Below are 57,671 nucleotides of genomic sequence, written 5' to 3' on the forward strand. Positions count from 1 at the left end.
GCGCAAGGAGCCGGTCGAAAAAGGGGGGCGCGGATTATAGCGGAAATTGCTCAAGGTTTAACCAGTTATCGTATAGCCGATCATCAGTGCACCAAAATAGGACTGTATACAATCCTAAAGCACCATAAAGGTGCGCTGTTTTTCACAAATGCGACGTTTAACGCGCCAAAACCCGGCATTTTCCGATGAAAACCCAACACGGGGCACTGGCATGCAAATTGCTCCCTTGTGAGGCAGGTTGCCTTGGCCGACTATCGCGCCCGGCATCACCCATATTTAGGGGCTAACAACTACCCGGCCCTAATCCACCCCGGAGGACAACATGTCGAAGTCGGTTCAACTCATCAAAGATCATGACGTTAAATGGATTGATCTGCGCTTCACTGACACCAAAGGCAAGCAGCAGCACGTCACCATGCCAGCGCGTGACGCACTGGATGATGACTTCTTCGAAGTCGGCAAGATGTTCGACGGTTCCTCCATCGAAGGCTGGAAAGGCATCGAAGCTTCCGACATGATCCTGCTGCCAGACGACGAAACCGCCGTCCTGGACCCGTTCACCGAAGAGCCGACCCTGATCCTGGTTTGCGACATTATCGAACCTTCGACCATGCAAGGCTACGATCGCGACCCGCGCGCCATCGCTCACCGCGCTGAGGAATACCTGAAGTCCACCGGTATCGGTGACACTGTATTCGTCGGTCCAGAGCCAGAATTCTTCATCTTTGATTCGGTCAAGTTCAAGTCCGACATCTCCGGCTCCATGTTCAAAATCTTCTCCGAACAAGGTTCGTGGATGACCGACCAGGACGTAGAAGGCGGCAACAAAGGCCACCGTCCAGGCGTCAAAGGCGGCTACTTCCCAGTGCCACCGGTCGACCACGACCACGAAATCCGTACCGCAATGTGCAACGCTCTGGAAGAAATGGGCCAGATCGTTGAAGTACACCACCACGAAGTGGCCACTGCGGGTCAGAACGAAATCGGCGTGAAATTCAACACGCTGGTTAAAAAGGCTGACGAAGTCCAGACCCTGAAATACGTTGTCCACAACGTTGCTGACGCCTATGGCCGCACCGCGACCTTCATGCCGAAACCTCTGTACGGCGACAACGGTTCGGGCATGCACGTCCACATGTCCATCGCCAAAGATGGCAAGAACACCTTCGCAGGCGAAGGCTATGCCGGCCTGTCCGAAACCGCGCTGTTCTTCATCGGCGGTATCATCAAGCACGGTAAGGCCCTGAACGGCTTCACCAACCCGGCGACCAACTCGTACAAGCGTCTGGTCCCAGGCTTCGAAGCGCCAGTCATGCTGGCCTACTCGGCCCGTAACCGCTCCGCTTCGATCCGTATTCCTTACGTCTCCAGCCCACGTGGCCGTCGTATCGAAGCACGTTTCCCGGACCCGGCAGCCAACCCGTACCTGGCCTTCGCAGCTTTGCTGATGGCCGGTCTGGACGGTATCCAGAACAAGATTCACCCTGGCGACGCAGCTGACAAAAACCTGTATGACCTGCCACCTGAAGAGGCTGCAGAGATCCCACAAGTGTGCGGCAGCCTGAAAGAAGCCCTGGAAGAGCTGGACAAAGGTCGTGCGTTCCTGACCAAAGGCGGCGTATTCAGCGATGACTTCATCGACGCGTACATCCACCTGAAGTCGGAAGAAGAAATCAAAGTACGCACTTTCGTACACCCACTGGAATACGACCTGTACTACAGCGTCTGATCCCGTAGGGTCGCGACAGCGGCTTGAAAAAAGAGGCCTCCTTCGGGAGGTCTTTTTTGTGCCTGCGAAAAATGGGCCTGTGGTATTTGTTTATCGCGCTTTCAGGGGATTTTTCTGGATACTGCTCGGCTCGCCGGCAGGCTGTATGCCGCCATCACCTCCAAGGACTTTCAAATGCTGAAATCGCTCTGGCTCACGCTCCTGCTCTCTTTTTTGCTGATCGGCTGCACCAGCGGGTCTCCTACTGTCACCACCCCGGTCGAAGTACAGGCACTGCTGAACACGATCACCCAACGCCTCAACATCGCCAACGACGTAGCCCTGAGCAAGTTCTACAGCGGCAAGCCAGTGCAGGACTCTGAGCGTGAGCGCCAGGTGATCGCCAATGCCGAGTCCCAGGCTGCCACCTATCGCCTCGACACAGGCGATGTCCGCGCATTCATGACGGCGCAAATCGAAGCGAACAAGGTCGTGCAGTACGGGCGGATTGCGCAGTGGCGTGAAACCGGGCGGGCACCGGCGCAACCGGCGGCCAGTCAGATGGCGGGAATCCGGACGCAACTGGATGCGCTGCAACCGCAGATGATGAAAAACCTGGCTGCATTCGTGCCGCGTCGAAACGACAGCGCCTGCTCAAGCTGGCTGCTCGCCGAGATTCAGCGCCAGACCACCGATCCCGTCATGCTCAAGGCACTGGAACAGGCGACTGACGGGTTGTGCAAGGCACAGCCGAAAACCTGACGGATTAACGTTTCGACACACTCAGCGGGTGACACTGCCCTTCGGGTTTTGCTCTATGCTGGCGCCTGTGCCCGGCAGCCTCGTCTGCGCTGCGCCAGTTGTCGTTCTCCTGATCGTGGTAACGGAGTTTTCATGCGTCAAAGCCTTGCCCTTGTGCTGCTGTTGTTGGCACTGCCCGCAGCTGCCCAGATCTACAAATACACCGACGCCAACGGCAATACGGCTTTCACCAACCAGCCGCCCGACGGGGCGAAGGTCCAGACGGTGGACCTGCCTCCGTTGAACAGAGTCGGGACCACCGCACCACCCGCGAGCTCATCACCCGTCCAGAATCAGGCGCAGCCGGTCAGCGCGTCTTACCAGACGCTGCAACTGACCGATCTGCCAAACGACGAAGCCTTACGGGCCAATAACGGCTCGTTTCTGGTCGGTGTGATGATTCAGCCACGTCTGCAAGCCGGGCATCAGTTGCAATTGCTGGTGGACGGCAGACCTTACGGCGCACCGACCAACGTGCCGCGGATTCAGGTCACCGACCTGGACCGGGGCGAACACAGCCTGTCCGTTCAGGTGCTGCAAGGCGCCCAGGTCATTCAGCAGAGCCAGACCATTAACTTGACCGTGCAGCGAGTTCATGTCGGCAAACCCTAAACACGTCTGGCTGCATTGGGCGCTGATCTGTGTGCTGATGCTCATCGGCCACTCTGCCGTCGCCGAGGTTTATACCTACATTGATGCAGAGGGGAATCGGGTCTTCACCGATCAGCCGCACAAGAATGCGAAAAAGGTCGATATTGCCCCGAGCAACCAGATCAGGTCAGCCCCTAAAAAGCCCAGCCAGGCCTCCAGCGCCAAGCCCAAACCGGGACCGTTATTTCACTACCAGTTGCTGCGCATTCTCGCGCCGGAGCCGGACAGCACGATTCGCGACATCCAGGGCAACCTGATCGTGACGGTCACCAACGATCCTGAGCTGCAACCCGGCCACGTCTACCGGCTGCTGCTCGACGGAAAGGTTTATGGCGATGCGGGGCGCAGCCCGGTGTTTCCGTTGACCAACATTGATCGCGGAACGCACCAGCTGTCGATCGAGATCGTGGATCAGTATGGTCGCGTGGCCGAACGCACGCCCAACCAGCCGTTTCACATGATGCGGATTTCACTCGCACAGAAGCGCCTCGCCAATCCTTGCAAGAACGAGGAGTACGGCGTGCGCCCAGAATGTCCGATCAAGGACAAGCCACCTGAAGAGAGCAGCATCCTGCCTTTTTTCTAACGCCCTCCCTAAAGCGGCTAAGCTCCATAATGGTGCACAACCTGAACAGGCGCTCCGATTAAAACCCCATTTTGGTTCACGATTCGCAAGCCGCTGCTCAATCTGCGCGCCTGCCGTCCAAAAAACGACCGAAACACTCCATTCGACGCTTCTTTTCGGAGCTTGGTTTGGTTTTTGCATTTTCCACACAATCAGCAGGAATTTTAGCGCCATCCGCCGTCTTCCACCGCTGGCGAAGACCAATCAGCGCCTGCACGTCTGGGCCTATTCCCTTGTGCAATGAGCCAAAAGAGGTCAACGAGATTCATGACAATCAGCGACACGTTGCACCGACTGTTACTCGACAACCTGACCACTGCCACGATTTTGCTCAACTCGGACTTGCGTCTGGAGTACATGAACCCGGCTGCCGAAATGCTGCTGGCGATCAGTGGCCAGCGTAGTCACGGGCAGTTCATCAGTGAGTTGTTCACCGAGTCCGCCGAGGCTCTGAGTTCACTGCGCCAAGCGGTGGAACAGGCGCACCCGTTCACCAAGCGCGAAGCCATGCTGACTGCGCTGACCGGCCAAACGCTGACCGTCGATTACGCCGTGACGCCGATTTTGTCGCAAGGCGAGACCATGCTGCTGCTTGAGGTTCATCCCCGTGATCGCCTGTTGCGCATCACCAAGGAAGAGGCCCAGCTATCCAAGCAGGAAACCACCAAAATGCTGGTGCGTGGCTTGGCGCATGAAATAAAGAACCCCCTCGGTGGAATTCGTGGGGCCGCGCAGTTGTTGGCGCGTGAGCTGCCGGAAGAGAGCCTTAAGGACTACACCAACGTCATCATCGAAGAAGCCGACCGCCTGCGTAATCTGGTCGACCGGATGCTGGGCTCGAACAAGCTGCCGTCACTGGCGATGACCAACGTCCACGAAGTGCTGGAGCGTGTGTGCAGCCTGGTCGAGGCCGAAAGCCAGGGTTGCATCACGTTGGTGCGCGACTATGACCCAAGTATCCCTGACGTGTTGATCGACCGGGATCAAATGGTCCAGGCGGTGCTTAATATTGTGCGCAACGCGATGCAGGCCATCAGCGGGCAGAACGAACTGCGCTTGGGTCGGATCAGCCTGCGCACCCGTGCGATGCGTCAATTCACCATCGGCCATGTGCGCCATCGGCTGGTGAGCAAGATTGAAATCATCGATAACGGTCCCGGCATTCCCCCGGAACTTCAGGAAACGATTTTCTACCCCATGGTCAGTGGCCGTCCGGACGGTACCGGGCTGGGCCTTGCCATCACCCAGAACATCATCAGTCAGCACCAGGGGCTGATCGAGTGTGACAGCCATCCTGGCCACACCACTTTCTCGATCTTCCTGCCGCTGGAACAAGGAGCAGCTTCGACATGAGCCGTAGTGAAACTGTCTGGATCGTCGACGACGACCGTTCCATCCGCTGGGTACTGGAAAAGGCCTTGCAGCAAGAAGGCATGACCACGCAGAGCTTCGACAGCGCCGATGGCGTGATGAGTCGTCTTGCGCGCCAACAGCCGGACGTGATCATTTCCGACATCCGCATGCCCGGCGCCAGCGGGCTGGACCTGTTGGCGCGGATTCGCGAACAGCACCCGCGCCTGCCGGTCATCATCATGACCGCGCATTCGGACCTGGACAGTGCCGTGGCCTCGTATCAAGGCGGCGCCTTCGAATACCTGCCCAAGCCTTTCGACGTCGATGAAGCGGTTTCGCTGGTCAAGCGCGCCAATCAGCACGCTCAGGAACAACAGGGCATGGACGTTGCGCCAACCCTGACCCGCACCCCGGAAATCATCGGCGAAGCCCCGGCGATGCAGGAAGTGTTTCGCGCCATCGGGCGTTTGAGCCATTCCAACATCACGGTGTTGATCAACGGCGAATCGGGGACCGGTAAAGAACTGGTAGCTCACGCCTTGCATCGCCACAGCCCGCGTTCGGCCTCGCCGTTCATCGCGCTGAACATGGCGGCGATCCCGAAAGACCTGATGGAATCCGAGCTGTTCGGTCACGAGAAAGGCGCTTTCACCGGCGCTGCGAACCTGCGTCGCGGACGTTTCGAACAGGCTGACGGCGGCACGCTGTTCCTCGACGAAATCGGCGACATGCCGGCCGACACCCAGACCCGCCTGTTGCGCGTACTGGCCGATGGCGAGTTCTACCGCGTGGGCGGCCACGTGCCGGTCAAGGTGGACGTGCGCATCATCGCGGCGACTCACCAGAATCTGGAAACGCTGGTTCAGGCCGGGAAATTCCGTGAGGACCTGTTCCACCGTCTGAACGTGATTCGCATCCACATTCCGCGCATGTCCGACCGTCGCGAGGACATTCCGACCCTGGCCAGGCACTTCCTGAGCCGCGCCGCGCAGGAGTTGGCGGTCGAGCCGAAGCTGTTGAAGGCCGAGACCGAGGAATACCTCAAGCACCTGCCATGGCCGGGCAACGTGCGTCAGCTGGAAAACACCTGCCGCTGGATCACGGTCATGGCCTCGGGCCGCGAAGTGCACATCAGCGATCTGCCGCCGGAGCTGCTGAGCCTGCCGCAAGATGCCGCCCCTGTCACCAATTGGGAACAGGCGTTGCGTCAATGGGCCGATCAGGCGTTGGCGCGCGGACAGTCCAGCCTGCTGGACAGCGCCGTGCCGACGTTCGAACGCATCATGATCGAAACCGCCCTCAAGCACACCGCAGGCCGTCGTCGCGACGCTGCTGTATTGCTGGGCTGGGGCCGCAACACCTTGACCCGCAAGATCAAGGAATTGGGAATGAAGATCGATGGTGGGGATGATGATGAGGGGGATGAGGGTTAAGCCCTGCCCTCAATCATCGGGAACACCTTGCCATTGTAGGAGTGAGCTTGCTCGCGATCTGTCAGTCGCCTTCGAGGTGACTGAGCCAACGCATCGCGAGCAAGCTCACTCCTACAGGGTCCGCATTTCAAATCAAGCGGATCTGTGCGTTATTCAGCCGACGACGGCTTTTCCCACAGGTTGATCCCGCCTTCCACCGCGAACCGGTCGATTTCGGCCAGTTCTTCCTTGCTGAACACCAGGTTATCCAGCGCCCCGACGTTCTCGATGATCTGCTCCGGACGGCTTGCGCCAATCAGCGCGGAGGTCACGCGAGGGTCGCGCAAGGTCCAGGCCAGCGCCATTTGCGCCAGGCTTTGGCCGCGACGTTTGGCGATCTCATTCAACGCACGGACGTGTTCGATGTTCTTCTCGGACAGGTGCGACGCCTGCAATGAACCACCGCCTGGGCGATTGACCCGCGCATCTTTCGGAATACCGTTCAGGTATTTGTCCGACAGCAGCCCTTGGGCCAGCGCTGTAAAGGCGATGACGCCCGAGCCCAGCTCGTCTGTCGTGTCCAGCAGGTCTTTTTCCACCCAACGGTTGAGCAGGTTGTAGGCCGGTTGGTGAATCAGCAGCGGCACTTTCCACTCTTTCAGCAAACCCGCAATTTCTCGGGTCTTGGCGCCCGAGTAAGACGAAATCCCGATGTACAGCGCCTTGCCTTGCTGAACCGCCGTGGCCAGCGCACCGGCAGTCTCTTCCAGTGGGGTGTCAGGGTCGAAGCGGTGCGAATAAAAGATATCCACATAATCGAGACCCATGCGCTGCAGGCTCTGGTCGAGGCTGGCCAGCACGTATTTTCGCGAACCGCCGCCCTGGCCATAAGGGCCTGGCCACATGTCCCAACCGGCTTTGGTGGAGATAATCAGCTCGTCGCGGTATGGCTTGAAGTCTTCGCGCAGCAAACGACCGAAGTTGACCTCGGCGCTGCCGTAGGGCGGGCCGTAGTTGTTCGCCAGGTCAAAGTGGTTGATGCCCAGATCGAACGCAGTGCGCAGCATGGCGCGCTGGGTTTCTATCGGCGTGCTGTCGCCAAAGTTGTGCCAGAGGCCCATGGACAGCGCTGGGAGCACCAGGCCGCTGCGGCCCACGCGGCGATACGGAACGCGCTCGTAGCGATTTTCGGCAGCAATGTAAGTCATGCAGTCCTCTCTTCTTTTTGAATGGCATGGAGCGATAAGAAGTGTCGATGGATACGTCGTAGCAGAAGCGATAAAGCGAGTATATTCAGCCCTCGTGACGCTCGAAAAATGCTTTATTCCTCTCGCTGACATCGGTTTCTGATATGGATATGCGTCAACTCAATGCGTTCATCGCCGTGTTCGAAGAGCGCAACATTACCTCGGCGGCGCAGCGCCTGTTCACCAGCCAGCCTACGCTGTCGGTCACCATTCGCCAGCTCGAAGACGCGCTGGGGACGACGCTGTTTCAACGTCTGCCACGGGGCGTCGAGGTCACCGACGATGCGCGCACGCTTTACCCGCAGGCCCGTCGGTTGCTGGCGGAAGCCCTGGCGCTGAGCAATCAGTTTCGCCAGCGCAATGATCGGCTGACGCTGGAAATGGGCGTCGAAAGCGAGATCGCTGCCAGCCATCTTGAGGCGTTTTTGGCGATGGCCTATCGCGTCGTGCCCAACCTGCTCCTTACCTTGCACGATGGGTGCAGCGGCGATGCGCGGTTGTCGGTGGAAGAGGATTGTTGCGAGGACGAACTGTTCTTGCCGCTGTGGGAAGAGCCTTTCGTGCTAGCCCTTTCAGCGAGCCACCCATTGGCAGATCAGCCTCATCTGGATGAAGCCGACCTCGCCAACGTGCAATGGATCACCTGCCCTTCTCACCCTTCCCACCAGCGATTGATGGAGTTGTACAACCGCAGTTCGGGTTCAGTGGTGGCGACCGCAGGTTCGATGACGCTGGCATTGCGTTTGGTGGCGGCTGGGGCGGGGTTGGCGATGTTGCCGGACTCGATGGTGAGTCACCACGCGGGAGTCATTTCCCGTCCAGCGCGCATGCCCAGCCTGATTCGTCGGGTGGGCTTGTGCTACGCGGCGCAGGCACTGGATGTGCCAGCGCTGCGGTTGTTGCACGGGCATTTGCAGGGTGCGCCTGATCTCGAATCGGTACACACCCTGTAGGCGTTAACTGAAATCTGTGGGAGCGAATTCATTCGCGAAAGATGCGTCAGGCGACACATGTGTATCGGCTATACGATTGCATCGCGAATGAATTCGCTCCTACAGAACTCATCAGGCGGACTTCGGGCTACCGCACCAAATGCAAAAACTGCATGTGCCGTTCGTACTGGTCGAGGATGTCGTTGATCACCTGCTCCTTGGTGTAGCCCACCAGGTCGTAGTCCTGACTGCCCTCGCTCAAATGCACTTCGGCGCGGTAGTAGCGGCGGTTGTTGAGCTGTTTCGATCCCATCCCCGCCCGGGCGAACGATGGCGTGAAATAGCCACGCATCGTCACCTGATAAATAAAAGGCCGTTCCTCACCATGGCCGATTTCCAGGCCGACAGTGTGATTTGCTGGATCGGGCTGAGTGATCACGCTCAGCCCCTTCTCGGCGAATACCTCCGTCACGTCCTGAATCGCCGGGCGCACGGTCTGGTCGAGGAACCGGTACACCTCGTCACGAGACGGAAAGTGCACGGCCTGACTCAAACGCTGGCGCCAGCCTCCACGCCTCGCACCCGACACAGGCGCCAGCGAATACAGCTGAGCGATCTGCCGTTGCGACTCCAGATGAAATGCCTTGTGCAGCCCCCACATCATGGTCAGCAAAATCAACGAGAACGGCAGCGAGGTCAGCACCACCGCCGATTTCAACGCATCGATGCTGCCCGAGAACAAGAGCCCGCTGGTGATCAGCGCTGTCATCACGCCCCAGAACACCCGCAGCCATTTCGGGCCGTCTTCGTCGGGACTGCCGCCTTTTGCAGACAGCGTCGACAACACGACCGTGCCCGAATCGGCCGAGGTGACGAAGAACACGAAGCTGATGAACACCGTGACGGCGATGACGGTTTTGCTCCACGGGTAGTTGTGCAGCATCAGGTAGAGGGTCATGGACGGGTCGTCGATGGCCGACTGTCCCAGCGCGGTCATGCCGTGGTTGAGCACCTGGTCGATGGCGCTGTTGCCGAAGATCGACATCCACGCGAGGGTGAACCCTAGCGGAATCAACAACACGCCAAAGACGAATTCGCGGATCGTGCGCCCCCTTGAAATGCGGGCGATGAACAGACCGACAAACGGCGACCACGCGATCCACCAGGCCCAATAGAACACGGTCCAGCCGCCGAGCCAGTTGTTGGGCGCGTCGTAGGCGTACACGTCGAAGCTTTTGGTGGGCAGCGCGCCGAGGTAGTCGCCGATGTTCTGCACCAGCGTATTGAGCAAATGCTGAGTCGGCCCCGCAAACAGCACGAACAGCAACAACGCGCAGGCGAGCAACATGTTGATGTCGGACATGACCCGCACGCCTTTGTCGACACCCGCCACCGCCACGAGAATTGCCGCGCCCATCATCAGCGTGATCAACCCGACCTGAATCCAGTGGGTATGGGCCACGCCGAACAGATAGTCCAGCCCCGAATTCAGGTGCAGCACGCCGAAGCCCATGTCGGCGCCGAGGCCGAAGACCGTGGCGATGATGCCGAAACCGTCCACCGCGTAGCCGATAGGGCCGTTAATGCGTTTGCCGATCAACGGGTACAGCGCCGAGCGCAGGGCCAGCGGCAGGTTGTGGCGATAGGCGAAATAGGCGAGCGCCATGCCGACAAAGGCGAAAACGCCCCAGCCATGCAGGCCCCAATGCAGAAACAGCAGCTGCATGGCCTGACGGGCCGATTCTGTAGTCCCGCCCTCGCCTTGTGGCGGTTGGAGCATGTGGGTCAAGGGTTCGGAGACGCAGAAAAAGAAGAGCGTGATGCTGATCCCCGCTGCGAACAACATGCCTGCCCAGGACAGGTAGCTGAACTCGGGTTCGTCGTGATCGGCGCCGAGTTTGATCTTGCCGTAGCCGGACAGCGCCGTGATCACCACGAACAGCAAATACAGGGTCATGGCCAGCATGTAATACCAGCCAACGGTATTGGCGGCCCAGTTCTGCGCGGCCAGGAGCCACTGGCCGGACGCCTCGGGGAAGCTGATGACGACCAGTCCGAAGATCAGAATGAAACTGGCGGCGAAGTAGAAAACGGGGGCATTCATGCGCGCCGGCGCGTTGCTTTGCGCGCTCGGGACACTCATGCGAATACCGCCGTGAGCGGGGTGAAAACGTTCGTCTGAAGCGGATACGGCAAGGGTAGGCCTCCTGTTGCAAGCGGGCAGCGAACCACCGGTTTAACTTGATTGAACGTTCAATTAAAACATGGATAGGGGTGAAAGGACCAATTGCAGGGACCGACAGGCACACATCAACCCCGCTTAAATGCTGACCTGCAGGAGTGAGCTTGCTCGCGATCGCGGTGGGTCAGACCCCATTAAGGTGACCATTCTGACGCCATCGCGAGCAAGCTCACTCCTACAGGGGCCGGGGATGATTACTTCTGCGTCCCGTCGTCGTGTTGCAGGCTCGCCTGATTCACGTTGCTGTCAGGCGCCACGCTGCGGGTGAGCCAGACGTTGCCGCCGATGGTCGAACCTTTGCCGATGGTGATACGGCCCAGAATGGTCGCACCCGCGTAAATCACCACGTCGTCTTCGACAATCGGGTGCCGCGCATGGCCTTTCTGCAGATGGCCATCTTCGTCCGCCGGGAAGCGCTTGGCGCCCAATGTGACGGCCTGATAGATGCGCACGCGCTCGCCGATGATGGCCGTCTCGCCAATGACCACGCCCGTGCCGTGATCGATGAAAAAACTCAGGCCGACCTGTGCGCCAGGGTGAATATCGATGCCCGTAGCCGAATGCGCCAACTCGGAACTGATCCGCGCCAGTAACGGCAAACCATTGTTATAGAGGTGATGCGCCAGACGATGATGGATCACCGCCAGAATGCCCGGATAGCACAGCAGCACTTCATCGACGCTGCGCGCCGCCGGGTCGCCCTGATAGGCCGCGAGCACATCGGTATCGAGCACGCGCCGAATGTTGGGCAAGGCACTGGCGAAATCCTGAATCAGGCGCTCGGCATGCACGTCAGCGCAGCTGGCATCTTCGCCTCGCTGGCGGGCGACGTAGCGCAATTCAAGACGTGCTTGATCCAGCAGCGAGTTGAGTGCCACGTCCAGGGTGTGGCCGACGTAAAAGTCTTCGCTCTCTTCGCGCAGGTCCACCGGCCCCAGGCGCATCGGAAACAGTGCGCCGCTCAACGCTTCAAGAATGTCGCGCATGGCCTCGCGGGAAGGCAGTTCGCGGCCGCCCTTCTCTCCGCTGACACGGCCATTGCGGGTGCGCCAGTCGTCACGCGCGGCGCGCAGCTCACCCACGATCCGCTGCAACTGCCAGTGGCCGGTCACCCCCTCCGCGCAGTCTTTCGGAGACAGTTCGGGAATAGTGCTCACGCAGATTTCTCCTCAGTTCAACGGCTCGTCAGGCTGGACATGGCCGAAAGTGGAACCACTCTACGGCGAGCGTTGCCGCAAAAAAATAACAATTTTCGTGAGGCTTTCATCCGCCGAGCGCAGGAAAGCATCAGGTTGCCCTGTGGGAAACGTCTGCCTATAGTCCAGCGACTCACTCGCGGATACCTCGACACGACCATGATCAAACAACAGCTCGACCGTTTTAATCGCCTGGACCTGCTGGGTGCTCCAACGCCGCTGGAGAAGCTGGAACGCCTGTCGGCCTGGGCCGGTCGCGACATATACGTGAAGCGCGACGACATCACACCGCTCGCCATGGGCGGTAACAAGCTGCGCAAGCTCGAATACCTCGCCGCCGACGCGTTGGCCCAAGGCGCTGACACCCTGATCACGGCGGGTGCCATCCAGTCGAACCACGTGCGCCAGACCGCCGCGCTGGCCGCCAAGCTGGGGCTGGGTTGCATCGCGCTGTTGGAAAATCCGATTGGCACCGAAGACAGCAATTACCTCGGCAACGGCAACCGTCTGCTGCTGGACCTGTTCGACGCCAAGGTCGAGTTGGTGGAAAACCTGGACAACGCGGACGAGCTTCTTCAGGCCTTGGCCGCTCGCCTCAGCAACAGCGGCAAAAAGCCGTACCTCGTGCCGATTGGCGGATCCAGCCCGGTGGGTGCGCTGGGTTATGTGCGGGCGGGCTTTGAACTGGCGGAACAGATCCATCAGACGGGACTGGAATTCGCCGCCGTTGTGCTGGCTTCTGGGAGTGCAGGCACCCACAGCGGCCTTGGTCTGGCGTTGGCAGAGGCCTTGCCGGATTTGCCGGTGATCGGCGTGACGGTTTCCCGCCCTGAGGAAACCCAGGCGCCGAAGGTACAAGGACTGGCCGAACGCACCGTCGAGCTGCTGGGCGAGGCATTGCCCTCAGCGTTCAAGGTCAACCTGTGGGATGAATACTACGGTCCGCGTTATGGCGAACCGAACGCTGGCACCCTCGCAGCGATCCGGTTGGTTGCCAGTCAGGAAGGGCTGCTGCTGGACCCGGTGTACACCGGCAAGGCAATGGCCGGCTTGCTGGACGGCATCGGTCGGCAGCGTCTGGACGACGGCCCGGTCATCTTCCTGCACACCGGCGGCGGACCTGCCTTGTTTGCGTATCCAGGTGTTTTCTCCGCCCAATAATGCGGCCTCTTGCAGCCTCCAGGTCCGCTTGATGACCTGTGGGAGAAGCCGGATTGCTACAGGGCTCGATCATATGCATTTATCGACTAAGTGAACGATTTTTAATTATTTTTAAAACTAAACAACTGCTTTTATCATCGGTGCAACCCGCTCCTACAAAATCCGGCAGACCTCTGAAAAAGCTGGATAAAGCGGCGATGTCACAGTAGTTTCGTCAGGTCTGAATCGCACCTGACATTCCAATTAAAACAGGGGACTCACATGAACATGTCTGCAATTCGCCGCACTTTCTTGCTGTCGGCCTTCAGCCTGGTGCTGGGCACTGGCCTGGTGACTCACGCCGTCGCAGGTGAACAGCTGGACGCCATCAAAAAGAACGGCACCCTCAACGTCGGCCTTGAAGGCACTTATCCACCGTTCAGCTTCGTGGGCGAAGACGGCAAGCTGACCGGTTTCGAGGTGGAGTTCTCTGAAGCGCTGGCCAAGGAACTGGGCGTCAAGGTCAAGCTGACCGCCACCCCATGGGCGGGCATCCTGGCGGCACTGGAGTCCAAGCGTCTGGACGTGGTGATCAACCAGGTGACCATCTCCGACGAGCGCAAGAAAAAATACGACTTCTCTGAGCCGTACACCGTCTCCGGTATCCAGGCCCTGGTGCAAACCAAGGACGCTGGCGTGATCAAGACCGCCGCCGACCTGAAAGGCAAAAAAGTCGGTGTTGGCCTGGGCACCAACTACGAAGAATGGCTGAAAACCAACGTGCCTGATGCCATCGTCAAAACCTACGACGATGATCCGACCAAATATCAGGACCTGCGCGTAGGCCGTATCGACGCCATTCTGGTCGACCGCCTCGCGGCACTGGAGCTGGTCGCGAAAACCAAGGACAAACTGGCCGTTTCCGGCGAAGCGTTCTCCCGTCAGGAAGCGGGTATCGCACTGCGCAAAGGCGAGCCTGAATTGCTGGCCGCGATCAACAAGGCCATCGACAAGCTGCGCGCTGACGGTACCCTCGCCAAGCTGTCGCAGAAATACTTCAAGGCTGACGTGACCAAATGATTCCAGAGAGCCTACAGCTCGCGCTGGACTCCGCGCCCTTTCTGCTCAAGGGTGCGTATTACACGGTGGGTCTGAGTCTCGGATCGATGTTTTTCGGGTTGGTGCTGGGCTTCGGCCTGGCACTGATGCGTTTGTCGAAAGTCTGGCTCATCAGCGCCATCGCCAGGGTGTACGTGTCGTTCTTTCGCGGCACGCCCCTGCTGGTTCAGCTCTTCATGATTTATTACGGCCTGCCGGATCTGGGCATCGAACTCGATGCGATCACGGCAGCGCTCATCGGTTTGTCATTGAACATGGCGGCTTACGCCTGTGAAATCCTGCGTGCCGCCATCGGTGCGGTGGATCGGGGTCAGTGGGAAGCCGCCGCCAGCATCGGCATGACCCGCGCTCAGGCCATGCGTCGGGCGATTCTGCCGCAAGCTGCGCGAACCGCATTACCACCGCTGGGCAACAGTTTTATCTCGCTGGTAAAGGACACGGCCATGGCCGCCACCATTCAGGTGCCGGAAGTGTTCCGTCAGGCGCAGCTGATTTCGTCGAGGACCCTGGAAGTCTTCACCATGTATTTCACCGTCGCGGTGATTTACTGGGTCCTGTGCACCGTGCTCGCGCACTTCCAGAACCGTCTGGAAGCCCGGGCCAACCGCCACGACGTGGAGTCCTGAGCCATGATCACCGTTGAAAAACTGACCAAGGAATTCAAGGGCAATCAGGTCCTCAAGGGCATCGATCTCAAAGTCGAGCCGGGCGAAGTGGTGGCCATCATCGGCCCCAGCGGCTCAGGCAAGACGACGTTTCTGCGTTGCCTGAACTTCCTCGAAGAACCCACCAGCGGCACGATCGTCGTGGGCGACATCAAGATCGATGGCAGCCGACCGCTGACCCAGCAGGCGGGGTTGATCCGGCAACTGCGCCAGCATGTCGGTTTCGTGTTCCAGAACTTCAACCTGTTCCCTCATCGCACGGCGCTGGAAAACGTCATCGAAGGCCCGACCGTGGTCAAGAAGATGCAACGTGCCCAAGCCATCGAATTGGGGCGCTCGCTGTTGGCCAAGGTTGGCTTGGCGGGCAAGGAAGACGCCTACCCGCGTCGTCTGTCCGGTGGCCAGCAACAGCGCGTGGCCATTGCCAGGGCCTTGGCGATGGAGCCGGAAGTCATTCTCTTCGATGAACCGACCTCTGCGCTGGACCCGGAGCTGGTGGGCGAGGTGTTGAGCGCCATCCGCGCCCTGGCCGAAGAAAAACGCACGATGGTCATCGTCACCCACGAAATGAAATTCGCCCGTGACGTGGCCAATCGCGTGGTGTTCATCGACAAAGGCGTAATTGTCGAACAGGGCGACGCAAAGGAACTGTTCGCCAACCCTAAAGAAGAACGCACTCGGCAGTTTCTGGAGCGCAGCAGGAATTAGTCCTACAACGCTTGCAGTATCGAACGGCGCCCTTGGGCGCCGTTTTCTTTGGGTCCAACATTTGGAAAAGTTTGGACCAAGCGAACATCCCCAATATTTTTCCGTACCTTCGCGCGCTTTCCATCAGCTTATCCAATGTTTCGTTCAACAATTGGCTTCACTTCTTATAACGTCGATTGACTTCCTGACATCCTACAAATAAAGCCGGCTCTCTCTGTGGTCTCACTCGTCTTTATCGCGATAAACACGCTACCCAATTCATGTAAGGCATCATGCCGGTTCCCCGCCCCTACCCTTTGATACTTTGTAGGAAGGGTCTGTTTAATTGACACAAACGCCGTTAAGCCTCCTGAGCCATTGACAGATATGCAGTAACACAATTAGCTCGAATCGAAAACTAACTATCGCCTTGAAAAATTAGCAAGCTGGTATTTGGCACTATTTGTATGGTTTGCCAACACTGCGCATCGAGCGTGTACTAACGACATCGTTTCCAGAGAGGGCTTGCATCGAGAAAAACCGGTGCATGCTTTGTTCAAGTCCATCATTCAGTGAGAACCCAAAATGATTTACACCCCCATCAGCTGTATGCCTCTCAAGCTCTTCGCCCCTTATTTACCGCAGTTGAACAAACAAGGAATAGGTGCCTTGGCCGCAAGCGATTTGCGGGTGAGTATCGATCCTTATCCAGAAATGGAGAGCGGTGACTTGATCGAACTGTTCTGGGGAGACTGTTATGTTGCGTCAACACTTTTATCTGAGTCCGACATCGGATACACAACAGTCCTACATATTCCTGAGAGTTTCCTACAAAGCGGGAAGGTTAAAACCTACTATCGCGTCACGAAGATAGGCAGCGAATCGGTGCGATCACCAAGTTGCAAGGTGTGGGTCAAACTGGAGATTCCCGGCGGTCATTTGGTCAGTACCAACGGTGAAGAAAATCAAGGCCTGGCACCCGTCATGTTTGACGAAGCGGTCATGCGTCACGGACTGAGCGCCGAACAATGGGTGAACGGCGTGCACATTTCAATCGAGTGCTACCCACACATGGAGGTCTACGACGAAATCACCCTGCGTTGGGGTGATATCCGGATGGACCTTCCGGCACTGACCGAAGAACAAGTCGGGCAGGACATCGACGTTCATGTGCCTGCCACACTGATTCAGGAAGCCGGGGATGACTCACATCAGGAAGTCACTTACTGCGTCATTGACCGTGTCGGCAACAACTCACGATGGGCGCCTGTACGATCCATCCGGGTCAGCACCGGCGAGGCTCCAATGTCGAAGGGGTAAGACACGCTTGTCACTCAACGCTCCGTCGCGGTTTCGGCCCCTGCCGCGACGGCCCTCCAGAATGGCGGCCCGACTGAAATGTGAGCCGGTCTGCAACTTCAGGCCTCTTGCGAAAAGTCCGACAGCTCGGAATAACCCTTCCTACAAACCCCGCCCGGGACGCCCCGCTGCTCGCTGCTAGCCTCGTGGAAACCCTTTACGAGACGTTCGCCATGCACTGCAAACATATCGTCAAGTACTTCACGCTGCTTCTGGTCTTCAATTCCTGCCTCGTCTGGACCGACCCGCTGACGAGCAGCCCGCAGGCCCTCTTCGCCTTCTATGCTTATTCCTAAATGCAAGTTTATTTAATTTTTATACACGCTTAGGGTATATGCACCGGACCACCGGACCATCGCTAGTTTTCCTGCCGCCCTTGCGGTCTTGAATCGAGGTTCCAATGGTCACGTACACAATTACCCCAGTGCATAACGCCAGGGCATTGCGCGGAAGGATGGGTCGCCACCATGACTGATCTGAACGCACTTTCTGTCCAGCATCCCCTGGACATCGCTCCCCCTCTGCTGCCTGCCAAGGTGCTGCGCAACGACGCCGAAGCGATCGCCGCCGCCCATGAACTCGCGGCATTCGTCCGCCCCACTGCTGCCCTTCGTGATCGCGAACGTCAGTTGCCGTGGGCTGAAATCGAGCAGTTCACCCGCCGTGGCCTCGGCAGCATTGCCGTGCCCCGTGCGTATGGCGGCCCGCAAGTGTCGTTCGCGACGGTGGCGCAGGTGTTTGCCATCCTGTCCGCCGCCGATCCCGCTGTGGGACAGATTCCGCAGAACCATTTCGGCATTCTCAATTCTCTGGTCGGCAGCGCCACGGACGCACAGAAGAAAGTGCTGTTCGACAGCATTTTGAACGGCGCGCGCATCGGCAATGGCGGCCCGGAACGCGGGACCAAAAACACCCTCGACGTGAAAACGTGCCTGACCGCCGACGGTGATCAATTTTTGCTCAATGGTCGCAAGTTCTATTCGACCGGCGCGCTGTTCGCCCATTGGGTCGCGGTCAAAGCGATAAACGACGACGGCAAGCAGGTGCTGGTGTTCGTGCCCCGTGGCACGCCAGGCCTGCACATCATCGACGACTGGTCCGGCTTCGGACAGCGCACCACTGCCAGCGGCAGCGTGTTGCTGGACAACGTGCGAGTCAGCGGCGATCTGGTCATCGAAAACTGGAAGCTGGCCCTCGCGCCGAGCATTCAGGGCGCGGTGTCTCAACTGATTCAAGCTGCCATCGACGCTGGCATCGCCCGAGAAGCCATCGACGAGAGCATCCGTTTCGTGCGTGAACGTTCGCGTCCGTGGATCGAGGCCAATGTAGAACGCGCCAGCGATGACCCGTATGTGATTGCCGACATCGGCAAACTGAAGCTGGAACTTCACGCCGCCGAAGCGCTGCTGAACAAGGCCGGTCGTGTGCTCGATGAAATTGCGGCGGCGCCCATCGACGCGCAATCCGCGGCCCGCGCCTCCATCGTGGTCGCCGAAGCCAAGGTGTTGACCACCGAAATCGCCCTTCAGGCCAGCGAGAAGCTGTTCGAACTTTCCGGCAGCCGCGCCACCCTGGCCGAATTCAACCTCGACCGGCACTGGCGTAACGCCCGCGTGCACACCTTGCACGATCCCGTGCGCTGGAAAGTCCACGCCGTCGGCGCCTGGAACCTCAACGGCACCCTGCCTGCCCGCCATTCCTGGATCTGAACCAGACAACTGGAAGCATACATATGAGTCTTCAATCCTTGCCGCATGATACGCAGGCGGTGACCGCGATCATCAAAGATGACGCCCAGGCACTGGCAGTCGCCCATTCGCTGGCTGAACGTTTTAAACAAGAGAGTGCTGTACGCGACCGCGAACGCCGCCTGCCCCACGCGGAACTCGAACAGTTCTCCCGCTCGGGCCTGTGGGGCATCAGCGTACCCAAAGCCTTCGGTGGCGCGGGCGTTTCGTACGTCACGCTGGCTGAAGTCATTCGCATCATCTCGACGGCCGACGGCTCGCTGGGCCAGATTCCGCAAAACCATTTTTACGCCCTCGAAGTGCTGCGCGTGAACGGCAGCCCTGAGCAGCAAAAGCGGCTGTATGCCGAAGTGCTCGCTGGTCAGCGCTTTGGCAATGCGCTGGCGGAACTCGGCACCCGTATCGCCCATGACCGGACCACGCGTCTGAGCCGCGACGGCAAAGGTTGGCGCATCAACGGCCGAAAGTTCTACTCCACCGGCGCGATTTACGCCCAGCGCATTCCAACGTCGGTGATCGATGACGAGGGCATTCAGCAGCTCGCATTCGTTCCCGCCGACACTGAGGGGCTGACCGTCATCGACGACTGGAGCGGCTTTGGTCAGCGCACCACGGGCAGCGGCTCGGTGGTGTTCGACAACGTTTACGTCAGCGATGAAGACGTGGTGCCGTTCCAGACCGCCTTCGAACGCCCGACCACTGTCGGCCCGCTGGCGCAGATTCTTCACGCCGCCATCGACACGGGGATCGCTCGCGCAGCCTATGAAGACGCCTTGCATTTCGTGCGGACCCGCACCCGTCCGTGGATCGATTCCGGCATTGAAAAAGCCGTGGATGACCCATTGACGCTGCACAGCTTCGGCAAGCTCGGCATTCGCCTGCACGCCGCTGAAGCCTTGCTCGAACGCTCCGGTGAATTTCTGGATCGCGCCCGGGCCGACAGCAGCGCGCAGAACGTCGCGCAAGCTTCGATTGCCGTGGCCGAAGCCCGCGCCATCAGCACCGAGATTTCGCTTGCTGCTGGCAGCACGTTGTTCGAACTGGCCGGTTCTCAATCGACGCTGGCCGAGCATGGCCTCGATCGTCACTGGCGCAACGCACGGGTTCACACGCTGCATGACCCGGTGCGCTGGAAGTACCACGCCATCGGCAACTTTTACCTGAACGACGTCAACCCGCCGCGCCGGGGGACGATCTGATGAGCAAGAAAAAGATCCTGCTCAACGCGTTCAACATGAACTGCATCGGGCACATCAACCACGGTTTCTGGACGCACCCACGGGACACGTCGACCCAATACAAGACCATCGAGTACTGGACGAATCTGGCGCAGTTGCTGGAACGCGGGCTGTTCGACGGGCTGTTTATCGCCGACATCGTCGGTGTGTACGACGTGTACCAGAAGTCCATTGATGTCCCGCTGAAAGAATCGATTCAACTGCCAGTCAACGACCCGCTGCTGCTGGTGTCGGCCATGGCAGCGGTGACGAAAAACCTCGGTTTCGGCCTGACCGCCAACCTGACGTACGAAGCGCCGTATCTCTTCGCGCGTCGCATGTCCACGCTCGACCACCTGACCCGAGGCCGCGTCGGCTGGAACATCGTCACCGGTTATCTGGACAGCGCGGCCAAGGCCATGGGCCTGAGCGAGCAGATCGAACACGACCGCCGTTATGACCAGGCCGACGAATACATGGAGGTGTTGTACAAGCTCTGGGAAGGCAGTTGGGAGGACGACGCGGTCATCGAAGACCGTGAAGCGCGGGTCTACGCGCAGCCGGAAAAAGTCCACTACGTACGGCATCACGGCGAGTTTTATCAGGTCGAGGGTTACCACCTTTGCGAGCCGTCACCACAGCGCACGCCGGTACTGTTTCAGGCAGGCAGCTCGGATCGCGGCCTGCAGTTTGCGGGCAGCAACGCCGAGTGCGTATTCATCAGCGGCCAGAACAAACCGACGACTCGCGAGCAGGTGGATAAAGTGCGCGCCAGCGCCGTGGCGGCCGGTCGCAACCCGGACGACATCAAGATTTTCATGGGCCTGAACGTCATCGTCGGTGCGACGGAAGAGGCTGCCCGCGCCAAGCATGCCGAATACCTCAAGTACGCCAGCCCGGAAGCGGGGCTCGCGCATTTCTCGGCCTCGACCGGCATTGATTTCGCCGATTACGAACTGGATGAGCCGATCCAGCACGTGAAGAGCAACGCGATTCAATCGGCGACCAAAATTCTCAAGAACAATGATTGGACCCGGCAAAAACTGCTGGATCAGCACGCGCTGGGCGGGCGTTACATCAACGTTATCGGTTCGCCCGAGCAGGTGGCGGACGAGCTGGAATCCTGGATCGCCGAGACCGGCCTCGACGGCTTCAACCTGACGCGCATCGTCACCCCGGAGAGCTATGAGGACTTCATCGATCTGGTGATTCCCGAGCTGCAACGGCGCGGTTCGTACAAGACCGCTTACGAGCACGGGACCCTGCGCGAAAAGCTGTTTGCCGACGGGGATGCGCGGTTGCCTGAGAGGCATGCGGGGGCGGGATACAGAGCAGCAAACACGCTCGATAAGGCGACACCGACTTAACGACGAACGATGCCCCAACTGTGGGAGCGAATTCATTCTGGGCGGTACAGCCGATGGAGATTCGTCGCTTGAACACCCGCATCGCGAATGAATTCGCTCCTACAGGAGGCCTGCGTCAATCCAAATAATTCACACCAGACCACTGACACCGAACCGGACACAACACCATGACAAAAACCCTGCTCACCCTGGCCCTTTCCCTCGGGCTGTTCACCGGCTTCACTCAAGCGGCCGACGAGCCGCTTAAAGTCGGCACCACCGCCGCGTTCGCCATTCCTTTGGAAACGGCTGTCGCCGAAGCCGAGAAGGAAGGCCTGAAAGTCGAGCTGGTGGAATTCACCGACTGGATCGCGCCGAACGTCAGCCTCAATGCGGGCGACATCGACGTGAATTACTTCCAGCACATCCCGTTCCTGGAAAATGCCAAAGCCGCGTCGGGCTTCGACCTGGTGCCGTACGCACCGGGGATCATCAACAACGTCGGCCTGTACTCGAAGAAATACAAAAGCTTCGATGAACTGCCGACTGGCGCCAGCGTGGCGATCGCCAACGACCCGATCAACGGCGGACGCGGCCTGCAACTGCTGGCCAAGGCCGGTCTGCTGACCCTCAAGCCAGGCGTGGGCTACAAGGCCACTGAAGACGACATCCTCACCAACCCGAAGAAGATCAAGCTGATCCAGGTCGAAGCCGTGCAACTGGTCCGCGCCTATGACGACGCCGATCTGGTGCAGGGCTACCCGGCCTACATTCGTTCGGCAAAGAGCTTCGATGCCACCTCGGCGATTCTGTTCGACGGCCTCGATCACCCGGAATACGTGATTCAGTTTGTGATCAAGCCGGACCACAAGGACGACCCGCGTCTGGCCAAGTTCATCGACATTTATCAACACTCCCCTGTCGTCCGCGCCGCGCTGGATAAAGCCAACGGCACGCTCTATCAACCTGGCTGGAAGAACTGACCATGAGCGCCACTGTGCAACGCTCCCTGCCACTGGAAGAGCTCACGCCGCATTCCGCCGCACAGGCGCGTCTGCACCCGGAAAAAGCCAACGCCCACGTGCGCTTCAGCCAGTTGGGCAAGGTGTATGAAGGGCAGCAGGGGCCGGTCGCGGCCCTGCAAGGCATCGACCTGGATATCCAGCGCGGCGAGGTGTTCGGCATCATCGGGCGCAGCGGCGCGGGCAAGTCGTCGCTGATCCGCACCATCAACCGGCTGGAACAGCCGAGCAGTGGTCGGGTGTTGATCGATCAGATCGACATTGCGGCCTTCAACGAAGACAAGCTGGTGGAACTGCGCCGACGGATCGGCATGATCTTTCAGCACTTCAACCTGATGTCGGCCAAGACCGTCTGGAAGAACGTCGAGCTGCCGCTGAAAGTGGCGGGCGTTCCCAAAGAGCAGCGTCAGCGCAAGGTCGCCGAATTGCTGGAACTGGTAGGCCTGCAAGACAAGCACAACGCCTATCCGGCGCAGTTATCCGGCGGCCAGAAACAGCGCGTCGGGATCGCCCGCGCGCTGGTTCATGACCCGGAAATTCTGCTGTGCGACGAAGCCACCTCGGCGCTCGATCCGGAAACCACGCAATCGATCCTCGGCCTGTTGCGCGAGATCAATCAGCGGCTAGGGCTGACGATCATTCTCATCACCCACGAAATGGCCGTGATCCGGGAAATCTGCGACCGCGTCGTGGTCCTGGAAAAAGGCCAGATCGTCGAGCAAGGCCCGGTGTGGCAGGTGTTCGGCGATCCACAACACGAGGTGAGCAAAACCCTGCTGGCGCCGCTGCAACATGCGCTGCCCGACGATCTACAGGCCCGTCTGCAGCCTCAGCCGGCAGACGAAAATGCCAGTGTGGTGCTGGATCTGCAATTCACCGGCAGCCACGGCAGCGAACCGGACTTGTCGTCGCTGTTCAGTGCGTTTGGCGGTCGCGTCAGCCTGTTGCACGGCGGCGTCGAGCGCATTCAGGGACGTGCGCTGGGGCATTTGCTGCTCGCCATCAGCCACTCGCCGTTGTCTGTCGAAGAACTGCTCATCCGCGCCCGCAAACAGGCGCAACACGCAAAGGTACTGGGTTATGTGGTTTGAACGCTTGTGGCAAGGCACGCTCGACACGTTTCTCATGGTCGGCGTCTCTTCACTGATTGCGCTGCTGCTGGGTGTTCCGCTGGCGGTGATTCTGGTCACCAGCGGCAAAGGCGGGATCTTCGAAGCGCCGAACGTGAATCGCGTGCTGGGCGCGTTCGTGAACATCTTTCGCTCGGTGCCGTTCCTGATTCTGATGGTCGCGCTGATCCCTTTCACGCGCCTGATCGTCGGCACGACCTATGGCGTGTGGGCCGCCGTCGTGCCGTTGACCATCGCCGCCACACCGTTCTTCGCCCGTATCGCGGAAGTCAGCCTGCGCGAAGTCGACCACGGCCTGATCGAAGCGGCCCAGGCCATGGGCTGCCGCCGCTGGCACATCGTCTGGCACGTCCTGCTACCGGAATCCCTGCCGGGGATCGTTGGCGGCTTCACCATCACCCTCGTCACCATGATCAACTCCTCGGCCATGGCCGGCGCAATTGGCGCAGGCGGCCTCGGCGACATCGCCTACCGCTACGGGTATCAGCGGTTCGATACGCAAGTGATGCTGACCGTGATCGTGCTGCTGGTGGTGTTGGTGGCGGTGATTCAACTGGGCGGGGATCGGTTGGCGTTGCGGTTGAATAAACGGTGATTTGATCCGGGGGGTGGTCCTCAACTAAAGCAGAACGGCTTGTCGGGGGCTGCGGTATCGATGAAATCATCGTCCTGGCACGCCCCCTCCTGTAGGAGTGAGCTTGCTCGCGATCGCGGAGGTTCAGATACGTCGTTTGCGATTGATACACCCTCATCGCGAGCAAGCTCACTCCTACAGATTTGCGTCGTCTACGGCGAGCAAGGGTATATTGCCCACTCCCTCCGCTCAGAATCCGCCCCCATGAAACTCGACCCGCAGGACCTCGCTCAGATCACCGCCACCACGCTGGGCAATTACAACGATGTGGCGGAGGGCTTTCGTGAGGGCACGCGGGATCATGATGTCAGCCAGAACATCGACGCGTTATTGCGCAATATCCGGGGCGTTGCGCCGTTTCAGATTCTCGATTTTGGCTGCGGGCCGGGGCGGGATTTGCGCACGTTTACCGCCTTGGGTCACGTAGCGACCGGGCTGGACGGCTCGGAGCGTTTTGCCGACATGGCCCGTGCCGACAGTGGCTGTGAAGTCTTCCACCAGAACTTTCTCGCATTGGACCTGCCTGCCGAGCGCTTCGACGGCATTTTCGCCAACGCGTCACTCTTTCATGTTCCCCGTCAGGAATTGCCGCGTGTCTTGGGCGAGCTGCGCAATGCGTTGAAGCCGGGTGGCGTGCTGTTCAGCTCCAACCCTCGGGGCAACAATCAGGAAGGCTGGAAGGGCGAGCGGTATGGCTCGTTCCATGACCTGGAATCCTGGAGCGCGCTGCTGACCGAAGCGGGGTTCGTAGAGGTCGAGCATTATTACCGGCCGGAAGGGCTGCCGAGGGAGCAGCAGCCTTGGTTGGCGAGTGTGTGGCGTAGGGTTTGAAGCACCACCGATCTCACGGCAAATGACAGACCTGTGGGAGCGAATTCATTCGCGAATAGGCAGTACAGTCGATGCATCTCTATCGCCTGAACGCTATTCGCGAATGAATTCGCTCCCACAGGGTTCACGCATTGACCGAGCATTCCGCGATTAGTCCAGAGTCGCTTGATAAGCGGTCACGTCGCTATCTCCTTTGATCGCCGTCACGCTATGAGCAGCAAACGAACGCCCGCCCACCTCTCGCACCCTTTCATCAAAATTCGCCATCAGCCGCGTGCCGTCGTTGAACGTGGTCTGTTGCACCAACCGGTCAGCCGTCAGCCACTCGAATCCGATCATGGCCTGTGTCGCCAATCGCTCATGCAGTGGGCGAAAGAAAGCGTCCTGCTTTTGAATGATCTTCAACCGGGCCTGAAGCGTGTCCTGGCTCAGGTGGTACAACGGCGGCACGTTGTAGAGCAGTTGAGTCAGCTCGTTCTCCGCCCTGACGTTGTTCAGTTTCAAGCTGTCGAACAGCCAATGATGGGTCGTGATGACCGAGCCGTGGAACACTGCCTGATAAATCGGAAGACGTGTCGTCGGGTCGAAATGCACGGCGCGATAGCGCTCTTTGATGGGCACGGATTTGAAGAACACGGCAGGTTTTTCCGGGGGATACCAATTGCCCACGAACCAAGGCGATTGAGCGAGCGTGCTCATGTCCGCATCGCCCCAACCGATCACCGGTGTCTGCATGCCGTGGGCGAAGAAGATGCCCTGCGAGGTGCTGGCATGGCCGTCTTCTGAGCCCACGACCAGCCCCTGAGACTCGCCCACCCAACGCGCTGCGTCTTCGTTTGCAGCGGCATTTTGCGACTGGGTGAGAGTCGCGCCAGAGCGGTAGCTGTCGAAGACCATGCCGGTGGCGTAGGCGTCGAGAAACCAGCTGTTGAAACCGGCAACCCCGCGCACGGCCTGAACGCGGGCGTCGAGCAATGGCCTGACGCAACGAGGATCGGTGTAATGCCCGGACTGCTGAAAGCCGCTCTTCGCTGTGCCGTTCTTCAACACGATGCCGCAGTCGCGGTGCGCATCGCTGCCCAAGTGTGCGGTGGTCCAGTCCGGGTTTTCGCTGTCGGCCAGCGCCGTTTCGTACGAGTCGTAGGGGGAAATCAGGTAGCCCGCCTTCACGGCTGCACGCACCGCTTCGGGATGCCACAGCCCGCCTTCCCAGCCGTCACCAAGACCAAGCCACAACCGCGTGAGACCCGCCGCTCGGAACAACTCGATGTTTTTCGCTGTGAGCATGCCGCCCCAGCGCGAGGGGTCATCCGTCAGTGCATCCCCGAAAAACCGGGCGATTTCAGTTCGCCACTCACCGTAACTCGACGCCAGAACGTCCATGTCTGGTTGAGCACCTCTGCGCCAACGTGCGCGAGCCGCTGTGTTGAACGCGCCGTTCAAATCGTGCAGCACCACGACTTGCTCCCAGCGCTGCAACGGCGGACGCGAAGGGTCAAGCATCGCGCGCGCCTCGGCATTCATGTGCCCCTTGAGCCGTACGGCGAGCGGTGCAGAAGAGTTCAGCGCGTCGATCAGCCGCGACCAGGATCGAACATCTTTCAACCCCAGCAAATCGTTGCCCCATAGGTACGCATGGGCCGCCCCGCTCAATTTGCGGGCTTCGGGGGTTTTGGCGAGTTTCTCGTCGAGTGTCTGATAGGCGCCGCTGTCGATCAGCCATTGCCGGTAGCGACGCGCACCCGCCAGCGGATCTGAATCCCCAAGGTAAAGGCGAAAAGTCAGGGGCGCATGGGGATCGAGGGACGTGAATTCGTGAGCCGCAGTCAACGCCAGCCCATCGTCCTGAGCCTTGAATGTCAGCTGATTATTGAATGGCTGGGTCATCAGCCAGGTGAGGCTGAACGCGCCGTGGTCCATGCCCCACAGCGGCAGGCTCAGGTCCTGCGTGGTATTGAGTGAACCTTGATCGACCAGAAACCGCTGCCACACCGCATGACCTCGGGGCACGTAATGCCCTTCGGCAAGCGGCCAGATCAAGGCGCGACCCATGGCGTTCGCCGGTTGGTTGAGGAACGCCAGCGTGCCTGCCTCACGGGCGGTGACAGTCAGCAACAATTCGCGCCGTTCGAGGCGCGCTTCAAGCGCCCAGGCACCGTCATCCCATTGCCAATTCAGGCGATCCGAAGTCCGTTCGATGTGACCGACGGCATGCGACGCAACGCCCGACGACACGTGAACCGCCGATTGGCCAATGGGATGCACTCTGATCGCCAGCGTCTTTGGCTCAAGCTCGACCCGCCAGAATTCATTTTCCAACGTTTCACTGGCAACAACAGACCCGCAAACGAACGCACACAGCACTCCCACGGCACGCAAAATGAAACTACACATGACGACAACCCACTGAGTGATCAAGGCTGTCGACCGTACTCAGGGAGCCTACAAACGTCGTTCAGACGTTTCCCACGGCAACGTAGGCCGATGAGACTTAGCGTGTAGGTGCGGGCTCACCCTCTTCGTCCTCGTCTTCATCGTCCGCGCCGTGGCCCTCGGCTCTGCGCTTTTTCTCCTGTTCGGATTTATCCCGCTGTTCCTGCGTCGGCTCTTTGATCTTGTACCAGGCCACGTACAGCGCAGGCAGGAACAACAGCGTCAGCAGGGTGGCGATGATGATCCCGCCGATCATCGCGTAGGCCATCGGCCCCCAAAACACTTCGCGGGCAATCGGAATCATGCCCAGACTCGCCGCAGCAGCCGTCAACAGAATCGGGCGTCGTCGATGCTCGGTGGCTTCGGCCACAGCATCCCAGGGCAGATAACCGGCGACTTCGTATTCGTGGATTTGCGTCACCAGAATCACCGAGTTGCGGATGATGATGCCGATCAACGCGAGAATCCCGAGGATCGCCACGAAGCCCATGGGCGTGCCGGTCGGGACCAGCGCCAGCACCACGCCGATCAACCCGAGCGGCGCGACACTCGCCACGAGGAACATCTTCTGCACGCTGTGCAGCTGAATCATCAGGAAGGTCGCCATGAGGAAGATCATCAGCGGCACGACCTTGGCAATCGGCCCTTGGGCCTTGCCGCTCTCTTCCACCGTACCGCCGGTGGCGATCTTATAGCCCGGTGGCAGCGCCGAGGCGAACTTGTCGATTTCGGGCTTCAGCTCTTTCACCAGATCGGTCGGCTGCATCTCGTCACGCACAGCGGCCTTGAGGGTGATCGTCGGCTTGCGGTCGCGGCGCCAGACCAGCGGCTGCTCCAGCTCATACCGAACATTGGCGAACGCCAGCAACGGAATCGACGTGCCTTGCGGCGTGACGATTTGCAGGTTTTGCAGGGTCTCCGGCGAACCCCGCTCGGCGTCCACAGCGCGCCCGACCACGTTGATCAGGTAAATGTCGTCGCGCACCTGGGTCACGGCCGAACCGGTGACGATGCTGTTCATCAACTGCGCGACGTCTTCCGACGACAGCCCGAGTTGCCTTGCCTTGTCCTGGTTGATGTCGATGCGCAGGACTTTGCCCGGCTCGTTCCAGTCGTAAATCATCTCGCCGATGTGCTGGTTCTTGTCGAGCAGCGTCGCGAGGTCGATAGCGTGTTGACGCACTTTGTCGATGTTATCGCCACTGACCCGGTACTGAATCGGACGCCCCACCGGCGGTCCCATTTCCAGCGGCTGCACGTAGGTGCCGATGCCGACGAATTCATCACGCAGACGTTTTTTCAGGCGGTCCATCAGCCCGGCACGCTCTTCCAGGCCTTTGCTGACGATCACCAGTTGCGCGTAATACGGGTTTTCCAGTTGCTGGTCCAACGGCAGGTAGAAACGCACCGCGCCCTGCCCGATGTAGGTGCTCCAGCGCACGATGTCCGGATCGTCCTTGAGGCTCGCCTCCAGTTTGTCCACAGCCTTGCGCGTCTCGTTGATCGAGGCGTTCTGCGGCAGGTTGAGGTCGACGAGGATTTCCGGTCGGTCAGACGACGGGAAGAACTGGTTCTGCACAAAGCGCATGCAAAACACTGAGGTAGCAAACAGCAGCACCGTGACGATGATCGTCAGCCAGCGGTGCCTCATGGCCCAGAACATCGAGCTGTTGAACGCTCGGGCGATGCGGCCCGGCTTGTGGTGTTCGTCTTTCTTTTTCACCTTCTCGCTGAGGATGTGCACGCCAATGACCGGCGCGAACAGCACTGCCACGACCCACGACACCAGCATCGCCACGGCAATCACCGCGAACAGCGTGAAGGTGTATTCCCCCGCCGAACTGGCGTTGAGGCCGATGGGCACGAAACCGGCCACCGTCACCAGCGTACCGGTGAGCATCGGGAACGCCGTCGAGGTGTAGGCGAAGGTCGCGGCCTGCTCTTTGGAATCGCCCATTTCCAGCCGCGAGACCATCATCTCGACCGTGATCATGGCGTCGTCCACCAGCAAGCCGAGGGCGATGATCAGCGCGCCCAGCGAAATCCGTTGCATGGTGATGCCGCTGTACTCCATGAACACGAAGACCATCGCCAGCACCAGCGGGATCGAGCACGCCACCACCAGCCCGGCGCGCATGCCGAGGCTGATAAAGCTCACGATCAGCACGATCACCACCGCCTCGAACAGCGCGCTGGTGAAGCCACCGACGGCTTTTTCCACCACCTGCGCCTGATCCGAGACGTTGTTCACGCCCACGCCGATGGGCAGGTCGGCGGTCGCCGCCTCCATCCGCGCATGCAGGTCTTTGCCGAACTCTTGGACGTTGCCGCCCTTTTTCATCGCAATCGCCAAGCCGATAGCCGGCTTGCCGTTGTAGCGAAACAGCGGCTTGGGCGGATCGACGTAACCCCGGCTGATGTCGGCGATATCGGTCAGGCGATAGAAACGGTCGTTGAGGCGCAGGTTGACCGTTTCCAAATCCTTCTCGGAGGCGAACTGGCCGGACGTGCGCACCGAAATGCGCTCAGGCCCGGCCTCGATCACCCCCGCAGGCGTCACGGTGTTCTGCGATTGCAGGCTTTGCACGACCTGGCGCTGATCCAGCCCCAACGCCGCCAACTTGCGGGTGGAGAAATTCAGGTACAGCACTTCGTCCTGCTGGCCGATCATCTCGACCTTGCCCAGCCCTGGCACATCGCGGATTTGCACGCGGACCTGTTCGACATAGTCCCGCAGCTGGCGCATCGTCAGCCCGTCAGCGGTAAAGGCGTAGATCGAGCCGTAGACGTCCCCGAACTCGTCGTTGAACGCCGGGCCTTGTAACCCTTGAGGAAAGGTCCCGCGAATGTCATCAATTTTCTTGCGGACCTGGTACCAGATCTCCGGAATCGCGCCCGCGCTGGTGGTGTCCCGCAGGTAAACGAACACCGTGGACTCGCCCGGTCGGGTGTAGCTTTTCACGTAGTCGAGGGAGTCGAGCTCTTCGAGTTTTTTCTCGATGCGGTCGGTGACTTGCTCCAGTGTTTCGTCCACCGTCGCGCCCGGCCAGCGGGTCTGGATGACCATGGTTTTGATGGTGAACGAGGGGTCTTCCTCGCGGCCCAGGTTCATGTACGAAAACACGCCCATCAGCAGGCCAACGAACATCAGGTACCAGACAAAAGACTGATGCTTGAGCGCCCAATCGGAGAGGTTGAACTTCCCTTTCATCGTGGGCTGTCCTTATCGACTTTGACTTTCTGCCCCGGTTTGAGGCTGTTCACACCGGCGGTCACCACGCGCTCGCCACCCTTCACACCACCGGCCAGCACCATGCTGTCGGTGTCGCGACTGACCACATGGACCGGACGCGGCGACACGGTCTGGTTCTGGGTATCGACGATCCAGATCTGCTGCTTGCCGTCGATCTCCTGCAACGCCGTGAGCGGCAATTCGATGCGCGGCTCGATGGCCGAACTGAGGGTTACGCTGATCGCCGTGCCCAGTCGGAATGACGGCGGCGTGTCGGCCAGGGTGAGGCGTGCGCGACGGGTACGCGTCGTGCTTTCAGCTTGCGGTTCGAGTTCACGCAGGGTGGCCGTGGTGTTGATGTCAGGTTCCAGCTGGCTGGCGACCTTGAACACCACGTCGTTGGGCAATTGCTCTGCCAGCGGTCCCGGCAGGTCGATCACAGCCTCCTTGATGTCCGGACGCGCCAGCGTCACCACTTGCTCGCCCGCGCTGACCACTTGCCCCGCTTCGACTTTCCATTGGGTCACGACGGCGTCGTGATCGGTGCGCAACTCGCTGTAGCTCAATTGGTCCTTGGCCTGTTGCAACGCAGCCTTGGACTGATCGAAGGAAGACTGTGAGGTTTTGAGGTCCGTCACTGCGACATCCAGCGCCGCCTGCGCGCCGACGCCTCGGTCGAACAGCTCCTGCTGACGCCGCGCATTGGCCTGGGCATTGATCAACTGCGCTTCGACGCGGGCCAGATCGCCCTGGGTCGAACGCACCTGATTCTGCTGGTCGGTCGGGTCGAGTACGGCGAGCATGTCACCCTTCTTCACTTCAGCGCCCACATCGACACTGCGCTGGGCGATGCGGCCCGAAACGCGGAAACCCAAGGTGCTTTCATAACGCGCCGCGATGTTGCCGGCGAAACGTCCCAGGCTTTCCTCGGCCTGGGGTTTCACCTCGACGAACAACACCGGGCGCACGGGCTCCGGTGGTGGCTCTTCCTTGCTGCACGCGCTGATGAGCAATGCCATCAACGTCACTCCCGTCAGGCGCTTCATTGCGGTGCTCCTGTCGGGTTCTTGTAGACGTCAGCCAGTTCGACCTTCATGTCCGGGTGCAGCAGTTGATTGCCAGCGACCACGACTTTTTCGTCGTTCTTCAAACCGTCGATGATGATGACTTTGCCCGTCAGGTAACGCCCGACCGTCACGCCACGCAGGCTGACCTTGTTCTGGTCATCGACCACCCAGACCGCAGGTTGGCCGAGTTGATCGCCCAGCCCTTTTGTAAGGGCCGACCATGGCAGTTCGACGCTCTGTTTCGCAGGCACCGACAGCGCGGCACTGACGACGGAGCCGAGCTGCATGCCTTGAGGCAGAGTCTCCAGTTCAATCTTCACCTGTAGCGTGCCGGTCTGCGCCGACACCGCTGGGGTGACTTCGCGCACCTTGCCGGTGGCCTTGATTTGCGGGTTATCCAGCAGCGTGACTTCGACCGGCTGATCCGTTGGCGGGTCGACGAACAACGACTCGTAGACGTTGAACACAGCGTCGCGTTCGCCATCCCGGGCCTGACTGAAAATCGGCATGGTCGCTTGAACCACCTGACCCACTTCGGCCTGACGCGCCGTGATGATGCCCGGCGCATCGGCGATCAGCGACGTGTAGCCCAGTTGTTCGCGCGCGTTGGCCAACTGGGCTTGGGCGGCTTTCAGCGCGCTCTGGCTGCCACGCAGTTGGGCTTGCGCGGAATCGTATTCGCTTTTGCTGGTGTAGCCTTTCGGCAGCAGCTTTTCCTGACGCACGAACGCAGCGGCGGTCTGTTTCACGCGAGCCTGCTCGGCGGCGACAGCGGCGTTGGCCGAATCGACGTTGGTCTGTAAATCCTTAGGGTCGAGCTTGGCGAGCACCTGCTTGGCCGTAATACGGTCGCCCACATCCACCATGCGCTGAATGATCTTGCCGCCGACGCGGAATGACAGCTGCGTCTGCACCCGCGCCTGAATGTCGCCCGTCAATGCGACGGCCGCTGCGAATTCGGCGGTTTTGACTTGCTGTACCTGCACGCGCGGCAGCACGGGGTCTTTGGGCTTTTCCTTGCCGCAGCCAGACAGCAGCGCCAGGCACATGCCGAGCGCGAGGGCCGTTAGGCCAGTGTGAAGAACCGAGGGTTGAGCGGGCATGCAAGCTCCTTGTGCCACTGCCGTTGCGTACACCGCGCCACCGAGCGTCGTCGTGGTGTGATCATGCGACTGTGAGCGTAGATCAGGGTTCCTTTGGCCGCTAAACTCGGCGAAACCTGACCCGTCGGTCGCACACGTTCATCGCAAGGAAGGCCCGATGCTGACCACCCTCGCCGTCGCCAATTACCGCTCGATCAACACGCTGGTGATGCCGCTGGCACGCCTGAACCTGATCACCGGACCCAACGGCAGCGGCAAGTCCAACCTCTACCGCGCCCTGCGTTTGCTGGCCGAAACGGCCCAAGGCGGGGTGATCAACGCGCTGGCCCGTGAGGGCGGGTTGAAGTCCACGTTCTGGGCGGGACCGGAGAGCATCAGTCGACGCATGCGCAACGGTGAAGTCGAAGTGCAGGGCGGGCCGCGCAAAGAGGTCGTTCGATTGCGCCTGGGGTTTGCGGCCGAGGATTTCAGCTACGCGATTTCGCTGGGGCTGCCTCCGCCGTCGAACGCGCCCACGGCGTTCGCCCTGGACCCGGAGATCAAGCGCGAATGCATCTGGGCCGGGCCGCTGTATCGCCCTGCCAGTCTGCTGGTGGACCGCGCCGGGCCAATGGTTCGGACTCGCGAAGGCCGCAGTTGGGAGGTTCTGGCGCAACACACCCCGACCTTCGACAGCCTGTTCGATCAGGTGGGCAACCTGCGCTCATCGCCGGAAGTGCTGCAACTGCGAGAGAGCATTCGTGGTTGGCGATTTTATGATCACTTCCGCAGCGATTCCGACGCGCCTGCGCGCAAACCGCAACTGGGTACGCGCACGCCGGTGCTGCATCACGACGGGCGAGACCTGGCAGCGGCCTTGCAGACCATTCGGGAGATTGGAGAACCGGAGGCGCTGGACGCCGCGATCAGCGACGCCTTTCCGGGGGCGCGAGTGGCCATCGATGCGCAGGGTGGCGGGTTATTCTCATTGGAGTTTTATCAAGAGGGGTTGTTGAGGCCGCTGTCCGGGTCCGAGCTGTCGGACGGCACCTTGCGTTATTTGCTGCTGATCGCTGCCCTGCTGACACCGCGCCCGCCGACGATGATGGTACTCAACGAGCCGGAAACCAGCCTTCATCCTGACCTGCTGCCTGCCTTGGCGAGATTGATCATCCGCGCGTCACAGCGTTGTCAGGTGTGGGTTGTGTCACACGCCAGACGGTTGATCGCCGCGCTGGAGCAGAACCCGGAATGCAACAGCATCGTGTTGGAGAAAGAATTGGGACAGACCAGGATTGTCGGTCAGGGGATGCTGGATCAACCGGCCTGGCATTGGCCGGATTGAAGAACGCTTGATCAATCCCACGCAGAGCATGGAGACGATCACCGTTTTGTAGGAGTGAGCTTGCTCGCGATGGCGGAGTATCAGAACCATTAATAGCGTTTGACACGACGCAATCGCGAGCAAGCTCACTCCTACAGGGATCGCGGGTTGGCGCAGATCATGGAAAACACCAAAAAAACGTAGGAGCGCGCAGTGACCGGTCAGGAGATGTCGGCTAAAAACCCTGCGAGCGCGGATCAGCTACCCGCCCCACCATGAGCTTCTTCAAAGAAGAAATCCTTCCAGCTGTCGGCCTTGTTCTTCAGCACGCCGATCTCATTCAGTTTCTCGGCATAGATGTAAGTGCGTTGCGGCACGATGGTGAAGTCGATTTCCGGGTCGTTGACGATCTTTTCAACCAGCGGCAACGCCAGCTTGGACTTCTCGACCTCGATGTAGGTCTTCGCTGCGGCGTTCTTGTCGGCCTTGATGATCTTCTCGGCTTCCGCCAGCGCGTCGTAGAAGGCTTTGTAGGTCTTCGGGTTTTCGTCGTGGAATTTCTGGGTGGTGTAGAGCACGTTGAACGTCGCCTGACCGCCCAGCACGTCATACGAACTCAGCACTTTGTGCACGTTCGGGTTTTCCAGCTCCTGATACTGGAACGGCGGGCTGGAGAAGTGCGCGCTGATTTCCGAACCGCCTGCGATCAGCGCCGAGGTGGCGTCCGGGTGCGGCAGGCTGACGGAGATGTCGTCGAATTTCTTGTAGTTGGCGTTACCGAACAGCTTGGCGGTCTCGATCTGCAAGGTGCGCGACTGGAAGCCCACGCCCGCTGCCGGGACGGCAATGCGGTCTTTGTCGGTGAAATCCTTCACGGTCTTCACGTCCGGCTTGTTGCTCAGCAGGTAGTTCGGCATCGAACCCAGCGAGGCGATGGCCTTGACGTTCTGCTTGCCCTTGGTGCGGTCCCAGATGGTCAACATCGGCGGAACGCCTGCCGACACAACGTCCAGCGCACCCGCCAGCAGCGCTTCGTTCATCGCGGTGGCGCCGGAAATGCTGTTCCAGTCGACCTTGATGTCGATGCCCTCTTCCTTGCCGTGCTTCTCGATCAGCTTCTGCTGCTGCACGACGTCGAGAATCAGGTAACCGATGCCGAACTGCTGGGCGATGCTGATCTTGCCTTCGGCGTGTGCGCCACTGCTCAGCAACGCGCCGGTCAGACCGAGTGTGACGGCCAGCGCAGTCAGCGTCGGGCGTTTGAAAGAAGTCCCCATAAATTCCTCACAAAAGAAGCGAAAAGTGTTGGATGAGTCTTATATCCCGGTCTCAGCGCTGCATGCCCCACCGCTTCACGGTCAGGCGCTCCACATTGCTGAACAGCAGGTTTTCCACCAGCAGCCCGATGATGATCACGGCCGCGAGGCCCGCGAACACCTTGTCGGTGTACAGCTCGTTGCGGTTCTGGAAGATGTACCAACCCAGACCGCCTTTCCCCGAGGACGCGCCGAACACCAGCTCGGCGGCGATCAGGGTGCGCCAGGCGAACGCCCAGCCGATTTTCAGGCCCGCCAGAATCGACGGCAGCGCCGCAGGAATCAGGATGTGCCAGACGAAGCGAATACCCTTCAGGCCGTAATTGCGACCGGCCATGCGCTGGGTCTCGGACACGCCAAGAAAGCCCGCGTACGTATTCAGCGCCAAGGCCCACAGCACTGAGTGAACCAGCACGAAGATCAGGCTGTTTTCGCCCAACCCAAACCAGAGCAGCGACAGCGGCAGCAACGCGATGGCGGGCAGCGGGTTGAGCATCGAGGTCAGCGTCCCGAGCAGGTCGCGCCCCAATTGCGTAGACACGGCCAGCGTGGTCATGAAGAACGCCAGCACGATGCCGATCAGGTAGCCCTTGACCAGCACGGTCAGGGAAATCCACACCTTGGCCAGCAGCTCGCCAGTGACGATGCCATCGATGAAGGCCTTGGCGGTGTCGATGAAACTCGGCAGCAACAGGTCATTGCCCTGAATGCGCGCGGCGATTTCCCAGATCACCGCCAGGGCGATCAGGATCACGGTCTTGCGCACCCAGCTTTGCTGCCAGATGCGTTGCACGAGCGGAATGTCGCGGGCCAGGTCTTCCTGAGTGAAAGGCTCCAGCGCGACTTCGTATTCCTCGCGAATGGGGGGTGAAAGGCTCATGGTGGAAATCTCTTTTGAATTCGACCCAACCCCTGTAGGAGTGAGCTTGCTCGCGATGCGTCAGATCACACAGTGGTGTGGTGAATGACACACCGCTATCGCGAGCAAGCTCACTCCTACAAGGCGCGTTCAATGCGGGCGTTTGGTGATGTTCAAGTCATGCATCAAGTGCGCGATCAGTAAGCGATCCGAATATCCTGAAACCGCAAATCCTGCTCGACCGCAGGCGCTTCGCCTTCGTCGAACAGCAGCCGGTGAATGCGCTGCGCGGAGGCCTGGAAATCCACGCCACCGAGGCTTTTCAGGTCGTACTGATGGCTGTTGATCTCGGCACGCACGCGGCCTGGATGCGGCGACAGCAACAGAATCCGGTTACCCACGACCAGCGCTTCTTCGATGGAGTGGGTCACGAACAACAGCGTGAAGCGCACCTCTTCCCACAGCTCCAGCAGTTCTTCCTGCATCTTGCGACGGGTCAAGGCATCGAGCGCGGCGAACGGCTCGTCCATCAGCAGAATTTTCGGCTGCATTGCCAGCGCACGGGCAATCGCCACACGCGCCTTCATGCCCCCCGACAGGGTGTGCGGGTAGGCGTCGGCAAATGCGCTCAGGCCGACCTTTTCCAGATAATGCCGCGCCCGCTCTTCGGCTTCGCGACGCTTGAGGGTGCGCGAGGCCAGCAGCGGGAACATGACGTTCTCAATCACGGTCTTCCACGGCGGAAGCTGATCGAACTCCTGAAACACGACGATTCGGTCCGGCCCCGGCTCTGTGACCTGCTGACCGGCCAGACGAATCTGCCCTTCGCTGGGCGTGATGAAACCGGCAACGGCCTTGAGCAACGTCGATTTGCCGCAACCCGATGGGCCGAGCAGAACGAAGCGGTCAGCCGGATCGATTTCGAAACTGACTTGATGAGTGGCCCGCACCACGCGTTCCGGCGTGCGGTATTCAAGGCTGACGCCCTGGACTTGCAATAGCGCTTCAGCGGTAGGCTGATTGGCCTCTTGCGCGTTCGAGCGATTGCTAGCCGTGTGGCTTTGCAGAACAGCGTTCATGGAGCGGGCTCCCTCAATCGGTGTGAATCAGAACGGAGCATCGCCCTGAATGGTGGTGCGGTGCAGACGACGACGCAGATGGTCAGGCGTGCCGCCCGCCAGGTGGATCAGGGAACGGTTGTCCCAGAACACCATGTCGTTCTCCTGCCATTTGTGGCGCAGGACGTTTTCCGGACGCACGCTGTGGGCGTAGATCTCTTCGAGAATCGCGCGGCTTTCGTCTTCCGGGATGTCCACGATGTGCGTGGTGAACCCCTCGCTGACGAACAGAGCCTTGCGGCCGTTTTCCGGGTGCGTGCGCACGATCGGGTGGCTGACGACTGCGACCTGGGCCAATTGCTCGGCGCTCAGCGTTGGGCGCCAGTTCTCGGCGTTTTTGCCGTGGCTGTAGCGCGAGGTGTAGCTGTGAACGGCTTTGCGGCCTTCAACGGCTTTGCGCAGGTGCTCAGGCAAAGTTTCCCATGCCTGATGCATGTCGGCGAACAACGTGTCGCCGCCTTCGCTCGGCAGCTCCTGGGCGTACAGCATCGAACCGAGGCTCGGCAGCTCTTTGTAGGACAGGTCCGAGTGCCAGTATTTACCGGCATCGCCCAGACCCACCGGCTGACCGTTTTCAACGATGTTAGAGACGATCAGGATTTCAGGGTGGTTGGCGAGCAGGAACTGCTTGAGCACGTGAATCTGCAGCACGCCGAAACGGCGGCTGAAATCGATCTGTTGCTGCGGCGTGATCTGCTGATCGCGGAACACAACAACGTGGTGATCCAGGTGCGCTCGGTGTACGCGGGCGAAGTCTGCGTCATTCAGCGGCCGGGACAGGTCCAGTCCGACGATTTCTGCGCCCACCTTTTCGGCGAATGGACGCACATCGAACTGCTGACTCGGTGCTTGAGCGGACGTGGAAGCTTGGGAGGCTGCTGGCATGAGAACTCCGACTCCAGAATAGGTGTGACTGAGAAGTCGGGACTTTATAGATATAAGAAGAGAAATTTAAATATCGTTAGAGCATATGGATAGCGCTGAAAGAACTAGCGACGGCGCAATGCCAGTATCGGTAACGGTCCGGATACCAAATTCTTATCTTTAGCCACGAACCCGAAAGGCAAAATGCGTGTCTATCTCCTGCCTCGCAGCGTTGCTCGCTGCGATCCGAGGCGCTTTTCAGAGATAAGAAAAAGAGGAACGATCATGCCGGAACGCGCAGGCTTCCACGATCACTCGTCCGACAAAGTGCAGGACGACAACGTTAAATTGCTCATTGCCTTACGGCGCGCCTTGAGCGCAGATGCAAAAACGCCGACGCATGTACGAGCCGTCGGCGTGAAAAACGTGGGGCAGTGAGCTCGACTCTTTTCCGGCATACGGCGGACTTTGTTGGAGTGAGCTTGCTCGCGAACCGTTAGGTCAGGCACTGCAATGATGACTCATCAGCCGCCATCGCGAGCAAGCTCACTCCTACAGAGATATCAGCTGCCCCTACAACATCAGAACGCTGGCAATACCGCGCCGTCGTACTTCTTGTTGATGAAGTCTTTGACTTCCTGGCTGGTCAGCGCCTTGGACAGCTTGTTGATCGCGTCGGTGTGGGCGTTGTCGGTCCGGGTGACGAGGAAGTTCACGTAAGGCGAATCGGCACCTTCGATGATCAGCGCGTCTTTCTTCGGATTCAGTTTGGCTTCCAGCGCGTAGTTGGTGTTGATCAGGTCCAGGTCAACCTGGTCCAGAGCGCGTGGCAGCAGAGCGGATTCCAGCTCGCGGAATTTCAGTTTTTTCGGGTTGGTGGCGATGTCTTTCGGAGTCGCCAGCGCGTTGGTCGGGTCTTTCAGGGTGATCAGACCGTTCTTCTGCAGCAGGAGCAGCGCACGACCGGCGTTGCTGCCTTCGTTCGGAATGGCAACGGTGGCGCCTTCAGGCAATTGGTCGATGGACTTCCACTTCTTGGAGTAGCCGCCGAACGGTTCAACGTGCACGCCCACGCCGGTCACCAGAGTGGCGCCTTTACCTTTGTTGAAGCCATCCAGGTACGGCTTGGTCTGGAAGTAGTTGGCGTCCAGACGCTTTTCGTTCAGCTGCACGTTTGGCTGCACGTAGTCAGTGAACACCTTGATCTCCAGGTCCACGCCTTCTTTGGCCAGTTCAGGCTTGATCAGGTTCAGGATCTCGGCGTGGGGAACGGCCGTCGCGCCGACGACCAGTTTCTCGGCAGCCTGGGCTGCGTTGACGCCAAAGGAGAGGGCAGCCGCCAGTGCGGTGAACAACAACGTCTTTTTCATGCGATGTCCTTAAAATCCGGTCGCCTTGTGGGCAACTCTGTCGAGATAGTGCCGCGGGTACGACCCCATGGGGTGGCGGCTGATGCGGACATTACCGAGATTTTTTATTCCGAGACAATACTTTTTAAGCGAATCGTTATGCTTTTTGGTTCTCAGGAGGCTTTTGGCCATCTCTCATGATCTGCAAATGGCTCTACGTCAGCGCTCTCGCGGCCGTCGCGCTGCTCCCACAGATGGTCGGCTCAACCGTCAGCGGGAAGGAAGGTTGAGATGTTCCGGCAAAATCTCCGCCCCGCTGCTGACCAGCAATGCAAAATGAATGACGTTCTCCAGCTCCCGTGTATTCCCCGGCCAGTAGTGCGCTTCCAGCACTTTCTGCGCGGCGTCGCTGATAAGGGGCATGTCGAAGTCGAGGCGCTGGCTATAGATCCCCAGAAAATACTCGGCCAACGGCAAAATGTTGCCCGGCTGCTCACGCAGGGATGGCAGGTCCAACCGCCCCTCGCTCAGGTAGCTATAGAGCCGCTCGTGAAACTTCCCGGCGGCAACGGCCAGTTTCAGGTCGATGCTCGTCGCCGCCACCAAACGTACGTCCACAGGGCTCGGCTGCGAGGCGCCGACCCGGGTGACTTCGTGATTTTCCAGCGCCGACAACAATTTGATCTGAATCGGCAACGGCAGGTCCGCGATCTCGTCGAGGTACAGCGTCCCGCCTGTCGCCGAACCGAACCATCCCGCTCTGCTACTCGCTGACCCGCTGTGCGCGCCGGCCGCGTAACCGAAGAGCTCGGCGTCGGCGTAGGTCGGACTGATCGCACCGCAATTCACCGAGACGAACAACCCCGAACGATCACTGCCACGGTGGATATGCCGCGCCAACAGTTCTTTGCCGGTGCCAGGTTCGCCACGGATCAAGACCGGCAAATCCAAGGGGGCAAGCTGCTCCATTTCTTCACGCAAGCGACGAGAGCGTGGGTCGAAAAACACCAGCGCCTTGGCACGGATGCTCAGGGGGCTTTTTTCAGCGTCGGGAAAAGTCAGGAGGGGTTGTTGAGGTACGTCTGATGGGCTCATGGCAGGCTCCCGCCCAAGCCATCAAAGCCTGAGCGTTAAAAAAAAGGCCGCAGCGCCTGTCGGTTCACTGCGGCGAAAAAGGTCGTGATCAGCGTGCGTTCTGACGCGATCATCGCCACGCAACATGGCTTCATGCGCGGCGTCGTGTGAGTTGTTCGATACGGCCTTGCAGGCGATACAGGTAAGCGAAACCCTGTTCCCAGCGTTGATGGCCGGATTTCACGTTGATATGACCCGCGCCGCTCAGAATGCCGATCTCGGCACCCCAGTTGCGGGCCATTTCCATCGCACGCAAGGCGCTGACGGCGGAGTCGTTGTCGGAACTGACCACCTGTGCCGGGAACGGCAGCATGTGCTCAGGGATAGGCGCAAAGTTACGAATCGCCGGCGGGCAGTTCGTTCGCTCGACGTCCGCAGGCGCCACCAGCAAAGCGCCGCGCACTTGTCGCAAGGTTTCCAATGGCGCCAGTTGCGCCCAGTGAGCCACCGTCACACAGCCAAGGCTGTGGGCGATCAGAATCACCGGTGAACTGTCGACGGCAATTGCTCGCTGCAACTCACCGACCCAATCTTCGCGGCGAGGTTTCAGCCAGTCGGCCTGCTCCACGCGCACGCTGTTGGGCAGGCTGTTCTGCCAATGAGTTTGCCAATGGTCATCGGCAGATCCTTGCCAGCCTGGCACGATCAAGTAACGGATCGATTCGTTATGCACGGCCTTCGCCTCCTGCACTTTTTGCGTTCATGGCGGCGAGTATAGGGAAGGGACATATATTCGAAAAAGAATAAGAAGATATTTATTAATACCCAAAATTCATATGTCGCAAACACAGTCAATCACGCGACCAAAAAAGAGGGCCACCCCCTGCCTTAAGGAGTAGCCCTGATAATCACGCTGTCTGCCCCCAGCTCGCCGGGGATAAGGAAAGAATACGGGTGGGTTGTTACAGAATTTTTTATCTGCGGAAAAATTCAGGCGAGCGGTGACAACGGCCTATGCCACGCGTCCAAACGAAAACACCACCGGCCATATGCTATTTGGACAGGGAGGCGCAACGGATGCCCTCCAGAAACGAGGAGGCCCCGCAAAGCGGGGCCGTCACATAACCTAGTCTCATCACCGTTTCTTGATGCACGGGAGTGGAGGTTCCTAGGGCTGCGAGCTGAGGTTATCAGCCTCGGTTGTGACGTCAACCCCTGCAGCAGCGAGCGTTCCGAAGGGTAAAAAACATGGCGAGCTGCATCGCCAATGGTCGCGGTGATCGACCCGGCGTTATGCACTTGGATGAAAGTTCACGATCGGGTTTCGACGACGCTGGCGGACTGGAATACCTAGAAGGAGATTGTCGGACGCAAGAGCGTTATTGCAGCCACGCACGCAAGCACCGGACCGATTTGACACTGATCCAATGCCTCCTTGGAATGCGTCAAGCCTGCCACTGCGTCAACCGATGCCGTGCTGCCCTGCGCAGTTTTTCGGCATCCAGCACGCTGATGAAATCATGATCCCGACGGATGATTCCCCGTGATGCGAAATCGGTCAGCACGCGCTCGATGACGTCCGGGGTCAGGCCCAGGCAGCGGCTGGAGGGGATGTCATGAACGGAGACGATGCGCACGGAGCGGTCAAGTTCGCCGTAGCCTTCGCTGAGCATGAGCAGCCGGAACGCGACGCGCTCGTCGGTGGGCAGGAGGGTCATTTCATCCCGCGCAGGAACGCCCAGGCCGAGCTTGCTTCCCAGCAGTTGCCGGAAAAAGCGCCAGTAGCGAGGGTTATGGTCGAGTATGTGATCAAGGGGGGCCTGCGGCATGTGCAGGAGGATGACCTGGTCTTCCGCGTAGACATCATGCAGGCGGGGCCGCTCATCAAAGAGGGAGATTTCACCAAACCAGTACGGCCGTTTCGAGGGCGCTTGAGGAAGCCAGTGACGTTGCTGTTTGACGTCGTTGAAGCGGACAGAGCCCGCAAGCAGCGCATATAACCCGCACGCAGGCTCGCCGCGTTTGAGGATAAGTTTGCCGGGGGTAACCCGCCGCTGCCGCATGCCGACCAGCAGGCTATCCTGCAAGGCAGCGGGCAAATCGTTGAACCAGTGATCGTTGTCCAACCATGAGCGCCATTGCGTTCCATTCGTCACGTGAATCTCCTTTTTCTTGCAGGCGTTTTATTGCAGGCTGAGCCGACGGGCAAGCCCTAGCCCAAAAAGCAGCGGCATGATCAACGCAGACAGGAGGAATAACAATGAAAAACCTCATCGATCATCTCAGCCAGTACGCGGCTTACCACCGCGATACCCGCAACATTGCCACGCACTTCGTGGGTGTTCCGCTGATCGTCCTCGCCGTGTCGGTGCTGCTGTCGCGGCCGGGCTGGAGCAGTTGGGCGCTGGGCGAGCTTTGGCTATCACCGGCCTTGTTGGCAACAGTCGCCGCTACGTTGTTTTACCTGCGCCTCGACAAGCCGTTGGGGATCGCCTTGGGCATCGTACTGACGCTCTTTCTGTGGATCGGCGCGCACCTTGCGCAGCAAAGCACGCTGGTCTGGCTCGGCTCAGGCGTCGGTCTGTTCGTGATTGGCTGGGCAATCCAGTTCGTTGGTCATTATTACGAAGGTCGCAAACCGGCGTTCGTCGACGACGTCACAGGCCTGATCATTGGCCCGCTGTTCGTCACGGCTGAGGCGGCGTTTTTGATGGGAATGCGCAAGAAATTGCAGAACAGCATCGAAGGGAAAGTGGGGCGGACGCACAAGCGGAATTTGAAGAAGGCGGCGGCTTAAGTAGACGCCCCGTGCCGCCGGGGCGAAACAACTGGCCCGCACAACACGCCTCGGTAGCAGCACGGCTCGCCGGCGGCAGCGTTTTCAGAAACGCCACCGCCGGCAAGCCGTGCTGCTACAAAGAGCGATCAAATGTTCTCAACCTTCTGCCAAACCTTCGGCTTGAAGAACAACGTCTCGCCGCGCGCCAGGCCGATCAGGCTGTCGTGATCCTTCACCACTTCCGCTTCGATCAGGTCCGGCTGGCCCTCGACTTTCAGCGTCACACGCGTGGTCGCGCCCAGTGGCCGAATGTCCCGAACTTCCGCTGCGTGGTGCCCTTCCACTTCATGGCGCGACAGCGACACTTCGTGGGGACGGAACAGCACGTGGTTGTCTTCGCCCAGATGCAGGCGGTTGGAGTCGCCAAGGAAGTGATAGACGAAGTCACTCGCCGGGTTCTCATACACCTCGCCCGGTGAGCCGATCTGCTCGATCACACCCTTGTTCATCACCACGATGCGGTCCGCGACCTCCATGGCCTCTTCCTGGTCGTGGGTCACAAACACCGAAGTCAGGTTGATGTCTTCGTGCAGGCGCGCCAGCCAGCGGCGCAGCTCCTTGCGCACCTTGGCATCGAGAGCACCGAACGGCTCGTCAAGCAGCAGCACTTTTGGTTCGACCGCCAATGCACGCGCCAGGGCGATACGCTGACGCTGACCACCGGACAATTGCTCAGGGTAGCGGTCCGACAGCCAGTCCAGTTGCACCATGTTCAACAGTTCATGAACCTTGGCGGCGATCTGGCTTTCGTTCGGGCGCTGGTTTTTCGGCTTCATGCGCAGGCCGAAAGCGACGTTGTCGAACACGGTCATGTGACGGAACAGCGCGTAGTGCTGGAACACGAAACCGACGTTGCGATCACGCACATCGTGACCGGAGACGTCTTCGCCGTGGAACACGATGCTGCCCTGATCCGGCGTTTCCAGCCCCGCGATGATGCGCAGCAGCGTGGTTTTGCCACAGCCGGACGGCCCCAGCAAAGCCACCAGCTCGCCACTCTGGATGTCCAGGTTGATGCTGTTGAGGGCCTTGAAAGCGTTGAAATTCTTGCTGACGTTACGGACTTCGATCGACATGAATTATTCCTCCGCCGCGCTTTGGCGCAGACGGCTAATGCGCGCTTCGCTCCACTGCTTGAGCAGCAGGATGAACAGCGCAAGGATCAATAACAGGCTCGCCACGGCAAATGCTGCAACGTGGTTGTACTCGTTGTAGAGAATCTCGACATGCAGCGGCAGGGTGTTGGTCACGCCGCGAATGTGGCCGGATACCACCGACACCGCGCCGAATTCACCCATCGCACGGGCGGTGCACAGCACCACGCCGTAGATGAGACCCCATTTGATGTTCGGCACAGTCACATGCCAAAACATCTGCCAACCGTTGGCCCCCAGCAGACGCGCCGCTTCTTCTTCCTGCGTGCCCTGCTCCTGCATCAGCGGGATCAGCTCGCGGGCCACAAAAGGCACGGTCACGAAGATGGTCGCCAGCACGATCCCCGGCAGCGCGAAGACGATCTGGATGTCGTGATCCTGAAGCCACGGCCCAAACACGCCACGGGCGCCGAACATCAGGATGTAAACCAGACCTGCGATGACCGGCGAAACCGAGAATGGCAGGTCGATCAGGGTCACCAGGATCGCCTTGCCCCGGAACGAATATTTGCTCACGCACCAGGCGGCCGAGACGCCGAACACGACGTTCAACGGCACGGAAATCAGCACGGCATACACCGTGAGTTTCAACGCCGACAACGCATCAGGCTCAAGAATCGCCGTGAAGAAGCCGCCCAAGCCGTTTTTCAGGCCCTGACTGACAACAACGAACAACGGCAAAAGTAGAAAGATGGCAAAAACCAGCCAGGCAAGGCCGATCAGAATACGCCGCGACACCGCACTGCCACGACGGGCAGCGTTGGCGGAGGAAGCGGCAATGAGCGATGGACCAGACATAGTGCGCCTCCTCAGTTCGGGGTTTCGATGCGACGTTGCAGCAGGTTGATCAGCAGCAACAGGATGAACGACACCACCAGCATCAGCACGCCGATGGAGGTGGCGCCTGCGTAGTCGTATTGGTCGAGCTTGACCATGATCAGCAGCGGCAGGATTTCGGTTTTCATCGGCATGTTGCCCGCGATGAAAATCACCGAGCCGTATTCGCCCACGCCTCGGGCAAAGGCCAGCGCGAAGCCGGTCAGCCAGGCAGGTAGCAGAGCGGGGACGAGGATGTACCGGAACACTTGCAGCGGACGAGCGCCCAAGCAAGCGGCGGCTTCTTCGACTTCACGGGGAATGTCCGCCAACACCGGCTGAACGGTCCGCACCACGAACGGCATGGTGACAAAGGTCAGCGCCAGGGTGATACCGAACGGGGTGTAAGCGATCTTGATGCCCAGGTCGGTAGCGAACTGGCCTACCAGACCGGCCGGGGTATATAGGGCGGTCAGTGCGATGCCCGCAACGGCCGTGGGCAGCGCGAACGGCAGGTCGATCATCGCGTCGATGATCTTGCGGCCCGGAAAGGTGTAACGCACCAGCACCCACGCCAACAGCGTACCGATGATGCCGTTGATGATGGCTGCGTAGAACGCAGTGCCGAAGCTCAATTTCAGCGCCGCCAGCACCCGAGGCGCGGTGACGATGTTCCAGAACTGCTCGGCGGTCAGTTGCGACGCATGGATGAACATGAACGCGAGCGGTATCAGCACAATCAAGCTGAGGTACACCAAGGTGTAGCCCAGCGTCAGCCCGAAGCCGGGTATGACGGGGGATATGCGTCGAGACATAAAGGTCCTTGGTTGATACACAGAACCCGGAGCGGGTCCGGGTCGGTTTTTGCCATGGGAAAGCTGCGAAATTTATCAAATTCCGCGACACCCCGTGTAGGAGTGAGCTTGCTCGCGATCTGCGATCTACCAGGCCCAATGGCGGTGTCTGGCGGCATGAATCGCGAGCAAGCTCACTCCTACAGGTTATGGGGCGTGTTACTTCGGAATATAGATCTGGTCGAAGATGCCGCCATCATTGAAGAACTTGGGCTGAGCTTCTTTCCAGCCACCGAAATCCTTGTCGATGGTCACCAGCTCCAGTTTCGGGAACTGCTTCTCGTACTTGGCCGCGATTTCCTTGTCGCGAGGACGATAGAAGTTCTTCGCCGCGATCTCCTGACCTTCCTTGCTGTACAAGTGCTTGAGGTACTCAGTCGAGATTTCGGTGGTGCCGTGTTTCTCGGCGTTCTTCTCGACGACCGCAACCGGTGGCTCGGCCAGGATCGACAACGAAGGCACGACGATGTCGAACTTGTCAGCGCCGCCGTCTTCTTTCAGCGACAGGAAGGCTTCGTTTTCCCACGCCAGCAGCACGTCGCCCAAGCCGTTATTGGTGAAGCTGATGGTGGCGCCGCGAGCACCGGTGTCCAGCACAGGCACGTGTTCGAACAGGGTCTTGATGTAGGCCTTGGCCTTGGTCTCGTCGCCACCGTTGGCTTTCAGGCCATAGGCGTAGGCGGCCAGGAAGTTCCAGCGAGCCCCACCGGAGGTTTTCGGGTTAGGGGTGATGACCGCGACGTCTTTCTTGATCAGGTCAGCCCAATCGTGGATGCCTTTCGGATTGCCTTTGCGCACCAGAAACACGATGGTCGAGGTGTACGGGGTGCTGGCGTCCGGCAGTTTGGTCTGCCAGTTTTCCGGGATGGATTTGCCCAGTTTCGAGATTTCGTCGATGTCACCGGCCAGTGCCAGGGTCACCACGTCAGCAGGCGAACCGTCGATGACTGAACGGCCCTGCTTGCCCGAACCACCGTGGGACTGGTTGATCTTGACCGTGTCGCCTGGGTGGGCCTTGGTCCAGTAGTTGATGAATTCAGCGTTGTAGTCCTGATACAGCTCACGCGTCGGATCATAGGACACGTTCAACAGCGTGTAGTCCTTGGCAACGGCGGAACCAGCAAACACGGCACTGGCGAGTGCGGCCAGCGCGTAACGACGAATGGACATGAATCAAGCTCCTGGAAATTGTGCGTTGTTGGCTTTTTCTAGTTTTTGGGGTCAAACGTTGTCTGTAACAGCACGGCTTTCCGGCGGACGCACCCTCAACATCGCTGCCGCCGGCAAGCCGGACTGCTACAGGGTGTTCGGTTGTTCGCAATACTCAGCCCTGCTGCTTGCCCGGGTTCTGCAAACGGAATTTCTCTTTGCGTTCGATCTGGACCACCTGCGCGTTGTGCACGGTGATTTCAACCGCGCCGAAACGCAGGTCACGCAGCGCGCTCTGAATTTCTCGCAGAATGCTTGCTTCGTCCTGGCCGTCGACGCTACGTAGGGATGCGCTCATTATCGTGCTCCTTGAAAGAGTTGCCCGCAGCGGCGGTGGGAAGGCGGCTGCTCGTGGCGTAAGCGCGATATTAGAGAGGGAGGGTTATTCTTAAAAATACTATTTAAGAATGCAGATATAACCAAAGTGAATTTGGCGCTCTGAGTGGCCCGAAACCTTGTAGGAGTGAGCTTGCTCGCGATAGCGTTTTTCCGTCAGCAAACGACAGACAGACCCAACGACATCGCGAGCAAGCTCACTCCTACAAGATCACCACGATTTTCGCTGTAGGGGCGAATTCATTCGCGAATGGTCGCTACAGACAATACAACTCCATCGCCTCTGCTATTTCGCAAATAAATTCGCTTCTGCAGGTCGATGCCTGACTACCGGAATGTCAGCTCAACGCAAACACCGGCGCATGCTGCCAATCGATCTGAGCCGCAGGCATAGGCCGGGCAAACCAGTAGCCCTGGCCCAACTCGCATTCGCTGTTCAGCAGAAAATTTGCCTGATCGGCCTGCTCGATACCTTCAGCCAACACCCGCATGCCCATGGCTTGGGCCAGCGCGATGACCGCGTGAACGATGGCGATGTCGTCTTCATCTTCCGGAAGGCCCGCAACAAATCCCTGATCGATTTTCAGCTTCTGCACCGGCATCCGCTTGAGTCGTAGCAGCGACGAATACCCCGTGCCGAAATCGTCGATAGACAGCTTGAGGCCCAGTTCACGCAAACGATGCATTTGTTCAATGGCCTGTTCAGGATCGTCCATGATCGCGCTTTCAGTCACTTCAAGCTCCAGATAACCCGGCGCCAGCCCGGTTTCATGCAGCACCTGAGCGACCCTCCGATCCAGATCGCCGCGGCCGAACAGGCGGCTGGACACGTTGACCGCCACAAACGACAGGGCCACTCCGTCCTTGAGCCACTGGCGCATTTGCCGACAGGCTTCGGTCAGCACCCAGTTGTCGATCTCCGCGATCAGTCCGCTTTGTTCGGCAACGGGAATGAAGTCGCCGGGCGAGACCATCCCGCGCTGCGGATGCTGCCAACGCACCAGCGCCTCGACGCCCTCGATGCGGCGGGTGCGCAGATTGTGGATCGGCTGATAGAACACGCGCAGTTCGTTCTGCACGATCGCCTGCCGCAATTCAACCGCCAGCTCGACTCGACGCTGGGCGCGCGCCGTGAGTTCTTCGGTGTACAGGGCGTAGCGTTCACGCCCTTGGCTTTTGGCAAGAAACAGCGCGGCATCGGCGTTGCGCAACAATTGCTCGGCGCTAATCGCGTCGTGGGGAAAAATGCTGATGCCGATACTCGCCGAGAGAAACAGCGGCTGGCCGTCGATGACGAACGGTTCGCGCATCCCGTCGAGAATGCCTTGCGCCAGTTCTGCCGCCTGCACAGCTTGATTCGGGTTCTCGACCAATACGGCGAACTCGTCCCCACCCAAGCGTGCCAGCGTGAGGCCCTTCTCCAGAAAACTCGCCAACCGTTCACCCACCGCCTTGAGTACTTCATCACCCAGGTTGTGCCCGAGGCTGTCGTTGATGTGCTGGAAGTGGTCCAGATCGATCAAAAGCAGCGCCAGATTTTCTTTCTTGCGCCGAGCATGGGTGAGCGCTTGCTCGGCCCGGTCGCTGAACAGCAAGCGGTTGGGCAGTTCAGTCAGTGCGTCGTAATGGGCCAGGTGGACCAATTCACGCTCGGAATGCTTGATGGAGGTGATGTCGGAAAACACCGCGACGTAATGCGTAATGGCGCCCTGATCATCCTTGATAGAACGAATGCTTTGCCATTGCGGGTAAATTTCGCCACTTTTGCGCCGGTTCCAGATCTCGCCACTCCACTGGCCCGCGCTGGAAATGGTCTTGTACATGCGCGCGTAGAATTCGGGGCCGTGCCGCCCGGACTTGAACTTCTGCGGCGTCAGGCCCAGCACTTCGTCTTGCTGATAGCCCGTGATTTCCATGAAGGCGCGGTTCACGTGAACGATCACGCCCTTGGCATCGGTCACCAGCACCCCTTCCAGTGTGCTGTCGAAGACCGCTGCCGCCAGACGCAAGCGTTGAATGTCCTCTTTTCGGCGTTGGCGGGCCTTGACGCCCATGAAGCTCAGCAGCCGGAATCGTGCGAAGTAGACGCATAGCGCACTCATTGCCAGCCAGGCATAACCGCTCATCAGTTGAGCACGGGCCAACTGAACCGAATCTTCGATCAAAAGCGGGAGCACGTAGTCGGTGAACGCCAGCCAGAAAATCGACAGCAGCCCATACAACAGCGCGGTTTTGAGCGCATCTCGGGTAATCACTGACATGGAAAACCAGAAACCTTACGAAAGGACGGGATTATAGAGTAAGAAACATCCTGCGACGCTTATCTAAAACACCGACTGGTTTTATCTGGTGGCTAAGTGATAATGCGCGCTGTCGTCTCAGGGTCGGTGTTCACCGCCCTGCACCCCGCATGCGTTACAACCGAGGGCAACTCAGCCTATGTGGAACAACGGTCTGCTCGACCTGTCCGTCTGGCAATTGGTCGCAGTCATTCTGGCGATGACTCACGTCACCATCGTCAGCGTCACGGTTTATCTCCATCGCTACTCTGCTCACCGCTCGCTGGAACTCAACGCCGGGCTCAAGCACTTTTTCCGTTTCTGGCTGTGGCTGACCACGGCGCAGAACACCCGCGAGTGGACGGCCATCCACCGCAAGCATCACGCCAAATGCGAAACCGAAGATGACCCGCACAGCCCGGTCATCAAAGGCCTGTCTACGGTCTTGCGCAAAGGCGCCGAGTTGTACCGCGCCGAGGCAGAAAATCCCGAGACACTGCGCATTTACGGCAAGAACTGCCCGGAAGACTGGATCGAGCGCAACCTTTACTCGCGCTACCCGCTTTTGGGCGTGGCGATCATGGGCGTCCTTGACCTTGCGCTGTTCGGTGTCATCGGCATCACCGTCTGGGCGATCCAGATGATGTGGATTCCGGTGTGGGCCGCTGGCGTGGTCAACGGCCTGGGTCATGCGGTCGGCTATCGCAATTTCGAATGCCGGGATGCCGCGACCAATCTGGTGCCATGGGGCATCCTGATCGGCGGCGAAGAGCTGCACAACAATCACCACACCTATCCGAACTCGGCCAAGCTGTCGGTCAAGCGTTGGGAGTTCGACATGGGCTGGGCGTGGATCAAAGTGTTCTGCTGGCTGCGTCTGGCCAAGGTTCAGCGCGTGGCGCCGATTGCCCACCGGGTCGCGGGCAAAGGGCACGTGGACATGGACACCGCCATGGCCATCCTCAACAACCGGTTCCAGATCATGGCGCAGTACCGCAAGCTGGTGATCGCGCCGCTGGTCAAGCAGGAACTTGCCAAGGCCGACGAGTCGGTCCGTCATCAGTTCCGCCGGGCCAAACGGCTGCTGTCTCGCGAAACCAGCCTGCTGGAAGACAAGCACCAAGTGCGCATCCAGACCATGCTGGAACATAGCCAGGCGCTGAAAGTGATCTACGAAAAACGCCTCGCGTTGCAGCAGATCTGGGCCCGCACCAGCAGCAACGGCCACGACATGCTCGCCGCCATCAAAGACTGGGTCCACGAAGCGGAAGCCAGCGGCATCCAGTCCCTGCGCGACTTCGCAGACCAGCTGAAAACCTACTCGCTACGCCCCTCTCACGTTTAGGCCGCTTATCGGCGCCCATCCATCCGGATGGGCGCCCGTCGGAACTTCGTGCCACTACGCCGATCTCATTATCACCTTCGCACTATGCTGTGTGACATGTTGTGGCTGTGCGCCGCACCTTATATTGAGATGCAGTGCTCATGGACAACCAGACGCCTTCTATCGACACACCCGCCACAGCAGAAACCCTTCTGGCGCTGATGCACGCCCAAGCGGAAGTTGCCCGACTGAGCGAACGTGAACAGCTGTTCAGCTCGCTGCTGGTGAGTGTCAACGCCGTACTCTGGGCATTCGACTGGCAAACCCAGCGCATGATCTACGTCAGCCCCGCCTACGAGCGCATCTTTGGTCGTTCGGCTGGCCTGCTGCTGGCCGATTACAACGAATGGCGCGACAGCATTTATCCGGATGACCTCGACTACGCCGAGCGCAGCCTGAGTGAAGTGCTGGAAAAGGGCTCCATTGAAGACCGCGAATACCGGATCATCCGAGCCGACGGCCAGGTTCGTTGGCTGAGCGACAAATGCTTCGTCAGCCATCAGGCCGAGCACGGGCAGCGTCTGGTCGTGGTGGGCATCGCGGAAGACATCACTGAGAAGAAGCAGCTTGAAGACGAGCTGCAACGCTTGGCCACCACCGACGTCCTCACTCAAAGCAGCAACCGTCGCCATTTCTTCGAATGCGCCCAGCGCGAGTTCGAACAGGCCCGTTTGCAAGGCACGCCCATGGCGTTTCTGCTGCTGGACGTGGATGACTTCAAGCTGGTCAACGACACCTACGGCCACCAGGAAGGCGACATCGTGCTCCAGCGCATTGCCGAATGCGGCCGCACGACGCTGCGTCGGGGCGACCTGTTCGGGCGCATTGGCGGGGAAGAGTTCGCGGCGGTGTTCATTGGCTGCGCGCCGGACATGGCCAAGCAGATCGCGGAGCGGCTGCAGCGGGAAATCCAACGGCTGAGCTTTCAGCGGGATGACAAAACGTTCGGCATCACGGCCAGCCAGGGCCTGACCAACCTGGGCAGCAACGACCAGAGCCTCGAAGCCCTCTTCGCCCGCGCGGATGCGGCGATGTATCAGGCCAAGCGTCAGGGCAAGAATCAGATTGTGTTGGTGTAGCGCTCGCTGTCGCCGTAAAAATACCTGTGGGAGCGAATTCATTCGCGAAGAGGCCGAGACAGGCGATAAATCTCCAGCGGCCCCCGATCTTTCGCGAATGAATTCGCTCCCACAGTTAAGCCCGAGTATGGCCGGCCTTTGCGGCGCGGACGCAGATGTGTGGAAGCGCCTTCTGAGAGTGAATCAGGCGACGAGCTTGTTCCGCACCCGCTCCAGATCGGACGCGTTGACCTTCAGCAACCGCGCCGATTTGCTCTTGGCCAGCGCCTCCAGCGGGTCTTCCTGACCGAGACGGCCCATCTGCCCCGCCAGGTTCATGGCCAGCACTTCGCGGGTGTAGACCCCGGTGGTGTACTGATACACCGCTGCGATCAATTCGCGCAGCTCCAACGGAATACGCCAGCGCGTACGCAGGGCCGAGCCGAATGCGGCCGCATATTGGTCCAGCGCGTGGGCGATGGTCGCATCGTCTAGCACGCCTCCGGCCTGTAGCCATTCCTGAAGGCAGCGAATCACCGACAGATCACCCAACCCTCTGAGCAAGCCCGCGCAATAGCAACGCTCGTGGTCCAGATCCAATGTGCGCGCCAGAATCCGCGCATATCCCGCTGTTCGCCGTGAAACGTCCCACACCTGGCTGGCCTGAATGATCAGCGACGGGTCCGTCAGGATCGCGCCCCGCTTGAGCGCCAGCCCTTGAATCAAATTGGCGCTCTGAGTCGCGCCCAGCACGGTCAGTGCCTGTCCGAGGGTCTGCTGGGGCTTGCCTTGATGCTGCGAAGCGCTGTTCGCCGCGGCAATCAACACCGCGGTAACGTGAGGGTCGTCGGTCAATTCTTGTTCAAGACGTTTGAGGTCGATGCCCGCAGGCGTGCGACAGCGAGTCAGCGCTTCGCGCACATCGACGTACAACGGGCCGCCGTCCGCCAGTTCTCGACGTTTTTCCAAAAAGGCATCCAGCCCGACGCCAGGCGCCAGCGCGGGCACCTCGCAGGCGACCTGTGCGCCGTCCTTCAGCAACAGATTTTCCAGCCGCTGACGCAGGCTTTCGATGTTCAGCGGCTTGGTCAGATAGGCCGTCGGCGCCAACTGCACGGCTTCGCGCACGCTGGCACTGTCGTTACGGTTGCTGAGCAGGATAAAACGCACTGGCGGCTGGCGCTTAAGGAGACGCACCCCACGCAGCAGGGTCAGGCCATCAACGCCCGGAAGCTCTCGGGAGGCGATCACCAGATCCGGGATGTAGCCACGCATCAGCTCCACCGCCTGCTTGCCGTCCGAGCACACATCCAGTTGCGCGTCGCAGCGCACGTCCAGAACCAGCTCATTGAGCATCTCACGTGCCCAAGGATCGCTTTCGGCAATCAAAATACGAGGAACAGCAGGTGCCTCTACAACGGTCATCATGACTCTCCGGCATCAGTCTTCGTACCTTAGTCAAAGAGCGGCGTGCGAGACAGGTTTTAAGCGACTTTTCTGACGTCAATAAACGAAAAAACCTGCCGAAGCAGGTTTTTTCTGACGAAGTGGTCACATTTTGATCAATGTGACTCTTTTCAAGGACGCATCAGGCGATCTCAGCGAAGCACTCTTCGATGATCTTCAGGCCTTTGTCCAACTGCTCGTCAGGCGAGGTCAGCGGGACCAGCACGCGCAGAACGTTGCCGTAGGTGCCGCACGACAACAGGATCAGACCTTTCTCGCGAGCCTTGGCCACGACGGACGCCACAGCCGCCGCGTTCGGCTTGTGGGTGTCGCCGTTTTCAAAGCACTCGACCGCAATCATTGCGCCTAGAGCACGCACTTCACCGATGACCGGGTGCTTGGCCTGGATGGCTTTCAAACCAGTGACCAGACGCTCGCCAACCGCTTTGCAGCGATCCAGCAGATGCTCTTCTTCGAACACGTCCATCACCGCCAACGCAGCGGCGCAGGCAATCGGGCTACCCGCGTAGGTGCCGCCCAAGCCACCTGGTGCGATAGCGTCCATGTATTCGGCCTTGCCGCAAACGCCTGCGAGCGGGAAGCCGCCAGCGATGGATTTGGCGAAGGTGGTCAGGTCGGCAGTGACGCCCATCTGTTCCATGGCAAAGAAGGTGCCGGTACGGCCAGCGCCGGTCTGCACTTCGTCAGCGATCAGCAGGATGCCGTGCTTGTCGCACAGTTCGCGCAGGCGAGCCATGAACGCTTTAGGCGCGACGTAGAAACCGCCTTCGCCCTGCACCGGCTCGATAATGATCGCGGCGATGTCTTTTGGCTCGGCGTCGTTCTTGAAGATGCGCTCGATGCTGGCGATGGAGTCGTCAACGCTCACGCCGTGCAGTTCGTTCGGGTAGATGGCGCGGAAGATGCCACCTGGCATCAGGCCCATGCCAGCCGAGTACGGCACGACTTTACCGGTCAGACCCAGGGTCATCATGGTGCGGCCGTGGTACGCGCCGGTGAATGCGATCACGCCAGCACGGCCAGTGGCAGCGCGGGCAATCTTGACGGCGTTCTCTACGGCTTCGGAGCCGGTGGTGACCAGCAGGGTTTTCTTGTCGAAATTGCCTGGGACCTTGGCGTTTATTTTTTCGCACAGCTCAACGTAGGGCTCGTACGCCAATACCTGGAAGCAGGTGTGAGTCAGCTTGGTCAATTGCTCTTGAACGGCAGCGACGATTTTCGGGTGCAGGTGACCGGTGTTCAGCACAGCGATACCGCCGGCGAAGTCGATAAACTCACGACCTTCAACGTCAGTTACGGTAGCGTTCTTCGCGGATTCGGCGAAGATCGGGTGAATTTGGCCAACGCCACGGGGTACAGCGGCTTCACGGCGTTTCATCAAGGATGCGTTTGTTTTGCTCATGTCTTCCTCATTCACCGCTCATCGGGCGGCGTGGTTCAAGGATAAAGCGGCGGGGGTCAACAGCGGCAGCATACGATGATCGACTGCCGCGGCCTCCCGGCCAGCGAATGGGTTTTGCTGCTACAAACACCCGCGCAACGTCGCTCTCGCGCTGCGCGGGTCGGATATCGCTGCCTTAAACAGAGAGGCAGAGGTATTTGATTTCCAGATAATCTTCGATACCGTATTTCGAGCCTTCACGACCCAGGCCCGAGGCCTTCACACCGCCAAATGGCGCGACTTCATTGGAAATCAGGCCGGTGTTGATGCCTACCATGCCGTACTCCAGCGCTTCGGCCACACGGAACACGCGGCTCATGTTCTGGGCGTAGAAGTACGACGCCAGACCGAACTCGGTGTCGTTGGCCATGGCGATCACTTCAGCTTCGTCTTTGAAGCGGAACAGTGGCGCCAACGGGCCAAAGGTTTCTTCCTTGGCCACGGCTGCGTCTTTGGACACGTTGACCAGAATAGTCGGTTCGAAGAAGTTGCCTTCCAGGCTGTTGCCACCGCTCAGCACTTTCGCGCCTTTGCCCAGCGCATCAGCGATGTGCTCCTTGACCTTGGCGACCGCTTTTTCGTCGATCAACGGGCCAGTGGTGGTGCCCTCAGCCAGGCCGTCGCCGACTTTCAACTTGGCGACTGCCGCCTGCAGTTTCTCGGCGAACGCGTCGTAGACCGAATCCTGCACATAGATGCGGTTGGCGCAGACGCAGGTCTGACCGTTGTTGCGGTATTTGGAGATGATCGCGCCTTCGACGGCCTTATCCAGGTCCGCGTCGTCGAACACGATGAATGGCGCGTTGCCGCCCAGTTCCAGCGAGACTTTTTTGATGTCGTGGGCACATTCGGCCATCAACTGACGCCCGATTTCGGTCGAGCCGGTGAACGACAGTTTGCGCACGATCGGGTTGCTGGTCAGCTCGGAACCGATGTCGCCCGCGCTGCCGGTGACGACGCTGAACACGCCAGCGGGAATGCCCGCTCGCTCGGCCAGTTCAGCCAGCGCCAGTGCGGAGTAAGGGGTTTGCGAAGCAGGTTTGAGGACCATGGTGCAACCGGCGGCCAGCGCAGGGCCGGCTTTGCGGGTGATCATCGCAGCCGGGAAGTTCCACGGGGTGATCGCAGCGGTCACGCCGATTGGCTGCTTCAGCACGATCAGGCGTTTGTCAGGCTGGTGGCCCGGAATGACATCGCCATAAATACGCTTGGCTTCTTCGGAGAACCACTCGATGAAGGATGCCGCGTAAGCGATTTCGCCCTTGGCTTCGGCCAGCGGCTTGCCCTGCTCCAGAGTCATCAGGCGACCGAGGTCGTCCTGGTTTTCGATCATCAGCTCGAACCAGCGACGCAGCTTGGCGCCACGCTCTTTGGCGGTCAGTGCACGCCAGGCGGGCAGCGCCTTGTCGGCAGCTTCGATGGCACGGCGGGTTTCGGCAGCGCCCATTTTCGGCACGGTGCCGAGAATCTCGTTGTTCGACGGATTGTTTACCTTGATGGTCTGGCCGCTGTCGGCATCGGCCCAGGCGCCATTGATGTACGCCTGCTGGCGGAACAACTTCGAATCTTTGAGCTGCATGTCGGCCTCCTAAACAGCACCGCGCAAGGCGGAGCGAATTATTGATTGTTCAAAGGCGCCTCTGCCGAGGCTGCCGTCAGGAAAACATTCGCCGGGCCCCGCACGCACGGATCGCGAAAAGCGCGGGTGACCGAACGGGAGCGTTTGAAATCTCAAACGAATCCTAGGTTCAAGAACAACAAAGGACAATAGGGTGTTCGAAAAAAAGAACAAACGCGCCCGATTTACGAAACGTTCCGGATCAGTGGGTCCTCATCAAGGCCACTGGGCAGCGGGAAAGAACCGCTCGACCAACGATGCATGCCGCACGCGGTTGACATACGCCACACGGTCGAAGGGTTCCCCCGTACGCAAGTCATAGACAGTGCCTACATCCGGTTTGTCCACTTCACGCAGCCTTACCCTGACGAAGTGATAGTGCTCTCCTCGCACTTCTCGCACAGATTCGATGCGCAGATAGCGACCGGGGGTG

The 57,671-nt window shown here is 59.6% G+C and carries 48 protein-coding genes and 1 pseudogene (1 of these 49 running past the window's edge); 24 read left to right on the plus strand and 25 right to left on the minus strand.

The genetic code is table 11. The features are described from left to right. Positions 1-322: 322 nt before the first annotated feature. The 6 genes from glnA to ntrC all read left to right on the plus strand — a co-directional run bounded on the left by glnA (position 323) and on the right by ntrC (position 6,571). Positions 323-1,729: a glutamate--ammonia ligase gene (gene glnA, locus GVN17_RS13700; protein ID WP_166595800.1), complete on the plus strand. Its 1,407-nt coding sequence runs from the start codon at positions 323-325 to the stop codon at positions 1,727-1,729. Positions 1,730-1,903: 174 nt separating this feature from the next. Then, on the plus strand, positions 1,904-2,470 hold the full coding sequence (locus tag GVN17_RS13705) for a chorismate mutase (protein ID WP_166595801.1): 567 nt from the start codon (positions 1,904-1,906) through the stop codon (positions 2,468-2,470). Positions 2,471-2,602: 132 nt separating this feature from the next. Continuing rightward, positions 2,603-3,121, plus strand: coding sequence for a DUF4124 domain-containing protein (locus GVN17_RS13710; RefSeq protein WP_166595802.1), 519 nt, complete (start codon positions 2,603-2,605; stop codon positions 3,119-3,121). 10 nt (positions 3,122-3,131) lie between these two features. After that, a complete protein-coding gene (locus GVN17_RS13715; RefSeq protein ID WP_166595897.1) occupies positions 3,132-3,746 on the plus strand; it encodes a DUF4124 domain-containing protein in 615 nt (204 codons plus the stop codon). 306 nt (positions 3,747-4,052) lie between these two features. Beyond that, the gene (glnL, locus tag GVN17_RS13720) at positions 4,053-5,138 is read left to right on the plus strand and encodes a nitrogen regulation protein NR(II) (RefSeq protein WP_062385603.1); all 1,086 of its coding nucleotides are present in this window, start codon (positions 4,053-4,055) and stop codon (positions 5,136-5,138) included. Further along, the gene (gene ntrC, locus GVN17_RS13725; RefSeq protein ID WP_166595803.1) at positions 5,135-6,571 is read left to right on the plus strand and encodes a nitrogen regulation protein NR(I); all 1,437 of its coding nucleotides are present in this window, start codon (positions 5,135-5,137) and stop codon (positions 6,569-6,571) included. The genes glnL and ntrC overlap by 4 nt, the downstream gene beginning before the upstream one ends. Before the next feature lie 149 nt (positions 6,572-6,720). Here the strand turns inward: ntrC and mgrA are convergent, their stop codons facing one another. Then, complete coding sequence (gene mgrA, locus GVN17_RS13730) at positions 6,721-7,758, minus strand: L-glyceraldehyde 3-phosphate reductase (RefSeq protein ID WP_166595804.1); 1,038 nt, start codon at positions 7,756-7,758, stop codon at positions 6,721-6,723. Between the two features lie 143 nt (positions 7,759-7,901). Here mgrA and GVN17_RS13735 point away from each other — a divergent pair, with 143 nt between their 5' ends. Then, positions 7,902-8,750 (plus strand): LysR family transcriptional regulator, encoded by an 849-nt coding sequence (locus GVN17_RS13735; RefSeq protein WP_166595805.1) that lies wholly within the window; start codon positions 7,902-7,904, stop codon positions 8,748-8,750. Between the two features lie 127 nt (positions 8,751-8,877). On the opposite strand, the gene betT is transcribed toward GVN17_RS13735, so the two are convergent. Both betT and epsC read right to left on the minus strand, forming a co-directional pair. Further along, positions 8,878-10,872 (minus strand): choline transporter BetT, encoded by a 1,995-nt coding sequence (betT, locus tag GVN17_RS13740; RefSeq protein WP_166595806.1) that lies wholly within the window; start codon positions 10,870-10,872, stop codon positions 8,878-8,880. Positions 10,873-11,165: 293 nt separating this feature from the next. Further along, on the minus strand, positions 11,166-12,128 hold the full coding sequence (gene epsC, locus GVN17_RS13745; RefSeq protein WP_166595807.1) for a serine O-acetyltransferase EpsC: 963 nt from the start codon (positions 12,126-12,128) through the stop codon (positions 11,166-11,168). Positions 12,129-12,326: 198 nt separating this feature from the next. Here epsC and GVN17_RS13750 point away from each other — a divergent pair, with 198 nt between their 5' ends. From GVN17_RS13750 to GVN17_RS13805, 12 genes are all read left to right on the plus strand, one after another. Continuing rightward, entirely contained in the window at positions 12,327-13,328 is a 1,002-nt protein-coding gene (locus GVN17_RS13750; protein WP_166595808.1) for a D-cysteine desulfhydrase, read from the plus strand. 261 nt (positions 13,329-13,589) lie between these two features. Beyond that, positions 13,590-14,387 carry a cystine ABC transporter substrate-binding protein gene (gene tcyJ, locus GVN17_RS13755; RefSeq protein WP_166595809.1) on the plus strand — a complete coding sequence of 266 codons (798 nt, stop codon included), beginning with the start codon at positions 13,590-13,592 and terminating at the stop codon, positions 14,385-14,387. Next, the gene (gene tcyL, locus GVN17_RS13760; protein WP_166595810.1) at positions 14,384-15,052 is read left to right on the plus strand and encodes a cystine ABC transporter permease; all 669 of its coding nucleotides are present in this window, start codon (positions 14,384-14,386) and stop codon (positions 15,050-15,052) included. The genes tcyJ and tcyL overlap by 4 nt, the downstream gene beginning before the upstream one ends. Before the next feature lie 3 nt (positions 15,053-15,055). After that, positions 15,056-15,799 (plus strand): L-cystine ABC transporter ATP-binding protein TcyN, encoded by a 744-nt coding sequence (gene tcyN / locus GVN17_RS13765; RefSeq protein ID WP_166595811.1) that lies wholly within the window; start codon positions 15,056-15,058, stop codon positions 15,797-15,799. 564 nt (positions 15,800-16,363) lie between these two features. Beyond that, positions 16,364-17,098 carry a hypothetical protein gene (locus GVN17_RS13770; RefSeq protein ID WP_166595812.1) on the plus strand — a complete coding sequence of 245 codons (735 nt, stop codon included), beginning with the start codon at positions 16,364-16,366 and terminating at the stop codon, positions 17,096-17,098. A 506-nt stretch (positions 17,099-17,604) separates the two neighbouring features. Further along, positions 17,605-18,846 (plus strand): SfnB family sulfur acquisition oxidoreductase, encoded by a 1,242-nt coding sequence (locus tag GVN17_RS13775; protein WP_166595813.1) that lies wholly within the window; start codon positions 17,605-17,607, stop codon positions 18,844-18,846. A gap of 23 nt (positions 18,847-18,869) precedes the next feature. Further along, the gene (locus tag GVN17_RS13780; RefSeq protein ID WP_166595814.1) at positions 18,870-20,084 is read left to right on the plus strand and encodes an SfnB family sulfur acquisition oxidoreductase; all 1,215 of its coding nucleotides are present in this window, start codon (positions 18,870-18,872) and stop codon (positions 20,082-20,084) included. Continuing rightward, a complete protein-coding gene (locus GVN17_RS13785; protein ID WP_166595815.1) occupies positions 20,084-21,469 on the plus strand; it encodes an LLM class flavin-dependent oxidoreductase in 1,386 nt (461 codons plus the stop codon). The genes GVN17_RS13780 and GVN17_RS13785 overlap by 1 nt, the downstream gene beginning before the upstream one ends. Positions 21,470-21,636: 167 nt before the next feature. Further along, positions 21,637-22,431, plus strand: coding sequence for a MetQ/NlpA family ABC transporter substrate-binding protein (locus tag GVN17_RS13790; RefSeq protein ID WP_166595816.1), 795 nt, complete (start codon positions 21,637-21,639; stop codon positions 22,429-22,431). 2 nt (positions 22,432-22,433) lie between these two features. Then, positions 22,434-23,561, plus strand: coding sequence for a methionine ABC transporter ATP-binding protein (locus GVN17_RS13795; protein ID WP_166595817.1), 1,128 nt, complete (start codon positions 22,434-22,436; stop codon positions 23,559-23,561). Beyond that, the gene (locus GVN17_RS13800; protein ID WP_166595818.1) at positions 23,551-24,195 is read left to right on the plus strand and encodes a methionine ABC transporter permease; all 645 of its coding nucleotides are present in this window, start codon (positions 23,551-23,553) and stop codon (positions 24,193-24,195) included. The genes GVN17_RS13795 and GVN17_RS13800 overlap by 11 nt, the downstream gene beginning before the upstream one ends. Before the next feature lie 243 nt (positions 24,196-24,438). Further along, the gene (locus GVN17_RS13805) at positions 24,439-25,065 is read left to right on the plus strand and encodes a bifunctional 2-polyprenyl-6-hydroxyphenol methylase/3-demethylubiquinol 3-O-methyltransferase UbiG (protein ID WP_166595819.1); all 627 of its coding nucleotides are present in this window, start codon (positions 24,439-24,441) and stop codon (positions 25,063-25,065) included. 150 nt (positions 25,066-25,215) lie between these two features. On the opposite strand, the gene GVN17_RS13810 is transcribed toward GVN17_RS13805, so the two are convergent. The 4 genes from GVN17_RS13810 to GVN17_RS13825 form a co-directional block, all read right to left on the minus strand. Next, positions 25,216-27,459 carry a glycoside hydrolase gene (locus GVN17_RS13810; protein ID WP_166595820.1) on the minus strand — a complete coding sequence of 748 codons (2,244 nt, stop codon included), beginning with the start codon at positions 27,457-27,459 and terminating at the stop codon, positions 25,216-25,218. Positions 27,460-27,556: 97 nt separating this feature from the next. Beyond that, positions 27,557-30,709, minus strand: a complete 3,153-nt coding sequence (locus GVN17_RS13815) for an efflux RND transporter permease subunit (protein WP_166595821.1) — start codon at positions 30,707-30,709, stop codon at positions 27,557-27,559. Next, positions 30,706-31,776: an efflux RND transporter periplasmic adaptor subunit gene (locus GVN17_RS13820; RefSeq protein ID WP_166595822.1), complete on the minus strand. Its 1,071-nt coding sequence runs from the start codon at positions 31,774-31,776 to the stop codon at positions 30,706-30,708. The genes GVN17_RS13815 and GVN17_RS13820 overlap by 4 nt, the downstream gene beginning before the upstream one ends. Beyond that, entirely contained in the window at positions 31,773-32,900 is a 1,128-nt protein-coding gene (locus tag GVN17_RS13825; protein ID WP_166595823.1) for an efflux RND transporter periplasmic adaptor subunit, read from the minus strand. Before GVN17_RS13825 ends, GVN17_RS13820 begins: the two co-directional genes overlap by 4 nt. Positions 32,901-33,057: 157 nt before the next feature. On the opposite strand from GVN17_RS13825, the gene GVN17_RS13830 reads away from it, so the two are divergent. Beyond that, positions 33,058-34,224, plus strand: a complete 1,167-nt coding sequence (locus GVN17_RS13830; protein WP_166595824.1) for an AAA family ATPase — start codon at positions 33,058-33,060, stop codon at positions 34,222-34,224. Between the two features lie 236 nt (positions 34,225-34,460). Here the strand turns inward: GVN17_RS13830 and GVN17_RS13835 are convergent, their stop codons facing one another. The 4 genes from GVN17_RS13835 to GVN17_RS13850 all read right to left on the minus strand — a co-directional run bounded on the left by GVN17_RS13835 (position 34,461) and on the right by GVN17_RS13850 (position 38,381). After that, on the minus strand, positions 34,461-35,480 hold the full coding sequence (locus GVN17_RS13835) for an ABC transporter substrate-binding protein (RefSeq protein ID WP_166595825.1): 1,020 nt from the start codon (positions 35,478-35,480) through the stop codon (positions 34,461-34,463). Positions 35,481-35,532: 52 nt separating this feature from the next. Continuing rightward, positions 35,533-36,399 (minus strand): ABC transporter permease, encoded by an 867-nt coding sequence (locus GVN17_RS13840; RefSeq protein ID WP_166595826.1) that lies wholly within the window; start codon positions 36,397-36,399, stop codon positions 35,533-35,535. Positions 36,400-36,575: 176 nt separating this feature from the next. Beyond that, positions 36,576-37,457, minus strand: coding sequence for an ABC transporter ATP-binding protein (locus GVN17_RS13845; RefSeq protein ID WP_166595827.1), 882 nt, complete (start codon positions 37,455-37,457; stop codon positions 36,576-36,578). Between the two features lie 27 nt (positions 37,458-37,484). Continuing rightward, positions 37,485-38,381 carry a TauD/TfdA family dioxygenase gene (locus GVN17_RS13850; protein WP_166595828.1) on the minus strand — a complete coding sequence of 299 codons (897 nt, stop codon included), beginning with the start codon at positions 38,379-38,381 and terminating at the stop codon, positions 37,485-37,487. A gap of 264 nt (positions 38,382-38,645) precedes the next feature. On the opposite strand from GVN17_RS13850, the gene GVN17_RS13855 reads away from it, so the two are divergent. Continuing rightward, positions 38,646-38,798 carry a hypothetical protein gene (locus GVN17_RS13855; protein ID WP_166595829.1) on the plus strand — a complete coding sequence of 51 codons (153 nt, stop codon included), beginning with the start codon at positions 38,646-38,648 and terminating at the stop codon, positions 38,796-38,798. Positions 38,799-38,941: 143 nt separating this feature from the next. On the opposite strand, the gene GVN17_RS13860 is transcribed toward GVN17_RS13855, so the two are convergent. The 4 genes and pseudogenes from GVN17_RS13860 to GVN17_RS13875 all read right to left on the minus strand — a co-directional run bounded on the left by GVN17_RS13860 (position 38,942) and on the right by GVN17_RS13875 (position 42,939). Beyond that, a complete protein-coding gene (locus GVN17_RS13860; RefSeq protein ID WP_166595830.1) occupies positions 38,942-39,730 on the minus strand; it encodes a MetQ/NlpA family ABC transporter substrate-binding protein in 789 nt (262 codons plus the stop codon). 258 nt (positions 39,731-39,988) lie between these two features. Continuing rightward, a pseudogene (locus GVN17_RS13865) lies at positions 39,989-40,804 on the minus strand (sigma 54-interacting transcriptional regulator); the annotation flags it as partial. Between the two features lie 130 nt (positions 40,805-40,934). Continuing rightward, complete coding sequence (locus tag GVN17_RS13870; protein WP_166595831.1) at positions 40,935-41,516, minus strand: alpha/beta hydrolase; 582 nt, start codon at positions 41,514-41,516, stop codon at positions 40,935-40,937. Between the two features lie 712 nt (positions 41,517-42,228). Beyond that, positions 42,229-42,939 carry a Crp/Fnr family transcriptional regulator gene (locus GVN17_RS13875; protein ID WP_166595832.1) on the minus strand — a complete coding sequence of 237 codons (711 nt, stop codon included), beginning with the start codon at positions 42,937-42,939 and terminating at the stop codon, positions 42,229-42,231. A 104-nt stretch (positions 42,940-43,043) separates the two neighbouring features. Between GVN17_RS13875 and GVN17_RS13880 the strand changes: the two genes are divergently transcribed. Continuing rightward, positions 43,044-43,580 (plus strand): DUF962 domain-containing protein, encoded by a 537-nt coding sequence (locus GVN17_RS13880; protein WP_166595833.1) that lies wholly within the window; start codon positions 43,044-43,046, stop codon positions 43,578-43,580. 128 nt (positions 43,581-43,708) lie between these two features. Here the strand turns inward: GVN17_RS13880 and GVN17_RS13885 are convergent, their stop codons facing one another. The 6 genes from GVN17_RS13885 to dibA form a co-directional block, all read right to left on the minus strand. Next, on the minus strand, positions 43,709-44,698 hold the full coding sequence (locus tag GVN17_RS13885) for a sulfate/molybdate ABC transporter ATP-binding protein (RefSeq protein ID WP_166595834.1): 990 nt from the start codon (positions 44,696-44,698) through the stop codon (positions 43,709-43,711). A gap of 3 nt (positions 44,699-44,701) precedes the next feature. Further along, positions 44,702-45,574 carry a sulfate ABC transporter permease subunit CysW gene (gene cysW, locus GVN17_RS13890; RefSeq protein WP_166595835.1) on the minus strand — a complete coding sequence of 291 codons (873 nt, stop codon included), beginning with the start codon at positions 45,572-45,574 and terminating at the stop codon, positions 44,702-44,704. An 11-nt stretch (positions 45,575-45,585) separates the two neighbouring features. Beyond that, the gene (gene cysT / locus GVN17_RS13895; protein WP_166595836.1) at positions 45,586-46,407 is read right to left on the minus strand and encodes a sulfate ABC transporter permease subunit CysT; all 822 of its coding nucleotides are present in this window, start codon (positions 46,405-46,407) and stop codon (positions 45,586-45,588) included. A 198-nt stretch (positions 46,408-46,605) separates the two neighbouring features. Next, on the minus strand, positions 46,606-47,616 hold the full coding sequence (locus GVN17_RS13900; protein WP_166595837.1) for a sulfate ABC transporter substrate-binding protein: 1,011 nt from the start codon (positions 47,614-47,616) through the stop codon (positions 46,606-46,608). 154 nt (positions 47,617-47,770) lie between these two features. Further along, positions 47,771-47,953 carry a sulfur starvation response protein OscA gene (oscA, locus tag GVN17_RS13905; RefSeq protein ID WP_081565193.1) on the minus strand — a complete coding sequence of 61 codons (183 nt, stop codon included), beginning with the start codon at positions 47,951-47,953 and terminating at the stop codon, positions 47,771-47,773. 376 nt (positions 47,954-48,329) lie between these two features. Further along, positions 48,330-50,252: a phosphodiesterase DibA gene (dibA, locus tag GVN17_RS13910; protein ID WP_166595838.1), complete on the minus strand. Its 1,923-nt coding sequence runs from the start codon at positions 50,250-50,252 to the stop codon at positions 48,330-48,332. A 178-nt stretch (positions 50,253-50,430) separates the two neighbouring features. Between dibA and desA the strand changes: the two genes are divergently transcribed. Next, positions 50,431-51,615 (plus strand): delta-9 fatty acid desaturase DesA, encoded by a 1,185-nt coding sequence (gene desA, locus GVN17_RS13915; protein WP_166595839.1) that lies wholly within the window; start codon positions 50,431-50,433, stop codon positions 51,613-51,615. A 140-nt stretch (positions 51,616-51,755) separates the two neighbouring features. Next, the gene (locus GVN17_RS13920) at positions 51,756-52,733 is read left to right on the plus strand and encodes a sensor domain-containing diguanylate cyclase (protein ID WP_178115725.1); all 978 of its coding nucleotides are present in this window, start codon (positions 51,756-51,758) and stop codon (positions 52,731-52,733) included. Positions 52,734-52,916: 183 nt separating this feature from the next. Here GVN17_RS13920 and GVN17_RS13925 read toward each other — a convergent pair whose 3' ends face one another. The 4 genes from GVN17_RS13925 to GVN17_RS13940 form a co-directional block, all read right to left on the minus strand. Then, positions 52,917-54,137, minus strand: coding sequence for an HDOD domain-containing protein (locus GVN17_RS13925; protein WP_166595899.1), 1,221 nt, complete (start codon positions 54,135-54,137; stop codon positions 52,917-52,919). Between the two features lie 163 nt (positions 54,138-54,300). Continuing rightward, complete coding sequence (gene gabT, locus GVN17_RS13930) at positions 54,301-55,581, minus strand: 4-aminobutyrate--2-oxoglutarate transaminase (RefSeq protein WP_166595840.1); 1,281 nt, start codon at positions 55,579-55,581, stop codon at positions 54,301-54,303. Between the two features lie 175 nt (positions 55,582-55,756). After that, a complete protein-coding gene (gene gabD / locus GVN17_RS13935; protein ID WP_166595841.1) occupies positions 55,757-57,199 on the minus strand; it encodes an NADP-dependent succinate-semialdehyde dehydrogenase in 1,443 nt (480 codons plus the stop codon). A 255-nt stretch (positions 57,200-57,454) separates the two neighbouring features. After that, positions 57,455-57,671, minus strand: the 3' end of a protein-coding gene (locus tag GVN17_RS13940; RefSeq protein ID WP_166595842.1) for a dermonecrotic toxin domain-containing protein. 2,291 nt of this gene lie beyond the right edge of the window; only the last 217 of its 2,508 coding nucleotides appear in the window; the start codon falls outside the window, past its right edge — the gene reads right to left on this strand; the stop codon is at positions 57,455-57,457.

Origin of the sequence: Pseudomonas sp. SLFW, from assembly GCF_009905615.1 — a bacterium.
Classification (GTDB): Bacteria; Pseudomonadota; Gammaproteobacteria; order Pseudomonadales; family Pseudomonadaceae; genus Aquipseudomonas; species Aquipseudomonas bambusae.

Bases quoted from the DNA above. Each gene is read 5' to 3' on its own strand.
- GVN17_RS13800 (WP_166595818.1), top strand. From the start codon at position 23,551: ATGTGGTTTGAACGCTTGTGGCAAGGCACGCTCGACACGTTTCTCATG.
- GVN17_RS13835 (WP_166595825.1), bottom strand. From the start codon at position 35,480: ATGGGGACTTCTTTCAAACGCCCGACGCTGACTGCGCTGGCCGTCACA.
- GVN17_RS13815 (WP_166595821.1), bottom strand. From the start codon at position 30,709: ATGAAAGGGAAGTTCAACCTCTCCGATTGGGCGCTCAAGCATCAGTCT.
- gabT (WP_166595840.1), bottom strand. From the start codon at position 55,581: ATGAGCAAAACAAACGCATCCTTGATGAAACGCCGTGAAGCCGCTGTA.
- GVN17_RS13920 (WP_178115725.1), top strand. From the start codon at position 51,756: ATGGACAACCAGACGCCTTCTATCGACACACCCGCCACAGCAGAAACC.
- GVN17_RS13925 (WP_166595899.1), bottom strand. From the start codon at position 54,137: ATGACCGTTGTAGAGGCACCTGCTGTTCCTCGTATTTTGATTGCCGAA.
- GVN17_RS13820 (WP_166595822.1), bottom strand. From the start codon at position 31,776: ATGAAGCGCCTGACGGGAGTGACGTTGATGGCATTGCTCATCAGCGCG.
- GVN17_RS13770 (WP_166595812.1), top strand. From the start codon at position 16,364: ATGATTTACACCCCCATCAGCTGTATGCCTCTCAAGCTCTTCGCCCCT.
- ntrC (WP_166595803.1), top strand. From the start codon at position 5,135: ATGAGCCGTAGTGAAACTGTCTGGATCGTCGACGACGACCGTTCCATC.
- gabD (WP_166595841.1), bottom strand. From the start codon at position 57,199: ATGCAGCTCAAAGATTCGAAGTTGTTCCGCCAGCAGGCGTACATCAAT.
- glnL (WP_062385603.1), top strand. From the start codon at position 4,053: ATGACAATCAGCGACACGTTGCACCGACTGTTACTCGACAACCTGACC.
- GVN17_RS13850 (WP_166595828.1), bottom strand. From the start codon at position 38,381: ATGCCAGCAGCCTCCCAAGCTTCCACGTCCGCTCAAGCACCGAGTCAG.
- GVN17_RS13840 (WP_166595826.1), bottom strand. From the start codon at position 36,399: ATGAGCCTTTCACCCCCCATTCGCGAGGAATACGAAGTCGCGCTGGAG.
- GVN17_RS13885 (WP_166595834.1), bottom strand. From the start codon at position 44,698: ATGTCGATCGAAGTCCGTAACGTCAGCAAGAATTTCAACGCTTTCAAG.
- GVN17_RS13785 (WP_166595815.1), top strand. From the start codon at position 20,084: ATGAGCAAGAAAAAGATCCTGCTCAACGCGTTCAACATGAACTGCATC.
- desA (WP_166595839.1), top strand. From the start codon at position 50,431: ATGTGGAACAACGGTCTGCTCGACCTGTCCGTCTGGCAATTGGTCGCA.
- cysW (WP_166595835.1), bottom strand. From the start codon at position 45,574: ATGTCTGGTCCATCGCTCATTGCCGCTTCCTCCGCCAACGCTGCCCGT.
- tcyJ (WP_166595809.1), top strand. From the start codon at position 13,590: ATGAACATGTCTGCAATTCGCCGCACTTTCTTGCTGTCGGCCTTCAGC.
- GVN17_RS13780 (WP_166595814.1), top strand. From the start codon at position 18,870: ATGAGTCTTCAATCCTTGCCGCATGATACGCAGGCGGTGACCGCGATC.
- oscA (WP_081565193.1), bottom strand. From the start codon at position 47,953: ATGAGCGCATCCCTACGTAGCGTCGACGGCCAGGACGAAGCAAGCATT.
- glnA (WP_166595800.1), top strand. From the start codon at position 323: ATGTCGAAGTCGGTTCAACTCATCAAAGATCATGACGTTAAATGGATT.
- GVN17_RS13880 (WP_166595833.1), top strand. From the start codon at position 43,044: ATGAAAAACCTCATCGATCATCTCAGCCAGTACGCGGCTTACCACCGC.
- GVN17_RS13775 (WP_166595813.1), top strand. From the start codon at position 17,605: ATGACTGATCTGAACGCACTTTCTGTCCAGCATCCCCTGGACATCGCT.
- GVN17_RS13900 (WP_166595837.1), bottom strand. From the start codon at position 47,616: ATGTCCATTCGTCGTTACGCGCTGGCCGCACTCGCCAGTGCCGTGTTT.
- cysT (WP_166595836.1), bottom strand. From the start codon at position 46,407: ATGTCTCGACGCATATCCCCCGTCATACCCGGCTTCGGGCTGACGCTG.
- GVN17_RS13705 (WP_166595801.1), top strand. From the start codon at position 1,904: ATGCTGAAATCGCTCTGGCTCACGCTCCTGCTCTCTTTTTTGCTGATC.
- GVN17_RS13710 (WP_166595802.1), top strand. From the start codon at position 2,603: ATGCGTCAAAGCCTTGCCCTTGTGCTGCTGTTGTTGGCACTGCCCGCA.
- GVN17_RS13830 (WP_166595824.1), top strand. From the start codon at position 33,058: ATGCTGACCACCCTCGCCGTCGCCAATTACCGCTCGATCAACACGCTG.
- tcyL (WP_166595810.1), top strand. From the start codon at position 14,384: ATGATTCCAGAGAGCCTACAGCTCGCGCTGGACTCCGCGCCCTTTCTG.
- dibA (WP_166595838.1), bottom strand. From the start codon at position 50,252: ATGTCAGTGATTACCCGAGATGCGCTCAAAACCGCGCTGTTGTATGGG.
- mgrA (WP_166595804.1), bottom strand. From the start codon at position 7,758: ATGACTTACATTGCTGCCGAAAATCGCTACGAGCGCGTTCCGTATCGC.
- GVN17_RS13845 (WP_166595827.1), bottom strand. From the start codon at position 37,457: ATGAACGCTGTTCTGCAAAGCCACACGGCTAGCAATCGCTCGAACGCG.
- GVN17_RS13795 (WP_166595817.1), top strand. From the start codon at position 22,434: ATGAGCGCCACTGTGCAACGCTCCCTGCCACTGGAAGAGCTCACGCCG.
- GVN17_RS13735 (WP_166595805.1), top strand. From the start codon at position 7,902: ATGGATATGCGTCAACTCAATGCGTTCATCGCCGTGTTCGAAGAGCGC.
- tcyN (WP_166595811.1), top strand. From the start codon at position 15,056: ATGATCACCGTTGAAAAACTGACCAAGGAATTCAAGGGCAATCAGGTC.
- GVN17_RS13860 (WP_166595830.1), bottom strand. From the start codon at position 39,730: ATGAAAAAGACGTTGTTGTTCACCGCACTGGCGGCTGCCCTCTCCTTT.
- GVN17_RS13825 (WP_166595823.1), bottom strand. From the start codon at position 32,900: ATGCCCGCTCAACCCTCGGTTCTTCACACTGGCCTAACGGCCCTCGCG.
- betT (WP_166595806.1), bottom strand. From the start codon at position 10,872: ATGAGTGTCCCGAGCGCGCAAAGCAACGCGCCGGCGCGCATGAATGCC.
- GVN17_RS13750 (WP_166595808.1), top strand. From the start codon at position 12,327: ATGATCAAACAACAGCTCGACCGTTTTAATCGCCTGGACCTGCTGGGT.
- GVN17_RS13790 (WP_166595816.1), top strand. From the start codon at position 21,637: ATGACAAAAACCCTGCTCACCCTGGCCCTTTCCCTCGGGCTGTTCACC.
- GVN17_RS13805 (WP_166595819.1), top strand. From the start codon at position 24,439: ATGAAACTCGACCCGCAGGACCTCGCTCAGATCACCGCCACCACGCTG.
- GVN17_RS13855 (WP_166595829.1), top strand. From the start codon at position 38,646: ATGCCGGAACGCGCAGGCTTCCACGATCACTCGTCCGACAAAGTGCAG.
- GVN17_RS13810 (WP_166595820.1), bottom strand. From the start codon at position 27,459: ATGTGTAGTTTCATTTTGCGTGCCGTGGGAGTGCTGTGTGCGTTCGTT.